Annotated in this window: 36 protein-coding genes (1 of these 36 running past the window's edge); 35 read left to right on the plus strand and 1 reads right to left on the minus strand. The window is 38.1% G+C overall.

Features of this window, described 5'->3' with window-relative positions:
• On the minus strand, window positions 1-2,825 hold a 2,825-nt coding region (locus RNZ47_RS14725; protein WP_311941946.1), incomplete at its 3' end, for a M14 family zinc carboxypeptidase.
• Window positions 2,826-3,111: 286 nt separating this feature from the next.
• Here RNZ47_RS14725 and RNZ47_RS14730 point away from each other — a divergent pair.
• From RNZ47_RS14730 to RNZ47_RS14900, 35 genes are all read left to right on the plus strand, one after another.
• Entirely contained in the window at window positions 3,112-3,954 is an 843-nt protein-coding gene (locus RNZ47_RS14730) for an endonuclease/exonuclease/phosphatase family protein (protein WP_311941953.1), read from the plus strand.
• Window positions 3,955-4,120: 166 nt separating this feature from the next.
• Window positions 4,121-7,471: a glycoside hydrolase family 2 TIM barrel-domain containing protein gene (locus RNZ47_RS14735; RefSeq protein ID WP_311941963.1), complete on the plus strand. Its 3,351-nt coding sequence runs from the start codon at window positions 4,121-4,123 to the stop codon at window positions 7,469-7,471.
• 80 nt (window positions 7,472-7,551) lie between these two features.
• Window positions 7,552-9,849 (plus strand): family 20 glycosylhydrolase, encoded by a 2,298-nt coding sequence (locus RNZ47_RS14740; protein ID WP_311941977.1) that lies wholly within the window; start codon window positions 7,552-7,554, stop codon window positions 9,847-9,849.
• 4 nt (window positions 9,850-9,853) lie between these two features.
• Window positions 9,854-11,407 carry a sulfatase gene (locus RNZ47_RS14745; RefSeq protein WP_311941993.1) on the plus strand — a complete coding sequence of 518 codons (1,554 nt, stop codon included), beginning with the start codon at window positions 9,854-9,856 and terminating at the stop codon, window positions 11,405-11,407.
• A 10-nt stretch (window positions 11,408-11,417) separates the two neighbouring features.
• Window positions 11,418-13,184: a DUF4091 domain-containing protein gene (locus tag RNZ47_RS14750; RefSeq protein ID WP_311942004.1), complete on the plus strand. Its 1,767-nt coding sequence runs from the start codon at window positions 11,418-11,420 to the stop codon at window positions 13,182-13,184.
• A 42-nt stretch (window positions 13,185-13,226) separates the two neighbouring features.
• Window positions 13,227-14,021, plus strand: coding sequence for an endonuclease/exonuclease/phosphatase family protein (locus RNZ47_RS14755; RefSeq protein ID WP_311942013.1), 795 nt, complete (start codon window positions 13,227-13,229; stop codon window positions 14,019-14,021).
• Between the two features lie 441 nt (window positions 14,022-14,462).
• A complete protein-coding gene (locus tag RNZ47_RS14760; protein ID WP_376717830.1) occupies window positions 14,463-16,709 on the plus strand; it encodes a GH92 family glycosyl hydrolase in 2,247 nt (748 codons plus the stop codon).
• Between the two features lie 28 nt (window positions 16,710-16,737).
• On the plus strand, window positions 16,738-18,615 hold the full coding sequence (locus tag RNZ47_RS14765) for a sodium:solute symporter family protein (RefSeq protein WP_311942018.1): 1,878 nt from the start codon (window positions 16,738-16,740) through the stop codon (window positions 18,613-18,615).
• A 96-nt stretch (window positions 18,616-18,711) separates the two neighbouring features.
• Entirely contained in the window at window positions 18,712-19,683 is a 972-nt protein-coding gene (locus tag RNZ47_RS14770; protein ID WP_311942020.1) for a glycoside hydrolase family 130 protein, read from the plus strand.
• Window positions 19,684-19,732: 49 nt separating this feature from the next.
• The gene (locus tag RNZ47_RS14775; protein ID WP_311942022.1) at window positions 19,733-20,806 is read left to right on the plus strand and encodes a carbohydrate-binding family 9-like protein; all 1,074 of its coding nucleotides are present in this window, start codon (window positions 19,733-19,735) and stop codon (window positions 20,804-20,806) included.
• Window positions 20,807-20,810: 4 nt separating this feature from the next.
• Window positions 20,811-21,962 (plus strand): glycoside hydrolase family 18 protein, encoded by a 1,152-nt coding sequence (locus RNZ47_RS14780; RefSeq protein WP_311942025.1) that lies wholly within the window; start codon window positions 20,811-20,813, stop codon window positions 21,960-21,962.
• A 29-nt stretch (window positions 21,963-21,991) separates the two neighbouring features.
• Window positions 21,992-23,131 (plus strand): glycoside hydrolase family protein, encoded by a 1,140-nt coding sequence (locus tag RNZ47_RS14785; protein ID WP_311942028.1) that lies wholly within the window; start codon window positions 21,992-21,994, stop codon window positions 23,129-23,131.
• Between the two features lie 2 nt (window positions 23,132-23,133).
• A complete protein-coding gene (locus RNZ47_RS14790) occupies window positions 23,134-25,341 on the plus strand; it encodes a GH92 family glycosyl hydrolase (RefSeq protein WP_311942031.1) in 2,208 nt (735 codons plus the stop codon).
• Window positions 25,342-25,356: 15 nt separating this feature from the next.
• Entirely contained in the window at window positions 25,357-27,681 is a 2,325-nt protein-coding gene (locus tag RNZ47_RS14795) for a glycoside hydrolase family 20 protein (RefSeq protein ID WP_311942034.1), read from the plus strand.
• A gap of 102 nt (window positions 27,682-27,783) precedes the next feature.
• Window positions 27,784-30,144, plus strand: a complete 2,361-nt coding sequence (locus RNZ47_RS14800) for a PSD1 and planctomycete cytochrome C domain-containing protein (RefSeq protein WP_311942037.1) — start codon at window positions 27,784-27,786, stop codon at window positions 30,142-30,144.
• A 4-nt stretch (window positions 30,145-30,148) separates the two neighbouring features.
• Window positions 30,149-31,606, plus strand: a complete 1,458-nt coding sequence (locus RNZ47_RS14805; RefSeq protein ID WP_311942039.1) for a DUF1501 domain-containing protein — start codon at window positions 30,149-30,151, stop codon at window positions 31,604-31,606.
• Between the two features lie 9 nt (window positions 31,607-31,615).
• The gene (locus tag RNZ47_RS14810; RefSeq protein ID WP_311942041.1) at window positions 31,616-32,656 is read left to right on the plus strand and encodes an NHL repeat-containing protein; all 1,041 of its coding nucleotides are present in this window, start codon (window positions 31,616-31,618) and stop codon (window positions 32,654-32,656) included.
• On the plus strand, window positions 32,653-33,441 hold the full coding sequence (locus RNZ47_RS14815) for a chitobiase/beta-hexosaminidase C-terminal domain-containing protein (RefSeq protein WP_311942044.1): 789 nt from the start codon (window positions 32,653-32,655) through the stop codon (window positions 33,439-33,441). Before RNZ47_RS14810 ends, RNZ47_RS14815 begins: the two co-directional genes overlap by 4 nt.
• Window positions 33,442-33,457: 16 nt before the next feature.
• Entirely contained in the window at window positions 33,458-35,581 is a 2,124-nt protein-coding gene (locus RNZ47_RS14820; protein WP_311942047.1) for a c-type cytochrome domain-containing protein, read from the plus strand.
• Window positions 35,582-35,612: 31 nt separating this feature from the next.
• Entirely contained in the window at window positions 35,613-37,943 is a 2,331-nt protein-coding gene (locus RNZ47_RS14825; protein ID WP_376717829.1) for a GH92 family glycosyl hydrolase, read from the plus strand.
• A gap of 19 nt (window positions 37,944-37,962) precedes the next feature.
• A complete protein-coding gene (locus RNZ47_RS14830) occupies window positions 37,963-40,191 on the plus strand; it encodes a GH92 family glycosyl hydrolase (protein WP_311942050.1) in 2,229 nt (742 codons plus the stop codon).
• Between the two features lie 3 nt (window positions 40,192-40,194).
• Window positions 40,195-42,417: a glycoside hydrolase family 20 protein gene (locus RNZ47_RS14835; protein WP_311942053.1), complete on the plus strand. Its 2,223-nt coding sequence runs from the start codon at window positions 40,195-40,197 to the stop codon at window positions 42,415-42,417.
• Window positions 42,418-42,498: 81 nt separating this feature from the next.
• Window positions 42,499-43,278 carry an endonuclease/exonuclease/phosphatase family protein gene (locus RNZ47_RS14840; protein WP_311942057.1) on the plus strand — a complete coding sequence of 260 codons (780 nt, stop codon included), beginning with the start codon at window positions 42,499-42,501 and terminating at the stop codon, window positions 43,276-43,278.
• A 7-nt stretch (window positions 43,279-43,285) separates the two neighbouring features.
• Window positions 43,286-44,470 (plus strand): PNGase F N-terminal domain-containing protein, encoded by a 1,185-nt coding sequence (locus RNZ47_RS14845; RefSeq protein ID WP_311942060.1) that lies wholly within the window; start codon window positions 43,286-43,288, stop codon window positions 44,468-44,470.
• A 167-nt stretch (window positions 44,471-44,637) separates the two neighbouring features.
• Window positions 44,638-46,248, plus strand: coding sequence for a UxaA family hydrolase (locus tag RNZ47_RS14850; protein ID WP_311942063.1), 1,611 nt, complete (start codon window positions 44,638-44,640; stop codon window positions 46,246-46,248).
• A 23-nt stretch (window positions 46,249-46,271) separates the two neighbouring features.
• A complete protein-coding gene (locus RNZ47_RS14855) occupies window positions 46,272-47,618 on the plus strand; it encodes an alpha-L-fucosidase (RefSeq protein WP_311942066.1) in 1,347 nt (448 codons plus the stop codon).
• A 14-nt stretch (window positions 47,619-47,632) separates the two neighbouring features.
• Window positions 47,633-48,412, plus strand: coding sequence for an SDR family NAD(P)-dependent oxidoreductase (locus RNZ47_RS14860; RefSeq protein WP_311942069.1), 780 nt, complete (start codon window positions 47,633-47,635; stop codon window positions 48,410-48,412).
• The gene (locus RNZ47_RS14865; protein WP_311942072.1) at window positions 48,412-50,214 is read left to right on the plus strand and encodes an alpha-L-fucosidase; all 1,803 of its coding nucleotides are present in this window, start codon (window positions 48,412-48,414) and stop codon (window positions 50,212-50,214) included. The genes RNZ47_RS14860 and RNZ47_RS14865 overlap by 1 nt, the downstream gene beginning before the upstream one ends.
• Window positions 50,215-50,217: 3 nt before the next feature.
• On the plus strand, window positions 50,218-51,696 hold the full coding sequence (locus tag RNZ47_RS14870) for an alpha-L-fucosidase (RefSeq protein WP_311942075.1): 1,479 nt from the start codon (window positions 50,218-50,220) through the stop codon (window positions 51,694-51,696).
• A gap of 14 nt (window positions 51,697-51,710) precedes the next feature.
• A complete protein-coding gene (locus RNZ47_RS14875) occupies window positions 51,711-53,948 on the plus strand; it encodes an alpha-L-fucosidase (RefSeq protein WP_311942079.1) in 2,238 nt (745 codons plus the stop codon).
• A 114-nt stretch (window positions 53,949-54,062) separates the two neighbouring features.
• Window positions 54,063-54,938, plus strand: coding sequence for a helix-turn-helix domain-containing protein (locus tag RNZ47_RS14880; RefSeq protein ID WP_311942082.1), 876 nt, complete (start codon window positions 54,063-54,065; stop codon window positions 54,936-54,938).
• A 268-nt stretch (window positions 54,939-55,206) separates the two neighbouring features.
• A complete protein-coding gene (locus RNZ47_RS14885) occupies window positions 55,207-55,920 on the plus strand; it encodes a pirin family protein (RefSeq protein ID WP_311942966.1) in 714 nt (237 codons plus the stop codon).
• 138 nt (window positions 55,921-56,058) lie between these two features.
• Complete coding sequence (locus tag RNZ47_RS14890; RefSeq protein ID WP_311942085.1) at window positions 56,059-56,523, plus strand: DoxX family protein; 465 nt, start codon at window positions 56,059-56,061, stop codon at window positions 56,521-56,523.
• Between the two features lie 65 nt (window positions 56,524-56,588).
• The gene (locus RNZ47_RS14895; RefSeq protein WP_311942088.1) at window positions 56,589-57,110 is read left to right on the plus strand and encodes a YceI family protein; all 522 of its coding nucleotides are present in this window, start codon (window positions 56,589-56,591) and stop codon (window positions 57,108-57,110) included.
• 235 nt (window positions 57,111-57,345) lie between these two features.
• A protein-coding gene (locus RNZ47_RS14900) for an MliC family protein (RefSeq protein ID WP_311942090.1) crosses the window boundary here: on the plus strand, window positions 57,346-57,671 show its 5' portion. 253 nt of this gene lie beyond the right edge of the window; the window shows 326 of its 579 coding nt (coding positions 1-326); the start codon lies at window positions 57,346-57,348; the stop codon falls past the right edge of the window.

The raw sequence follows: 57,671 nt of genomic DNA on the forward strand, positions 1-57,671 counted from the left end.
TCGTTGTCGTCACAGTCGTCCACGGTCGGCGCATCGGTGGAGTAGCCCGCTCCCGGGGATGTGCACTGGGTCGCGGTAATCTGGCTCCCGAAGAACCCGTCGCTGTCGCTGTCCACGCCCAGGTACCATACGGTATTTGGGTTGATGTTGGCATCGTTGTCGTCACAGTCGTCCACGGTCGGCGCATCGGTGGAGTAGCCGGCTCCCGGCGAAGTGCACTGGGTCGCGGTCAACTGGCTCCCGAAGAACCCGTCGCTGTCGCTGTCCACGCCCAGGTACCATACGGTATTTGGGTTGATGTTGGCATCGTTGTCGTCACAGTCTGTATTATCTGCTACATAGCCTGCAGGTTGTGAGGCGGCCACTTGACTTACAGATGGGTTTCCAAAAGTATCTGAATCTGCATCTTGATACCAGGTTGTAGAAGCATCGCTAGCAGTTAAATTAACCTTGTCTATTGCTATATCACTTCCCCAGCCATTAGTATTGTCAGAACCAGTTGTGGCGCTGAATCTTATTTTTATTACTTGATTATCATAAGAACTTAAGTCAATAAAATCTTGATTCCAAAAATTACCAATAGTTCCTGTATATGTTTTTAAAGTTGTATAATTTGACCCATTGTCAGTACTAACATCGACTCTAAGCGATCCAACGTCTCCTCCATACATATGGTAGCTATACGAAATCTGAGAATTGTTTTTACCCGTAAAATCTATACAAGGACTAATTAAATTTGCGGTTTTACTTGGAAACCCTGTTCCGTTTACTGAAGCTTCTGTGTAAAGATACCATGTGTCTCCGTCACCGGTGCTTGGCCCGGTATTATTAGATTGTGTACCATTTGAATCTCTTGTCCAATCAATATCGTCTGTTTCATCTTGAACCCATAAACCGAAATCAGTTTCAAAATCTTGTGAATAAGGAAATGAAGAAACTGATGGTCCACTACAAGTTGGTAAAGCGGTAGTTGTAAAAAGCATTGAACTAGAGTAGGATGAAGTGCTGCTGTTGCAAGTGCTCCGTACTTGAAATTCGTATTGAGTAGACGGTGTTAAACCTATAAGTCCTTCGGAAGCACTACTAGTGCTTAAAGTTGTCCAACTTGGTGCACCGACTTCTCTAAATCTGTAATCAAACGTTGCGCTATATATAGCCCCCCAGCTAATTGTTGCTGATGTATCTGAAATATCTGAAGTAGCAAGATTGGATGGTCCACTTGCTGAAGCTGGAACTAGTAAAACATCTGGTAAAACGACTTTTTGGTCATTTGCAATACTTTGATTTGTTAATGTAAATGATTGATAACAAGGTGCTTCAAAAAGAATATCGTAAGTCGCCGTTGCATTATTATCTCCGAGCGTATTTGGGTCAGTGTCTCCACCGCCTTTAATGGGTCTATAGTAATCACCATGTGAAATATCGGTAACTGTGTGCGATCCGTAAGCATCATGACCAACAATAGTTACAGTAGCTTCAACTGGCGTATTTGTATTCGCATCTTTAACAACTCCTGTAAACCCATAAATACCTTGTGTTAAAAAATCTAATAAAGCATCTCTGTTATAATACCAGTAATCATCTAATTGACTTTCAGGTAAAATTTTAACATCAGACAACTCAACTGTAATTTCTTTACATTGATGGTAAAAGTTCATATAATCTTGTCGACCACCGTATACCCGGTACCATTCGGCTCCGTGTGTAACACCTGGGCTTGGATAAACATTGCTATCATCATCAGCTGTCATATATGTTGTGTCGTTATACGGCGCTGCATCACTATCATTTTGTGCATGTGTTGCATATTCTATGCCTGTATATTCAAACCAATCACCATCAGGATGTGTGTATTGGCTTGTATACGCATTATCAAACGGATAATTTACTAATTCAGTCCCACCATGAAAATTGGCAGAAATAACAAAATGATTGGCATCGGCCAAAGCCATAAAAGCTAAAGTTTCAACTTGATAAGCATTCCCATCGGTATGCGCACCTTGAACGTTATCTGGATAGTTTCTGTTTAAATCTACATTATTGGCATTACCTCTTCTGGCACTAGCAACCGAAGTGTTACTTGGGCTGTTATGGTAAGTTCCGTCTGGGTTAGCGCTTGGGTTAATCCAAATTTCAGCATTTTCTACTAGGTTTTTTACCCGGGCATGGTCAGAATGACCTGTATCCGCATAAACAGTAAGTATATAATTTATTAAACTCAGCATCATCGGGTAGCCAGCTATCTCATCTCCGTGCATTGATGAAGTTAACATCAATTTAGGTTCTTGCTCATCGGTACCTACATTGTCAGAGATTTTTACAAATAATAATTCTTTATCACCTTGAGTAGTTGTTCCAATGCTAAATTTTTGGACTAACGTTGGGTTGTCGTCTTCAAAATCTTGCATCTGTTGGGCGTATTGTGCATAAGTAGGATAACTGGAAACAGGAAAAGTAAGCGTATTGGCTTGACTTTTTGCTGTTAAATTACTTTTCTTAGTATTTGAAGGGTTGTCATAAATAAACGATACATCAACCTCATTTTCACTTTTTGGTACTTCAAAAGGAATGTTTTTAGATTCAAATACTCTGAATTGTTTTTCATTTGCCCAGGCTTTAACAATTTTTGTTTTAGGGTCATAATGTACAATTGAAAAATCTTTAGTGTGTTTATCAATATCATTCTCACTATCTACTATAAAAGTAAAGGTAACCTCGCCTTTAGTTGATAAATATTTTTCAGCTTTAAGTTTGCTAATGTTTTGAGAGAAAGTTAATTGCGCCATTAATGTAAACAGCACAATAATGAGAGTAGTTTTTTTCATTAGATTTGGGGTTAGTTAATGAATTTAGGTGGCTAATATAAAATAATATTTTAAAAAAAACTCTATGAAATGCAAAAAAACCGGACGAAATACATGTTTTTCGTCAATGTTTTTTGATAAGTACTTGATGAACAGTGGTTTTTTGTTACATTGGTTTTTTTTGAATTAAAATCCATTTTTGTGGTATTTTAAAATAAATTACATCGTTATGCGGATACTTTTCTTACTTATTCTAGTCGCTTTATTTACTAATTGTAAAAAAGAACATCCTAATAGCTTTAAAGTTATGACCTGGAATATCTTACATGGTGCCAACGATATTTCCAATGGAAAGGAAAACGCTATTGCGATTATAAAAGAAATTGATCCGGATGTTATTTTAATGGTAGAAACTTATGGTTCCGGTAAAGATATAGCGGATGCTTTAGGATATAATTTTCATTTAATTGCGCCAAAAGGAACGCCTTTAGATGACAAAGGAACTAACCTATCAATTTTCTCAAAATACCCGTTTGGAAATCGAATTGACACTAAATATCCCTTTTATTTAGGTGGCCGTGAAATCATAATCAACAATCAAAAGATTCGATTTTTTTCCAATTGGTTTCATTATTTACCTTGGGATGATGCACCAGAAAACATGGGTAAAACGGCCGAAGAGATTCTTGAATGGGAAAAAACGGAAACGCGTTACACCATGTTTCAAAATGTATTGCCCTATTTAAAGAAGTATGCCAAAGACAGCGATTCCGTACCCATGATATTTGGTGGCGATATGAATACACCATCACATTTAGATTGGGGCGAAAACACCAAAACCATTCATAATAATTTGGTAGTGCCATGGAATACCACCGTAGCATTAGAAAAATTAGGATTAATTGATACCTACAGATCCTTACATCCAAATCCTATAACACATCCGGGAATTACGTGGGACACAGAGGATAAAGACGATTCGCACAGAATCGATTATATTTTTTATAAGGGTACAAATCTTAAAGCGGTTAAATCTGAAACGTATCACGTATTCTTCAACAAACCTATTGTAATTAACGATAAAAAAATAATGTATCCTTCAGATCATGGTTTTGTTGTAACCACTTTCGAATTGTATAATTCTAAATAATAACAAATAGCAACATTATATTTTAATTAAAGAGATATAAAATAGTACCATATAAGGTGAAAAAACTTGTGGTAAACTTTATACATAAGTGGTATCTTTACAAATTAATAAAAACACCAATTATATTCTCTTTTTTATATTGTAATTTTAAATTAAATCCTAATTTATGAATTTAAAAAACACCTTAGTTATTGCTGTTCTTTTTTTAACTTTTTCAGTAAACAGCCAAAGTAAAAACCCTATAACAGATTATAAGTATTATATAGAAAACGAGCAGGTTATAAGTGAAAACAAACTAGATGCTCATGCGTCTTTCACATCGTACGCCACCAAACAAGATGCTTTAAACAGAGCGAATGGATTATGGCAAAGCTTAGACGGTTTATGGAAATTCATTTGGGTAAGAAACCCGAACGACCGACCAACCACCTATATGAACCCTTCGGAGGATGTTTCAAGTTGGGACGATATTAAAGTGCCATCCAATTGGGAGGTAGAAGGTTACGGCATCCCCATATATGTTAATCACCAATACGAGTTTGCCGATTATAAAGCACCCATTGCAGACGATATGGAGTTGGTTGATAATATTTATCCTAAATACCCTGGTAAAGTACCAAGCAACTACAATCCGGTAGGCTCTTACCGCAGAGATTTTACAATTGATGATTCCTGGGGCGATAAAGAGCTCTTTTTACATATCGGTGCCATGAAATCGGGCGGTTTTGTTTGGTTAAATGGTGAGTATATTGGCTACTCACAGGGCAGTAAATTACCTGCGGAATTCAATATTACTGAAGCAGCAAAAGTGGGTAACAATACCATTGCCATCCAAATTTTTAGATGGACAGATGGAAGCTATTTAGAGTGTCAGGATTTTTGGAGAATTAGCGGTATAGAGCGCAGTGTGTATGTGTATGCACAGCCAAAAGTGAGGGTTGAGGATTTTGAAGCTGCGGCAACACTCGATAAAGGAAACATAAATGGTTTGCTTGATGTTAGCGTGTCTTTAAAAAATCATTTTTCAAAAAATCAAAATGTTCAAGTCGGTTTTCAATTGCTCGACGAAAACCAAAAACAAATCAGCTCAAAAGATTTAAAAGTACTCGTGGGTTCAAATGGTAGAATGGAGGTTAACTATAATGCCGTAATACCGCTTGTTAAACCATGGAGTGCAGAACATCCAAATTTGTATGAATTAATCATAGAAGTTCAAGATAAAAAAGGCAATGTTCTCGAAGTTATTCCAACTAAAATAGGGTTTAGAACCGTTGAAATTAAAAACGGACTGCTGCTTGTAAACGGCAAAAGTATTACCCTTAAAGGTGTGAATACCCAAGAAACAAACCCCGAAACGGGTCATGTGGTGCCTGAAGAACTCATTATGAAAGACATTAAGCTTTGGAAAGAAAATAACATTAATGCAGTACGTTTAAGTCATTACCCGCAACAGCGACGCTTTTACGAACTTTGCGATATTTACGGTATGTATGTGGTTGATGAAGCCAATATCGAATCGCACGGTATGTACTACGGAAATCATTCTTTGGCTAAAAAAGAAAGTTGGGAAAAAGCACACGTAGATCGAATGGTGAGATTGGTGGAACGCGATAAAAACCACCCGTCTGTTATTATATGGTCTATGGGTAACGAAGCCGGAAACGGCATCAACTTTTTTGCGGGTTACGATGCCATGAAAGCTGCCGATAAACAAAAACGACCGGTACAGTACGAGCGTCCTTATAAAGATTACGACGGTAGTTTGTACGATATGGATACCAACACAGATATTATCGTGCCGCAATACCCAAGTCCGGCAAGATTTGAGGAAATAGGAAAATCTAAAACCGATAGACCGTTTATCCCAAGCGAATATGCGCATGCCATGGGAAATAGCACCGGTAATTTTCAAGATTACTGGGATATTATCGAGCTTTACGATAATTTACAAGGTGGATTTATTTGGGATTGGGTAGATCAATCCATTTGGAAAACCGATGAAAATGGCGAACGTTTTTATGCCTACGGTGGCGATTATGGCGAAAATATGCCATCTGATAATACCTTTTTAAACAACGGCATCGTGTTTCCTGATCGTACGCCACAACCCGGTTTGCACGAAGTGAAAAAGGCGCACGAATTCATCAATTTTAAAAGCAAAGGATTAAATAGACACAACGAATTACGGGTTTTAGTTGAAAATTTATACGACTTTACCGATCTTGAAAATTTTGATATTACTGCAACCATAAAGGCCGATGGCGACATTCTAAAAACCATCGAATTTGAAACCATCAGTATTGAACCCAATACCGGAAAACTTATCCGTGTAAGTCTGGACGGTATTGATTTTAATAAAAATACCGAGTATTTTATACACTTGTCGGCAACCACCAAAACCGATTGGAGTTTATTGCCAAAAGGGTTCGAGGTGGCACGCGAGCAAATTCCGTTAAGTAATAAATTTGAAAAGGAAATAGTAAATATCCCTTTAACAGCTTCAATAAAAGTTGAGCAAAAAGCAGATGAAATTGCCATTTCAAATTCTGATTTTAAAGTTGTTTTTGATAAATCAAAAGGAAGAATCACTTCATATAATTATAAAGGAAACGAGCTTTTAAAAGACGGGAAAGGTCCAAAACCGAATTTCTGGCGTGGTGTAACCGACAACGATTTTGGTAACAAAATGCAAATAAGAAATATTGAGTGGAAAAAGGCATCCTTGTTTTCAGAAGTTAAAAAAGTAGCGCTTTCGCAATTAAAAAATGGTGAGGTGCAACTATTGGTTACTTATAATTTACCGGGAGTGGAAACCACTTTTGTATCAAATTACACCTTTTACAGCAATGGCGTCGTTAAAATAGACAACACGCTAAACGAAAGCGAATACAAGGGCGATATTCCGCGTGTGGGCATGCGCATGCAAATTAAAAAGGAATACGATAATATGACGTATTTTGGTCGTGGCCCATGGGAAAATTATCAAGATAGAAAAGCTTCGGCGTTTATAGATTTGTACCAATCTAAAGTTTCAGATCAATACGTGCCGTACATTCGTCCGCAAGACAACGGCTATAAAACCGATGTGCGCTGGACCGCCTTTTCAAACAGTAACAACAACGGTTTGTTGGCTGTGGCAACCAATACATTTGAAGGTTTGGGCATAAGTGCATTGCACATGGAAAATGAAGATTTTGATACCACCGAAGGTTTGGAGTACGCCGGTACAGGAAGCATTGACGAGAAATACAGAATAGATGGTATTCCTAAAATAAACGCTTCAAAGCACATTAACGACATTAAAGAAAAAGATTTAATTCAATTAAATCTCGACCTCGATCAGCGCGGTGTCGCTGGAGACGACAGTTGGTACTCTAAACCACAAGAAAAGTATCAGTTAAAAAGTTATGAGAAACATGTTTACGGCTTTTATTTAATTCCTTTTGAAAATAGCTCAAAAGAAGATTTGATAAAAATCAGTAAAGATTATGCTGCAAAAGCAAGCGACACAGAGTAAAATAAGTATTACAAAAGGGTAATAAACTTGTAGTAATCGTTTTAAGTATCTAGTATTTTTACATATTAAAAAGTAAAGACATGCGCCATTTTTTATTGTTAACTTTAGTAGCAGTAATGTCGGTTGGTTGTACGCAAACATCAAAAACGTTCACAGCAAATCAGATTTCTATTGTGCCAAAACCATCCTCATTGGTTTTAGGTGAACAATCATTTTTGTTTTCAAAAAACACGTCGATTTTTGTTGCAGGTGAAGAGCAAAAACCGGCAGCAACCTATCTGTCAGATTTGTTTGAAAAGGCTGCAGGTTTTCCATTGGCAACAGTCATTTCAAAAGAAAAAGCAACGGTTGTTTTTGTAAAAGATGAAAATCTAAAGGCCGAAGCGTATCATTTGGAAGTCACTCCCAAACAAATCATTATTCAAGCGAGCGATGCTGCGGGGTATTTTTATGGCGTGCAAACGCTGCGCCAATTATTGCCACCAGCAATTGAAACCACAAATAACACAGAACAAAACTGGTTGGTACCGACCATTACGGTTAACGACCAACCTCGTTTTTCTTGGCGTGGGATGCATATGGATTTTAGTCGACATTTTTTTAGCATCGATGAGGTTAAAACCTTTTTGGATTATATGGCGCTGTATAAATTGAATGTATATCATATGCATTTAACCGACGACCAAGGGTGGCGTGTTGAAATTAAAAAATATCCGTTGTTAACCGAAAAAGGCGCGTGGCGTATTGAAAGTTCGCACGACAAAGAGTGTAAGGAACTCGCAAAAACCGATCCTTCATTTATTATAGACGAGCAGCATTATCACGAGCGCGATGGAAAACGCATGTACGGTGGTTTTTTTACACAAGAGCAGATTAAAGAAATTATCGCTTACGCGGAAGAAAGGCAAATTGAAGTGATTCCAGAAATTGATATGCCGGGGCATTTTAAGTCGGCCATCGATAATTATCCTTTTTTATCGTGTACCGACGAGGCGGGCTGGGGCGAGCATTTTTCAATGCCAGCTTGTTTAGGAAAAGAAAAATCCTATGAATTTGCAAAAGATATCTTATCAGAAATCGCCGATTTATTCCCGTCCGATTACATCCACATTGGTGGCGACGAAGTCAATATCCAATCTTGGAAAGACTGCCCACGTTGCCAAAAAGCCATTAAAGACAACAATCTGAAAAACGAGCACGAATTGCAATCGTTTTTTAACAGGGATATTGAAGCCTTTTTAAAAACGAAAGGCAAAAAATTAATTGGTTGGGACGAAATTGTTGAAGGCGGTCTAACCAAAGATGCAACCATGATGTGGTGGCGCAATTGGGCTCCAACAATGCGAAATATTGCTGCCGATAACGGGAATGATATTATCATTTGTCCGGATTTTGAATACTATTTCGATTTCTTAAACGATGCCACTCCGTTAGATAAGGTGTATAATTACGAACCCGTTCCTGAAGAATTTACACAGGCGCAGGCAAAACAAATTATTGGCGTACAGGCTAATTTATGGTCCGAGCGTATTCCTAATTTTAAGCGCTTACAGTATCAAACCTTTCCGCGAATGTTGGCTTTGGCCGAAACAGGTTGGACTTCAAAAGAAGACAAGAATTTTGATGATTTTCAAAATAGAATGGATGTGCAGTACAAACGTTTGGATGCTTTAGATATTAGATATTACATTCCGTCCGTTGTCGGATTAAAAAACAAAGTGGCTTTTTTAGATACGGTTTCCATCACCTTAAAAACACCGCTTGAAAGCATGGATATTTACTATACTTTAGACGGCAGTAAACCATCAAAAGCATCGACAAAATATACGGCTCCAATTCAATTTACAGAAACTAAAACGCTAAACACTATTGCGTATCGTGGCGATAACCCCAGCGAAATTAAAACTGCTTACATAGAAAAACAAACCTATTTACAGCCCGTTAATGTAAGCCCAAAAACAGGTGCTTTAAAACGTTGGGTGGGCGGAAAAATGTTTAAGGTTGTCGATGATATTAACGAGCCAAAATCCGCAGAATTTAAAGCCGTAAGCAATATCGATTTGGAAGGCTATGAAAACAGCGATCATGTTTCCATGATTTTTAAAGGCTATTTTAATGCCGAAACTGATGGCTTGTACGAGTTCGCAACAAAATCTGATGACGGTAGTTTGCTATTTATAGGCGATAAATTAGTGGTTGATAATGGCGGAAACCACGCTGCTGTTTTAAGAAACGGTATGGTTGCCCTAAAAAAAGGCTGGCATCCGCTAACTGTAAAATACCACGAATCTACAGGTGGAAATGAATTAACAGTTTGGTATAAAGCACCAAATATCGATAAAAAAATATTAAAAGGTGATGTTATAGCGCATGATTAATTCGTTGAAAAAAGCAGTATTATGTATTTTGTTTTTAACTGTTTTTACAGCCTGTAAATCGGATAAAAAAGAAACGCCAATTGTTGAAGAAAAACCAAATATCATTCTATTTATGATAGACGATATGGGGTGGCAAGACACATCTGTACCGTTTTGGAAAGAGAAAACAGCATTCAACAACCGTTACCAAACCCCAAACATGGAACGGCTTGCAAGCCAAGGAATGAAATTCACCCAAGCCTACGCAACACCCGTTTGTACACCAACCAGAGTAAGCTTAATGACCGGAATGAACGCTGCGAGGCATCGTGTGACTAATTGGACATTAAACAGAGGTGTTTCAGCAGTAAATCCACCAAAAGGTTTGGCTATGCCGGAATGGAATCTAAATGGGATTCAGCCAACAGATAGTATTGAACGCGCTGTCCATGTAACCACTTTGCCGCAAATTTTAAAAGCTCACGGTTATTTTACTATCCACAGTGGTAAAGCACACTTTGGAGCTTTGGGAACACCAGGGGAAAACCCTTTAAATTTGGGATTTCAAGTTAACATCGCAGGACACGCTGCCGGCGCACCAGGGAGTTATTATGGTACTAAAAACTTTAAAAAACAACTTGATAAAAATAGTGTTTGGGACGTCCCCGGTTTAGAAAAATACCACGGTAAAGATATTTTTTTAACCGAAGCTTTAACCCAAGAATCCATTTTGGCTATGGACAAGGCTATTGAAAACAACAAACCGTTCTACCTTTACATGTCGCATTATGCGGTGCATACGCCCATTCAAGGCGACCCGAGATTCGAGCAAAAATACATAGACAAAGGCTTGCACCCCATTGAAGCTAGATATGCCTCGTTAATAGAAGGTATGGATAAAAGTCTGGGCGATATTATGAATCATTTGGAGGAAAAAGGGATTGCAGATAACACTATTATTTTGTTCATGTCAGACAATGGCGGCTTAAGCGCTGTAGCCCGAGGCGGCGAAAAGCATACCCATAATAAACCTTTGTCGAGCGGAAAAGGATCTGTGCACGAAGGCGGTATTCGGGAACCAATGCTTGTAAAATGGCCGGGAGTAACCCAAGCCAACTCTAAAACCGATGATTTTGTTATTATTGAAGATTTTTTTCCAACCATTACTGAACTCGCTGGAATTGAAGATTATAAAACAATTCAAACCACCGATGGAAAAAGTTTCACCTCTATTTTAAAAGGCGAAAAACAAGATAACAATAACAGGGCTTTGTTTTGGCATTATCCAAATAATTGGGGGCCAGCGGGACCGGGAATTGGTGCAACAAGTACCATGCGGAAAGGCGATTGGAAACTCATTTATTATCATTTAGATAGCCGTTTCGAGTTATTTAATATTGCTGAAGATATTGGGGAAACTTCCAATTTAGCATTCAAAAAAACTAAAAAACTTAAAGAATTTGCTACCGAATTAGGAAACTATTTGCGAGCGGTAAACGCTCAAATGCCTACAAATACCAACACCAATCAAATGGTGCCTTGGCCAGATAACGAAACCGTACTAAAAGTTTATTTCTAAAATTATTATAATGAATCGTATACTATTTTTGTTCAGTGTTGCTTTAATCTCCTTTAGTTGTCAAAAGAAGGAGGTTTTAATAGCTCAAACCTATCAAGAGCCTATTGATCCATCGCCTAGCACCACCGAAAATTGGTCGGAATTACCAAAAGGACTACAGGCATCGATAGCAACAACAAACCATCGTTTTGTAAAAAGTGTCATTCCTAAAATTCAACAAAAAAATACTTGGACGGGAACAGCTTGGAAAGGTGAGCGTTTATCAGCGCAATTGGTGCTTTGGAGCAACGATTCCACACATAATGTGTTTACCGAAATTTCAGAGTTTAAATCCGATTCTGGTGATATTTTGCCTTCAAACACAGCACAAATCAGTTTTGTGAAATACGTGATTACTGATGAATTTGCAAACGGTTGTGGCTATAGAAAACCCGAGGATTTTGATGCGTCTTTAGCTGCCGATGTTTTAGAGCCCATAACTTCCTATAACATAAAAGCCCAAGAAACCAGACCTATTTGGGTTACTATTGATGTGCCTGCCGATGCGAAAAGTGGGACATATAAAAGCGTATTCACATTACAAATAGACGGACAAGATTCTAAAAAATTCGAATTTACTTTAAATGTGATCGACAAAACCTTGCCACCGGCAACCGATTGGAAGTTTCATTTAGATTTATGGCAAAACCCATTTGCTTTGGCGCGTTACCACAATGTTGAGCCTTGGTCTCAAGCGCATTGGGATGTGTTAAAACCATTGATGAAACGACTCGCCGATGCGGGACAAAAAGTAATTACCGTGTCTTTAAACAAGCGGCCGTGGGGCGGACAAACCTTTGATCAGTTTGAAGCGATGATTGATTGGAAAAAGAAATCCGATGGTACTTGGGAGTACGACTTTACCGTTTTTGACAATTGGGTGCAATTTATGATGGATTTGGGTGTGAAAAAGCAAATTAGTTGTTACTCGATGGTGCCCTGGGGCAATGAGTTTTATTATTTTGATGAAGCCGAAAACAAGGAAATTAAAATAAAAGCCGAACCCGGTACAAAAGCTTATGAGGATATTTGGGTGCCATTTTTAAAAGATTTTAAAGGCCATATAGAAACAAAAGGTTGGAGCAGCATAACCCGAATTGCCATGGACGAACGCGGACCAAAGGAGATGAAGGCGATGCTAAAATTACTGAATGAACACGCACCAGAATTTGGGGTATCGTTTGCCGATAACCATAAAAGCTATAAACTTTACCCTAACGAATTAAAGGATATGTCGGTTGCTTTTGGACACCCAGTTGACGAAGAAGATTTGGTTAGTCGCAGAGCGAAAAACCACATCAGTACGCATTATGTGTGCTGTTCGGATGCGTTCCCTAATACCTTTACCTTTTCACCGCCCGCAGAAGGTGTGTTTATTGGTTGGTACACGATGGCTGCCGATTTTGACGGATTCTTACGTTGGGCATACAATAGTTGGGTAGAAAACCCATTGCAGGATTCACGCTTTAGAACATGGCCAGCGGGCGATACCTACATCGTGTATCCCGATAATCGAAGTTCCATTCGTTTCGAAACACTTCGTGATGGTATTGAAGATGCCGAAAAAATTAGAATTCTTAGAGAGGACTTACAAGCTAAAGGCATGTTGGATGAATTAGATCATTTAAACAATGTGGTAGCCCAATTTAACATTACAACAAGTCCCGATAATTTAGAAGAAGTATTGACCGATGCCAAAAGCACATTAAATCTTTTGGCCAAAAGAGTTACGGATTAAACAGAAAATCGGTATAATATGAATACCACAAATACGATTAAAATGAAAAGATATATTTTAGGATTTTTATGCACCATCTTGTTTTCCGTGGCCTATGCGCAAACCAGTGTCCATTCGTCGCGCGTTGTAAGAGTGCTAACCTATAATATTTACCACGGCGAAACGGTAGCTGCTTCAAAACAGTTTGATTTAGATTTATTGGCCAAAATTATAAGCGATACCAAACCCGATTTAGTAGCATTGCAGGAAGTGGATTTTAAAAGCAACCGTGTTTTAAAAATGGATTTGGTAACCGAGTTGGGTTGGCGTACAAAAATGGTCGGTATTTTTGGCAAAGCCATGCCTTTTGATGGTGGCGAATATGGAGAAGGTGTGTTGTCTAAAAATTCATTTGTAAGTACAAAAAACCATGCCTTGAACGCGAGAGAGAATAAAGAACCCCGCGCCGCATTGGAAATGAATGTGCAAATTAAAAGCGGCGATACCATTAGGTTTGTGGGTACACATTTAGATCACACCAACGATGAAACCGATAGAATAAATCAAGCCAATCAAATCAATGCTATTTTTACCAAAGATGAGGTGCCCACCATTTTAGCAGGCGATTTAAATGCAACTCCGGAAACCGAAACCATGCGGATTCTTTATAAAGCGTGGACGCCTTCATTTTCGGAAAACACACCAACCTATCCAGCGGTAAATCCAAAAATTAAAATAGATTATATTTTATACAGACCAGCAAATAGATGGCGCGTCATTGAAACCAAAGTTATAGAAGAGGACATAGCATCAGACCACAGGCCTGTTTTAAGTGTATTGGAATTAATTGAAGAATAAAAAATAAAGGGCAAAAAATAAGAAGATTTTTGCCCTTTAAAAACTACATGAAAAACTCATAATTAATTTGATTAAATTATGTGACTAACTCAAAACATAATCATAAACTACGCACCAAAATTAAGGATATATTTGCTTGAAATCTACTAATAATCAAACCACAACCAATACTTTTTTTGCATCAAAAGCATTAATTATTTATGGTTTTTTGAAATAAAAATGTGGTTAGTTTTAATTATCTTGTAAAAAATAGCAGCCATTTAATTCTTTTTAAAAAGCGGGTTTTATTAAAGAAAAAAGCAATATGTCTATCTTAGTGGTAAATCAAAAGAGCACATGTTTTTGTTGTTTAGCTATGCTACGCTGTTATTAGTCTAAAATACTTAACCACGCCGTTAAAATTGAAGATATTTATTTAATTTATAAAAACGATTTAAAATGTTGAAAAAATACACCGTTATAATTCTTGTTTTCGTTGCTTTTATTTCTTGTAAAAAAGAAGATAGAAAGCCAGTTCAGAACACATTGAAAAACACCGCTTATGTCGAACCGTTTATTGGAACGGGTGGTCATGGGCATACCTATCCGGGGGCAACTGTGCCTTTTGGGATGCTTCAAGTAACGCCCGTAAATGGTATTAGCGCGTGGGATTGGTGCTCGGGCTATCATTATTCCGACTCCATTGCGGTTGGTTTTAGCCATTTGGCATTAAGCGGAACGGGTATTGGCGATTTGGCCGATATACTGTTTATGCCCATAAATAAAGAGGTTGATTTGTCGCCAACACCATTATCGCGCGATTCTTTAAACTACAAATCCAAGTACAGTCATAAAAATGAAAAAGCATCACCGGGCTATTATCAAGTGTTTTTAGAAGACCATAACGTAAATGTTGAGTTAACAACCGCCTTACGAACGGCGTACCACAAATACACTTTTGATAAAAACGATACACAATCTGTGGTGATCGATTTAGGCTTTGCCATTAATTGGGACAAAGCGCTACAAACCTCGATAACTATTGAAGACGAACATACCATTAGCGGCTATAGATTCAGCAAAGGTTGGGCGGCAAACCAAAAAGTGTTTTTTGTGGCTAAGTTTTCAAAACCCATAACAAAGCATCATATTTATACCGATGGAAATCGTGTTGAGAATACAACTTCCGAAGGCATAAAAACATCAGCCCAATTATTTTTTGATGCTCAAGATTCATCTGAATTATTCACCAAAGTAGCACTCTCTTCCGTAAGTATTGAAAACGCTAAAGACAATCTGGAAACAGGCGATTTTAATTTCGATACGGTTAAAAATGAAGCCGAAGATACTTGGAATGAAGCCTTAACAAAAATTGAAGTTGAAACTCCAATCGACTCGCTAAAAACCATATTTTACACCGCTATGTACCACGCACAAGTGGCACCGGTAACTTTTAGCGATAAAAACGGACAATTCAGAAAAGAAAACGATGAGATTGTAACAGCCGAGAATTACACCGCTTACTCCACACTATCGCTTTGGGATACGTTTCGGGCCGAACATCCGCTGTTAACGTTTGTGGCAACCGATAAGGTTTCAGACATCATTAATAGCATGTTGGCCTATTACGAAACCAAAAATATTTTACCCGTTTGGACGCTCTATGCCAATGAAACCAATACGATGACGGGTTACCATTCCATCCCGGTTATTGTTGAAGCCTACCTAAAAGGCATTCGTGGTTTTGATGCCGAAAAAGCATTTGAAGCCATGAAAACCACAATGATGCAAGACGAACGCGGATTGAATCATTATAAAAAGCACGGTTATATTCCGTACAATTTAATAGACGAATCGGTTACCATTACTTTGGAGTATGCATACGACGATTGGTGTGTAGCGCAAATGGCGAAAGCTTTAGGGAAAAATGACGATTACGAGTTTTTCTTGAATCGTTCAAAAGCTTACGAATATTTATTTGATAACGAAACAGGATTTATGCGCGGTAAATCTGAAGATGGAAAATCGTGGAACGAACCTTTCGACCCCAAACACTCCAACCACAGAGAACAAACCGATTATACCGAAGGTAACGCGTGGCAACACAGTTGGTTTGTGCCACATGCTGTAGATGATTTGATTACGCTGCATGGTGGCAACGACACTTTTACCAACCGATTGGAGCAACTGTTTACCGAAAGCTCTGAAATTACCGGCGATAATATCTCCGCAGATATTACGGGACTTATCGGGCAATACGCCCATGGTAACGAGCCGAGTCATCATATCGCTTACATGTTCAATCATGCCAACCAACCTTGGCGCGCACAATATTGGGCACGTCATATTATGGATACGCAGTACAACACAACGCCAAACGGACTGAGCGGTAATGAGGATTGCGGACAAATGAGCGCGTGGTATGCTTTAAGTTCTATTGGATTGTATCCTATGAATCCCGCTTCCGCTGAATACGAAATTGGAAGCCCGATTTTCGAAAAAGCAAGCATTGCTATTTCCGAAGGGAAATCGTTTGTAATTGAAGCAGAAAACGTTTCAGATAAAAACATATATATACAATCGGCAACCTTAAATGGCACAGATTTTAATCAAACCACAATTTTACATAGCCAAATTATGGAAGGTGGTACCTTGAAATTTGTTATGGGAAGCGAGCCCAATAAAAACTGGGGAACGGCCAATAACTAAAAACTAACCAACTAACAACCAATCTCAAATGGATATCATTGATGTATCAATAATTGTAATCTACATTGTATTAACTTTAGGTGTAGGTATTTGGATTTCTAAAAAGGCCTCAAAAGGATTAGATTCTTATTTTTTAGGCGGAAATAGTATCAAATGGTATTATTTAGGGTTGAGCAATGGCTCGGGAATGTTCGATGTTTCTGGAACAGCGTGGATGGTGGGCATCCTGTTTTTATACGGTGCCAAAAGCTTTATGTTTATGTGGATTTGGCCTATTTGGAACCAAATCTTTATTATGATTTTTCTTGCCGTTTGGATTCGCCGCTCGAATATTATGACGGGCTCCGAATGGATTTTAACCCGTTTTGGTGATGATAAAGCCGGTAGAGCATCACATCTAATAGTCGCGATTTTTGCAATTGTGGCATCGATTGGTTTTATCGCGTATTTCTTTGAGGGCGTTGGTAAATTTATGACCATTATTTTACCCTGGGATTTAACGCTTAACATGGGCAATAGCACCCTCTTGCTGTCCGAACAAAGCTATGCCTTGATTATTATTTTCCTAACCACAATTTACACCATAAAAGGTGGTATGTTTTCGGTTGTTGCCACCGAGGTTTTACAATACGGCATTATGGTTTTGGCTGGTATTTTGGTAGCTGTTTACGCTTTTGTAACCATTTCTGATGCGCAAATTGCAGCGGTTATTCCAGATGAATGGACTTCACTGGCATTTGGGATGGAACTTGAAGGTTTCTGGGACGGGAAACTACAGGCTTTTAACGATTTAATAGATTCCCAAGGTTATAAAATGTTTGGGGCATTTATTGGCATGTCTTTATTTAAGGGCATTTTTGCAAGTATTGCGGGCCCCACACCAAGTTACGATATGCAACGTATTTTATCGACACGCTCGGTTAAAGAAGCGGCCTACATGAGTGGTTTTACCAACTTAGTGCTTTTTATTCCGCGTTACTTATTAATTGGTGGTATTGTTGTTATTGCTTTGGTTTTTTTAACCCCAGAATTGGGTGCATTGGAAAGTATAGGGTCTAACGATTTGGAAATTATTCTTCCAAAAGTAATTAATTTTCATGTGCCTGTGGGCGTAAAGGGCTTGTTGTTGGCCGGACTTTTAGCGGCGTTTATGTCAACCTTTTCAGCATTTGTAAATTCTGGTCCTGCCTACATTGTAAACGATATTTATAAAAAATACTTTAAACCCGAAGCCTCGCCAAAACATTATATAAAAGCAAGCCATTTGGCATCATTTGCTTTGGTAATTGTTGGTGTGATTATGGGGTTCTTCGCAGACTCCATAAATTCATTAACCTTATGGATTACCAGTGCGCTTTTTGGCGGTTATGTAGCGGCAAATTTTTTAAAATGGATATGGTGGCGTTTTAACGGATGGGGCTATTTTTGGGGTATGTTAGCGGGGTTAATTATTGCAACCCTTCAGTTTTTATTAGATCAAAACAAGGCTAATTTTGAAGTTGGTACTTGGCTTCACGATTTAGCACAAATACCAGCTATTTATATATTTCCTATTATATTTTTTGTATCGCTTTTAGGGTCGTTTTTAGGCACGTGGCTTACGCCAGCAACCAATATGGAAATCTTAAAAAGTTTTTACAGCAATGTAAGGCCATGGGGTTGGTGGAATCCCGTATATAAAGCACTTAAAAAAGAAGACGAATCGTTTACAAAAAACAAGGGTTTTATAAGCGATATGATGAATTGTATTGTTGGTGTAATCTGGCAGTCTAGCATGATTTTACTGCCTATTTATTTTATAGTAAGAGATTATCCAAAAACTTTGTGGGCTTTGTTGGTTTTTGCCATAACCTCCATAATATTAAAATTCACTTGGTTAGATAAAGTAAAAAAGTATAAGAATTAAAATTAGGGGTTGTATTTTTGTTATATTAATTCGAGGCAATCGAATGAACGGTAAACAAATTATAAAAAAGAATTCTCTCATATAAAAAATTAAAAAATGCAAAACAGACCTTTTCCGTGGCAGGATAAACCTGAAAATTGTCAAGATGTTATATGGCGCCATAACGAAAACCCTATAATAGACAGATATAGTATTCCAACCTCAAACAGTATATTCAATAGTGCCGTAGTGCCTTTTGAAGATGGTTATGCCGGTGTTTTTAGGTGTGATAATAAAGCGGTACAAATGAATATTTTTGCGGGCTTTAGTAAAAACGGTATCGATTGGGAAATCAATCACGAGCCCATTAAAATGCAAGCAGGAAATACCGATATGATTGAATCGGACTATAAGTACGATCCGCGGGTGGTATTCATTGAAGACCGTTATTGGATTACCTGGTGCAACGGCTATCACGGGCCAACTATTGGCATTGGCTATACTTTCGATTTTAAGGAATTTTTTCAATGCGAAAATGCCTTTTTACCTTTTAACAGAAATGGGGTTCTTTTTCCACAGAAAATCAATGGAAAATACGCCATGTTAAGTCGCCCAAGCGATAATGGACACACACCATTTGGCGATATTTATGTTAGTTACAGCCCAGACATGAAATATTGGGGCGAACACCGCTGCGTGATGAAGGCAACCGCTTTTGAAGATAGCGCGTGGCAATGCACCAAAATAGGCGCAGGCCCAATCCCTATTTTAACCAAAGAAGGTTGGTTAATGATTTACCACGGGGTTATTACAACCTGTAACGGATTTCGCTATGCTATGGGTGCGGCACTGTTGGATGAAAACGAACCCGATAAAGTAAAATACAGAACACAACCCTATTTATTAGGGCCGGCGGCACCTTACGAATTGATGGGGGATGTGCCAAACGTGGTATTTCCGTGCGCCGCTTTGCATGATGAAAAAGAAGATAAATTGGCCATTTATTACGGAGCGGCCGATACCGTTGTAGGATTGGCTTACGGGAAATTAAGCGAAGTGATTCAGTTTACAAAAGACAATAGTTTGTAGAAAAAAGTACGTGTAGTATTTAAAGTTAAAAGTGCCTAAAGTTTTTAAAATGAATATGAAATTTAACTTTTTAACGGTGATTTTTAGTTGTTGGAGCATGTTGAGTTATGCACAACCCAAAAAAGAAATTATCCCACAAACTTATGTGGCGCATAAAATTCCGGAGCCTATAACTATTGATGGTAAAGGAGATGAAGCCGTTTGGGAAAAAGCAGAATGGACTGAAAACTTTATTGATATTGAAGGCGATAAAATCCCGAAATATCAAACCAATGTAAAAATGCTTTGGGATGAAAACTACTATTACATTTTAGTCGAAATGAAAGAACCACACGTTTGGGGCGATATTACCGAACGCGATGCCATTGTTTTTTTTAACAACGATTTTGAAGTGTTTATAGACACTAACGGCGATACACATAACTATTACGAATTAGAAATAAATGCACTCAACACGGTTTGGGATTTGTTTATTAACAAGCCTTATCGCGAAGCTGATAATGTGGCCTTAAACGACTGGAATTATACCGGTTTAAAATCGGCTGTAACTGTTGATGGCACACTAAACAATCCAAATGATATCGATAAAAGTTGGACGATGGAAATCGCCATTCCGTTTAAGGATTTACGAACTGCGTACCATCAAGATAATGTACCGAGAGACCAGTTTTATCGAGTAAATTTTTCAAGAGTGAATTGGGACCACGACATTACAAATGGCAAATATGCTCGTAAAAAAGATGAAAACGGTAAATTTTTACCCGAGTACAATTGGGTGTGGTCACCAACGGGTGTTATCAATATGCATCTACCGGAAACTTGGGGTTATGTGTATTTTTCTTCGGAAGAAGTTGGTAGCAAAACCACCTTCACAATGCCAAATGATGAAAAAATCAAATGGAGGTTATACGAACTTTTTCGCGCTAACAAGGCGTATTACAGGGCCAATAAAGTTTCGGCAGCATCAGTTAATGACTTAAAAATGCCTAAAATTAGTATTGATGGCCATGAAATAAAACCAACTATCGAAAACCACAGCTTTGGATGGACGATTTCCGTGAAAAGTCCATTTTCAAACAACGTATTAGTTATAAAAGAAGACGGATTATTTTTTAATAAGTAAATAAATGAAACAGTTAGCATACATCGTATTAGCAGCTCTTTTCTTGGCATGCTCAAACGGCACTGAAAAAAAATCAGTTCCAAAAAAAGTTGAATCAACCGAAAAAGAGTCAAATAAAAATTATAAAATTATCGGCTACGCAGCTGGTTACGAAGATTATGATTTTTCAAAAATCGATGCTACAAAACTAACACACATCAATTTTGCTTTTGCCAATATTGTGGAAGGTAAAGCAGCATTCGAATTGGACACCGATGCCGCAAAAATTGCCACTTTAATCGGTCTTAAAAAACAAAATCCAGACTTAAAAGTGCTGTATTCTGTTGGAGGGTGGGTGTGGTCCGATCAATTTTCAACCATGGCTGCTTTTGAATCATCAAGAAAAAAGTTTGCCGAAAGCTGTGTGGATTTGTTGAAAGAACACGGTTTTGATGGTGTGGATTTAGATTGGGAATATCCGGGGCAGCGTGCAGAAGATAATATTTTTCGTCCGTCAGATAAAGATAATTTCACCTTGCTTTTAGGCGACATTCGTAAAGCTTTGGATGCTCAAGGCAAGAAAGACAACACCCATTATTTGTTAACCATTGCCACCGGTGCAGACCAAGCGTACATTAACCATACCGATTTGGAAAATGCCCACAAGCATCTGGATTTTATCAACATTATGTGTTACGATTATTTTAATGGCTGGATGCATCAAACGGGGCATCATGCTAATTTACATCCATCGGAAAAAGATAAATACGATGTAAACAGTGGAGTTCAAGCTGTTGAAAGACATATAAAAGCGGGTGTTCCTGCCGACAAATTGGTTATGGGCATTCCGTTTTACGGACGCCAATGGGCCAAAGTAAGTTCTACAAAAGATGGTTTGTACGAGCCAGCTAACGAAGGCGGAATAATTGTTCCGTATTGGGATATTGTAGAAAAAATAAAATCTGGCAACTACAAAAAAGGCTATGACGAATCTGCAAAAGCGTCTTATTTATGGAACGCCACAGACAGCATTTTTATTTCGTACGATACGCCAAAAGATGTACAATTAAAGGCTAAATACATAAAAGAAAAAGGTTTGGGAGGTGCCATGTTTTGGGAATATAGCTTGGATAAAGACCAAGAGTTGCTCAATGCGCTTTATAAAAATATCAAGTAGTCGCTCAACAAGATTTAAAACGAAACAAAATGAAAACACTAAAATTATTTTTAATTTTCGCAATTTTATGTAACACATTGGCTTGTAATCAAACAGAAAAAAAGCAGAGTGAAACAACAGATGCCAATTCGGAACTTGCTACAAAAAGCGTCACCGAATCTTCGTTTGAGTTTGGCACTTGGATCACTTCAAATAAAAACAAATCCGACGCCGATTATGCCAAAGAATTTAAACGTTACAAGGCTGGTGGTATTGATGAACTTTTAATAAATACAGGCACAGACCCCAAGGAATTAGAGCGTTTGGTGCCCATTGCAACAGCCGAAGGTTTAAAAGTGCACGCGTGGATAATGGCCGTAAACAGGCCGGGAGATAAAGAAGCGTTAAAGCATCCGGAATGGTACCAAGTGAGTCGCGATGGAAAATCGTGCTTCGATACACGTCCGTATGTGGGCTATTACCAATGGTTGTGTCCAACACGAGAGGCATCTCGAAACCATATATTAGCTTTGGTTGAAGGATTGGCCAAAGTTGAAGGTATAGCCAGTGTGCATTTAGATTATATTCGTTTTCCGGACATCTTTTTACCCATCGGATTACTGCCAAAATATAACCTTGTTCAAGACGAAGAACTACCGGAATACGATTTTTGCTATTGCGATGTTTGTGTAAGCGAATTCGAAAAAATCCATCATAAAAACCCAAGAGAAAGTCAAAACACGGCTATTGATATGGAGTGGAAAAACTTCCGATTAAACGCTATTCGTACCTTGGTAAACGATGCTTATAAAATTGTACACGACAATAATAAACTGTTAACAGCGGCAGTGTTTCCGTATCCGGAAATGGCCGACCACATGGTGCGCCAACGTTGGGATAAATGGGATATCGATGAGGTTTACCCGATGATTTACCACGGGTTTTACAACGAAGAAATCGATTGGATTGGTTACGCTACAAAGCAAGGGGTTACCGATGTAAGGAATGAAGGTATCGTGATAAATACGGGTATTTATATGCCAGATTTCAAATCGGTTGACGAGTTGAAACAGGCTATTATGTATGCCAAAAACAACGGTGCACAAGGCGTTACGTTTTTTGATGGCCCAACCTTAACCGATGCTTATTTAAATACGATAAAAGAAACCAAAGCCTTAATCAACAAGTAATCATGTTTAAAAATAGTTTCGTTTTAATCATAGTTTGCATGTTCTTTTTTAGCTGTGCATCGGATAAAGATGAATCCGTTACCGCTAAAAAATTAACCCAATATGTCAATCCGTTTATAGGAACCGATGGCCCCGGAAACACCTATCCTGGTGCAACCGTGCCTTTCGGTATGGTGCAATTAAGCCCCGATATCGGCATTCCTGGTTGGGACCGAATTGCGGGTTATTTTTACCAAGATTCCATTATTTCTGGGTTTTCACACATGCATTTAACCGGCACTGGAGCAGGCGATTTATACGATATTTTGGTCATGCCTACCAATAGCAAGTTTAATAAGCGCATCGAAGCCAATGGTTTTAGGCCTTTTTCTAGTTATTCGCACGATAAAGAAGCGGCATCACCCGGTTATTACAGCGTCGATTTATTGGATTATGGCATTAAGGCCGAAGTTACCGCGACCAAACGCACGGGCATCCATAAATACACCTTCCCGAAAGATAGCCTGTCGCAAATCTATATCGATTTGGGATATGCCCTTAATTGGGACGCGCCAACCGACACCTATATTAAAGTTGTAAACAATACCACAATTGAAGGCTATCGCAAATCCACTGGTTGGGCTAAAGACCAGCGCGTGTATTTTCAAATGGAATTTTCAAAACCTTTTAAATCCTATCAATTGTATCAAAATGATACGCTAACTCAAAATTCCGCGAAAGCGAAAAACACCAAAATCATTTTAAATTACAATACAAATGAAGACGAGGTAATCGTATTAAAAATGGGACTTTCAACCGGGAATATTGAAGGTGCAGAACTATCATTAAAAACTGAAGCCCCTCATTTTGATTTTGAAACTTACAGAAAACAAGCCGATAGCATTTGGGAAAATCAATTGCAAAAAATAACGATTGAAACCCCAAACGAAACCCAAAAACATATTTTTTATACCATGCTTTACCAAAGCATGTTGGCGCCCACGCTTTTAAGCGACCATCATGGGAATTACAAAGGCGCGAACCATACCATGATGCATGCCGATGGTTACGAGCGTTACGACACCTTTTCGTTGTGGGACACGTACAGAGCGGCACATCCGCTGTACACCATTATGCATCCTGAACGTGTGGTAGATATGATTGAATCTTTATTGGCGCACTACAACGAAACCGGGTTGTTGCCCGTGTGGTCCATGCAGGGTAACGAAACCAATATGATGATTGGCTATCATGCCATTCCGGTAATTGTTGACGCCTATTTTAAAGGCATCGATTTTGATGCTGAACGCGCGTACGAAGCTTGTAAAGCAAGCGCGATGGATGATGGCAGGCAGATTGATGTGTATAAAAAACTAGGCTTTATTCCTGTTGATGAAGCGCACGAAAACTGGTCGGTTTCCAAAACATTGGAATATGCTTATGGCGATTGGTGCGTGGCGCAATTTGCAAAAGCTTTAAATAAAACCGATGATTACGAGTACTTTTTTAAACGCTCAGAAAATTGGAAGAACATGTACGATGCAAAGAGCACTTTTATGCGTCCGAAATTAAAAGATGGTACGTTTATAAAAGATTTTGTACCCAAAGATTATTCGGCGTATTTCTGCGAAAGCAACGCATGGCAATACTTTTGGTCGGTACAACACGATGTAAACGGGCTTATTAAAACCGTTGGTGGCAACGAGCGATTTGAGCAAAAGCTGGATTCGATGTTTACGTTAAATCCGTTGCCAACCGATAAATTGCCCATTTTCAGCACAGGCATGATTGGGCAATACGCACACGGCAACGAGCCCAGTCACCACGTGGCCTATTTGTACAATTACATTGATAAACCTTGGAAAACCCAAAGTAGGATACGCGAAATCCTTGAAACCCAATATAAAAATGAACCGAACGGCCATTGCGGTAATGAGGATTGCGGACAGATGTCGTCGTGGTATATTTTTAGTAGTTTGGGCTTTTATCCGGTAAATCCGGCGGAAGGTTTGTATCAATTCGGTTCACCGCTTTTTGACGAAGCCACCATTAATCTGGAAAATGGAAAACAATTCAAAATTGAAACCATTAAAAATTCCGAAGCCAATAAATACGTAGAATCCATTACATTAAACGGTAAGGAAATCAACAGAAATTACATCACCCACAAAGAAATAATAAACGGCGGAACGTTGGTTTTTAAAATGAACAAAACGCCCAATAAGTATTAATAAATAAATAGACTGATGAAATTAAAAGTAGTATTAGTATGCGCATTAAGTTTGATTTTTTTTGGTTGTAATACCAAGGAAGCCAAGGTGTTTACCGAAAGGGATATTCAGGTTATTCCAAAACCTGAAAGTCTAAAATTAAATGAAGGGAACTTTCAGTTTAACGAAAACACGGTATTTTATGTTGCCGACGACGCACAAGCTGCTGCGGCACAAATTTTAATCGACAGATTTAAAGTGGCCCAAGGATGGGATTTGAAAACGGTTGAAACTCAGCCAAAATCAAATTACATTCAATTTAAAACTTCCGAAGATATTGAAGACGAAGGCTATAAATTAATGGTTGAAAATGATGTCATTACGATTGAATCCAACGATTTTAACGGATTTCTATACGGTATTCAAACCCTAAGGCAATTACTGCCACCAGCCATTGAATCGGAAACAAAAACAGCCGATACACATTGGGTAATTCCTAATGTTGAAATAGCTGATAAACCGCGTTTTGAATGGCGTGGGTTGATGCTTGACGTGTCGCGTCATTTCTTTCAAAAGGAGTATATTAAAAAAACGATTGACCGATTGGCGTATCATAAAATGAACACCTTTCATTTTCATTTGATAGACGACCAAGGTTGGCGAATCGAAATTAAAAAATACCCGAAACTTACCGAGGTTGGTGCTTGGAGAGTCGATCAGGAAGATAAGCCATGGGATGGTCGATACACGCCAGAATTAGACGAAAAGGCAACATACGGCGGTTTTTATACCCAAGAAGATATTAAAGAAATTGTGGCTTACGCCGAAACCCGTGGTGTTACCGTTGTGCCAGAAATAGAAATGCCAGCGCACGTTACCAGTGCCATTGCATCGTATCCGGAACTGTCGTGTTTGGAAAAACCAGTGCCTGTACCATCAGGTGGTTTATGGCCAATTACCGATATTTATTGCGCAGGTAAAGATTCTACTTTCGAGTTTTTAGAAGATGTTTTGGTTGAGGTCATGGAATTATTCCCTTCAAAATATATTCATGTTGGTGGCGATGAGGCTACAAAAACCAATTGGGAAAAATGTCCGCATTGCAAAAAACGCATGCGGGATGAACAGCTTAAATCTGTTGAAGAATTACAGAGTTATTTCATAAAACGCATGGAGCGTTTTATTAGCTCCAAAGGGCGCGTGCTCATAGGTTGGGATGAAATTTTAGAAGGCGGTTTGGCACCCGGAGCTGCAGTGATGAGCTGGCGTGGTGTTAAAGGCGGATTGGAAGCTTCGGAACAAGGTCACGATGTGGTAATGACCCCGGGAACACATTGTTATTTCGACCATTATCAAGGGCCAATGGATACCGAACCTTTAGCGTGGGGCGGTAATACGCCAGTAAGTAAAGTGTATCAATTTGATCCTATTGTTGACACCATGAGTGAAGAACAAGCCAAACATGTTTTGGGCGGTCAAGCCAATTTATGGGCAGAACATATTACGACCGAGTCGCATTCAGAATACATGATTTTTCCAAGATTGGCAGCCTTATCCGAAGCGCTTTGGAGTCCGAAAGCCAGTCGGGATTGGGATGATTTTTCATCTCGTATGGAACACCTATTTGAGCGTTACAAGCTTCAAGGCATCAATTACGCTAAAAGCGCGTACACCCTAACTTCGGATGCACAAGTTGACGAAGCCACAAACACGATTACCGTGTCGTTGAAAAATGAATTTCCCGTGGCCGATATTCGATATGCCTTAAATGATGCACCGCTTGATGGAACCGCAACAACTTATACGAAACCCATTGAAATCAATTCAACTACAACCATAAAAGCATCGCTTTTTGAAGATGATAAACCCGTTGGAAAAGTATTCGAAAAAACGTTTAATTACCATAAAGCGGTTGGTAAAAAAGTAATTTATAACAATATGTACAGTGATAGTTACCAAGGAAAAGGCGCTGCAAATATGGTAAATATTGTTCGTGGTACTAAAAACTTCCACGATGGTCAATGGCAAGCATGGATAGCCAAAGACATGGAATTGACCATAGATTTAGAAGATGAAACCGAAATTTCCAATGTTTCTGTTGGTGCCATGGAAAGCCAAGGCCCAAGTATTTATTTTCCAACGCAGGTTGAAGTATTGGTATCTAACGACGGAAAAACATTTACAAGTGTTGGAAAGATAGACCGACCTTATAAAAACAATCCAGGAATTACACTAAAAGATTTTAGCATTGATTTCGATACGCAAAAAGTGCGATTTGTTAAAGTTAAAGCTAAAAGATATAACAGAACCGATAGGGATGGCGGTGTATGGATTTTTATTGACGAAATCATTGTGCGCTAAAACCATCTATCAAGCTATGGTATAGTGTTATTCGTCGAATTTTTTTTGATTAACTTTATATTCTACTTAATATAAATGTTTTACTAAAAAAAATCGGCAACAATGGCAAAAGGCAAATATTCAAATAATCGTTTTGTTTTAGTGCTCTATTTTTTAGTGCCTTTTGCCATTGTTTTATTAATAAAGTATGGTTTATCTATTTCAGATAGTTCGTACCAATCTATTGGTGAAGCAAATTCTACCGAGAAATCCAATTCAGATTCCACCGAAAAAATAAATAATCTACCGGATACCATTGATTATATATTTGATGTTAAGCCCATTTTATCAGATCGCTGTTATTTGTGCCACGGACCCGATGAAGGTACGCGCGAAGCAGGTTTAAGGCTAGACACCCAAGTTGGTGCTTTTAAGGCCATTGAAAAAGATGATCTGTATAAACACGTTATCGTGCCCGGGAACCCCGAGAACAGTAAATTGGTGTATAAAATTACCAATACCGATTTACAGCAAGTCATGCCACCACCGAGTTCTAATTTAACCTTATCGGAATACGAAAAGCAAGTTTTAATTAAATGGATAGAGCAAGGTGCAGAATGGAAATCACATTGGTCTTTTGTACCACCCGTAAAGAAAGAACTTCCCAAAGTAACAAATGAAGAATGGGCAAGTAACGCCGTTGACCGTTTTATCGCAAAACGATTGGAAAAAGAGGGCTTGAAACCATCTGAAGAGGCTTCAAAAGAGCAGTTGATTAGAAGAGTTTATTTTGATCTTACAGGGCTACCGCCATCTATAGAAGATATGGATGCGTTTTTAAATGACGAGACACCCAATGCTTACGAAAAGGTAGTTGATAAACTATTGGCATCAAAGGCCTACGGCGAGCGTATGGCAGCCACTTGGTTGGATATTTCCCGATATGCCGACACACACGGTTATCAAGATGATTTAGAGCGTGTTATGTGGCCTTGGCGCGATTGGGTAATTAGTGCTTTTAACAGAAATATTCCTTATAACGAGTTTGTTAAATGGCAGCTGGCAGGCGACTTAATACCCAATGCGACACCAGAGCAAATTGTGGCTACGGCGTTCAACAGAAATCATAAAATAACGCAAGAAGGCGGTGTGATTGATGAAGAATATCGTGTGGAATATGTTATGGATAGGGCCAATACAACATCAAAAGCCATCATGGGTTTAACCATGGAATGTGCTAGATGCCACGACCATAAATACGACCCGATTTCGCAAAAAGAGTTTTATGGGTTTTATGGTTTTTTCAATAAAGTAGATGAAAAAGGACAAATTGATTATGGCGAAATTCCTCAACCCAACATTGAAATCACCCAAAAAGAAATCGATGAAACCCTGGCATTTATAAACTTGCCAGACTCCATAAAAGCCATTAAGCTAATGGTGATGAAAGATAATGCACCCGATAGAAAAACCTATATTTTAAAACGCGGACAGTATGATGCACCGGACGAAGAAGTTGAGTTGGGCACGCCAAATTTCATTTTAAAATATTCAGATTCGCTTCCAAAAAACAGATTGGGGTTAGCACATTGGTTGTTTGATAAAGATAATGCGCTCACAGCAAGAGTTGCAGTAAACCGTATGTGGCAACACATTTTTGGTGTTGGTATTGTGTCAACTTCAGACGATTTTGGAAATCAAGGAGCCTTACCATCGCACCCGGAATTATTGGATTGGTTGGCCGTAACCTTTAGAGAAGAAGGCTGGGATATGAAAAAAATGTACAAGCGTATGGTCATGTCAAGCACCTATAAACAAACATCTAAAATAACGCCCGAATTATTGGAGGTAGACCCAAGTAATGTGTTATTGGCAAGATATTCAAGAAGCAAATTAACCGCAGAAATGATACGTGATAATGCTTTGGCGGTAAGCGGTTTGTTGGTTGATAAAATTGGCGGGCCTAGTGTAAAACCCTACCAGCCACCCGGACTTTGGGCAGAAACAACATCAGGACAAGGCCTTACAAAATACATTCCAGATACTGGAGAAAACCTATACAGACGTAGTTTGTACACCTTTTGGAAACGAACCGTTCCGCCACCATCAATGATGACGTTTGATGCGCCAACCCGGGATTTTTGCGAAGTTAAACGTCAAAAAACAAGTACGCCATTACAGGCTTTGGTAATGCTTAACGACCCACAACTCATAGAAGCTGCATCGCATTTGGCTAAAAAAACATTAAAAGACAAAACATTGTCGGAAGATGAAAGGGTAAAACTGATATTTAGAAAAATAACCTCTCGTTTCCCTACGGAAGTAGAATTAGATCAACTCATTCAATATGTTGAAACCGTTGAAACTGATTTTGAAAATAATTCAGATATTAATAAAACTGAAAACACCTCAAAAACCGAATATGCTTATACCTTGCTTTCGAGTATGATTTTCAACTTGGACGAAGCCATTATTAAAGGATAAAATCATGGAAGAACTATCAAAACATTTTATAAATAATAATAGAAGGCATTTTCTAAAAAAAGTGGGCTTGGGCATTGGCGGATTAGCGGCGGCATCTTTATTAGACCCTTTTCCTTCCTTCGGAAATAATAGTCAACTAAATCCAACGGGTTTAAATTTACCCCATTTTGCACCAAAAGCAAAACGTGTTATCTACTTATTCCAAAGTGGTGGCCCTTCACAATTAGAGCTTTTCGATTACAAACCACTATTAAATAAAATGCGCGGACAAGACCTTCCGGATTCCGTTAGACAAGGGCAACGTTTAACGGGAATGACCTCGGGCCAAGAAAGTTTCCCGTTAGTTGGCAGCAACTTTAAATTCGATCAATATGGCGAATCTAGAGCGTGGGTAAGTAGTTTGATGCCTTACACGGCCAAGGTTGTAGATGAGTTGTGTTTTATAAAATCAATGCACACCGAAGCTATAAATCACGATCCGGCCATTACTTTTTTTCAAACAGGTTCCCAACAACCCGGTCGACCAAGTTTAGGGTCGTGGATGAGTTACGGATTGGGAAGCCTTAATGATAATTTGCCCACATTTTCAGTGTTATTATCCAGAGGCACCGGTCGCCCTTTTTCTCAACCGCTGTATTCTCGACTTTGGGGCAATGGGTTTTTAAGCTCTTTACATCAAGGGGTTCAATTTAGGTCGGGTAAAGATCCGGTACTTTATTTAAAAGACCCCGATGGCATGTCGAGAGCCCAACGGCGCGCCATGCTCGACCATATTAGCGAATTAAACCAAAAACAAGAGGCCGAATTTGGTGACCCAGAAATCAATAGTCGCATTGCGCAATACGAAATGGCATATCGCATGCAAACTTCGGTTCCAGAAACCATGAATATTGAAGAAGAACCAGAGCACATCATCCAAATGTATGGTGCAAATGCCATGGTTCCCGGTACTTATGCAGCAAACTGTTTGTTGGCCAGACGCATGGCCGAACGCGATGTGCGGTTTATACAATTGTATCACATGGGTTGGGACCAGCATTTCGATTTACCTTCACAAATAGAAAAACAGGCTAAAGATATTGATCAGGCTACGGCGGCACTCATTATGGATTTAAAACAACGCGGATTACTTGAAGATACTTTAGTGGTTTGGGGTGGCGAGTTTGGACGAACCAATTATAGCCAAGGGACTTTAACCGATATGAATTACGGCAGGGACCATCATCCAAAATGCTTTACCATGTTTATGGCCGGCGGCGGTGTAAAACCCGGATTTACTTACGGAGAAACCGATGATTTTGGTTATAACATTGCCAAAGACCCTATGCATGTACACGATTTGCAGGCCACGATAATGCATTTAATGGGGGTTGACCACACCAAATTCACGTACAAACACCAAGGCAGACGCTTTAGGCTCACCGATGTTTCGGGGCACGTGGTTCACGATATTTTATCCTAAGATTTTACTATGAGCCGCAGACAATTTTTAAAGCAGTCGTCATTGTTTTCATTGGGCATATTAACTTATCCCATGTCTGGTAATGCATTGGAATTTTCTAAAAACGATGTGATTATTGGGCACAATACGCACCGCTATAAAGTCAATATGAACTGGGGAAATCTCGATACACTAAAAACACCTGTAAAAGATTGCCACGAAATGGTTCAAGATTCAAAAGGGCGCATCGTTTTGTTAACCAACCACACAAAAAACAATATCATTATTTACGATAAATCCGGTAAACTCGTTTCAACTTGGGGAACACAATATCCGGGTGGTCATGGGTTGACTTTAATGAAAGAAAACGGCGAGGATTTTTTGCTGATTACAGATTACGAAAGGCACCAAGTGATAAAAACAACTATAGACGGAAAAGTGGTTTTTGAAATTGATTATCCTGCGGAAACAGGAAAATATAATGACAAAGCGGAGTTTAAACCTACCGAAACAACCGTTTTGGAAAACGGGGATTTTTATGTGGCCGATGGGTACGGAAATCAGTACATATTGCATTATAATCACAAAGGGGAACTGCTCAATGTTTTCGGCGGACGCGGCACAGAAAACGGTCAGTTTTTAAACGCCCACGGAATTTGCTATGATAATAGGGATAAAAACAAGCCATCACTTTTAATTTCGGCCAGGGAAATGAATGTGTTAAAACGATTCGATTTAAAGGGCAACTATTTGGAATCCATTCCAGTTCCGGGTGCATTAATTTGCCGACCGGTAATTCATAAAAACGATATTTATTTTGCGGTGCTAAAATCTAAGAACGCACCTAATAGCGATTCTGGTTTTTTATTGATTATGAACGAAAAAAACGAGGTTGTTTCGTGTCCCGGAGCAACCTTGCCAGAATACAAAAACAATACCTTAGAAGAGTTATATCAAACCGTAAGATTGTTCCAGCATCCGCACGATGTATGTATTGATGACGACGAAAATATTTATGTGGCACAATGGAATTCGGGTCAAACCTATCCTATAAAACTAACGCGTGTATGAGATTGTTAATACAATTATGCTTTGTGTTTTTTGTGATGCTTAGTTGCAAACAGCCAACCGAAACCAAGTTTTTACAGCAAAACACCATTAGTTTAGCACAACCCCGCGTTATAACCAACAAAACGTTTATTGATTCTTTTGTTACCATTCAAGCGCAGTTAAAGGTAGATGATGTGGTTATCCGTTACACCTCAAATGGAGAGGAACCCAGTTTGAATTCGGAAAAATACACGCAGCCCATTCAAGCTGTAAATCCTGGAGTTTATAAATTTAAAGCCTTTCATAACCATTGGAAACCAAGCGAGGTTACCGAGGTTGAACTCTTTAAAAAAGGCCTATCAGCCGATGGTATTTTATGGCACACAAAAGCCTCGGAAAAGTATAACGGACAAGGTGAAAAAACATTAATCAATCAAACCAAAGCATCATTGAATTTTACGGATAATGAATGGGTTGGATTTGACACCACCGCAATTTCGACCGTTAAATTCAACAAAAAAACCTATGTAAAATCTGTTACAATAAGTTATTTGAACGATGCGGCATCATGGATATTTCCTCCAGAACGAATTATACTGTTTATCAATAACGATTTAAAAAAAGAACACGTTATAAAACCGTTAAACCAACTTGTTGACAGAAAAAACGAAACGGTAATAATTCCTGTTGAAGCTGAAGTTTCATCATTAAAAATTCAAGTGAATAACCGGCAATCCATACCAGAATGGCACGAAGGAAAAGGACAAAAAGCATGGTTGTTTATAGACGAATTTATTTTTAACTAATACTTATAATTTGAGGATGATTAAAAACTTTAAAACACAAATTATTTTTATTATATGCGTATTTGTTTTTAATGCGACTTATGCCGATAATGCCGAAGAAGTTCCAAGATTTGTGTTGGCATTAGGGCGCTTTCATCCATTAATTTTACACTTGCCAATTGGCGCATTATTGCTTACTTTTTTCTTGGATGTTATGGGAAGATTACGAAAAAACTATCCCAAAACCACCATAAAATACGCTTTGGGGTTTTCATCATTTTTTTCAATTTTAGCCTGTATTTTAGGCTACTTTTTATCTTTAGAAGGTGGTTATTCAGAAGATGTATTGGATGTTCATTTTTGGACCGGAATAACATCAGCTGTTTTAATTACCATGTTATTTCTCTTGGCCGACAAAAAAGGAAAACTCATCAAGCAATTATTCTTTCCTTTTTTTGTAGTCACTTTGGTTTTAATAAGTGTCGCGGGGCATTACGGTAGTGTTTTAACACATGGCGATAATTTTATAACAGAACATATAAAACCTTTGCCAAAAGCAAAAACCATCACACATATTGATAGTTTGAATATGTATGAAGATGTGGTTATAAAAATATTTGATGATAAATGTATTCAATGCCATAATACGTCAAAAAGAAAGGGCGAATTGGCATTGCATTCCAAAGAAAGTATATTAAAAGGTGGTGAATCTGGCGATGTTATCACACTAGGAAATGCAGGCGAAAGCATGTTGTATAAACATCTTTTGTTGCCAATTACCGATGAAAAACATATGCCGCCTGAAGGAAAGCCTCAACTAACTAAAGACGAGATTTGGCTTATTGAATATTGGTTAAATAAGAGCAAAAACTTTAATACTAAGGTGGTCGCTATGCCAAAAAACGATACTTTAAACACACTGCTGAACAACTATTTGGTTTTCAATAAAAAGAAAATTAAAGAGGCTTCTTTAAACGATATTCAAAAGGTTGAAACCGCTGGGTTTTTAGTTCGGAAATTAGTGCCCAATCAACCGGAATTATGGGTAAAATTCAACAAAGACAGTATATCCAAAAAAGCGTTTAAAACCTTGGCAAATTTAAAAGAACAAATTGTAGAATTGGATTTGAGCAACTCCGCGTTAACGGATGCCATGACATCGGAAATTAAAAAATTTAATAATTTGGAAAAGCTAGATGTGAGTACCACTCAAATTACCGATAAAACTTTATCGTATTTAAAGGATTTAAAAGCGCTTAAAACATTAAATTTAGTTAACACAGCGGTGAGTGAAAAGGGTTTGAATCAACTATTGACATCCAATACTTTGGATAATATTTTCGTGTGGAAAACAGGTGTAACCAAAACCGAAGCAAAGCAAATTCAAGATAAATTCAAGGTCAATTTAAATAACGGTATAGCTCAAGATTTTGTAGAAATTACGCATCTAAAAGCACCAGAAATACTAACCAAAAACACCTTGTTTACCGATACGATCTCCGTTCGGTTGGATTCAAAATTAAAAGCCACAAAAATTTTCTATACCCTAGACGGTACCGAGCCAGATTCAACGGCTTTGGTTTACAAAGCTCCAATTTTAATAGACACCACTACAAGCATCGCTATAAAAGCTTATAAGGAAGGATGGTTACCCAGTAAAACCATTAAAACAGACTTTATAAAAGTAAATCATAAAGTTGCAGATTTTACCCTTTTACACAATCCTGAAAAGCAATATTTTGGACCAAAAAAGCTATTTGATTTTAAATTAGGGTCTGAAAACTTTAAAGATGAAAAATGGAATGGTTACCTTGGTAACGACTTAAACGCAACCATAGATTTGGGCGATAAAAGAACTGTTAACGCCATTTCGGTTAATTGTTTAGGACGATCTAGAGATTGGATTATGTTTCCAAAAACCATTCAAGTTTTTGCGTCTTCAAACAAAACCTCTGGGTTTAAACTAGTTGGCTCTTTGTCGATTAAAGAAGATGAAAAAAACGATTCGACAAAAATAAAACAGTTTATGGTAAAAATGCCAAAACCTACTGAGGCACAATACTTTAAAGTGATTGCTAAAAACCCTAAAACATTACCAAAATGGCATGAAGGTTCTGGCAATCCACCTTGGATATTTGTTGATGAAGTTATAATTTGGTAACATTGAAAACGGACTAATAATTGAACTAAAAATGATAAGATTAAACGCTAAAATTATACTAATTTTAAGTGTGCTTTTTTTTATGGCATGCGATAAAAAAACCAATACTGTTGTAGTTAAAAGCCAACAAGCAGAAAATCTGATTGACCATGTAAATCCGCTTATGGGTACAGATTCAGAGTTTAGCTTATCCAACGGAAACACCTATCCAGCCATTGCAACCCCGTGGGGCATGAATTTTTGGACGCCGCAAACCGCCAAAATGGGCGACGGATGGGCTTACAAATACGACGACTATACCATTAGAGGCATCAAACAAACCCACCAACCAAGTCCTTGGATTAACGATTACGCAGCTTTTTCGTTAATGGCGGTAACGGGCGATTTAAAATATAAAGAAGACGAGCGCATTTCTTATTTTTCGCATAAAGCAGAAGTGGTTAAGCCCAATTATTATAGCGTCTATCTCGCAGATTATGATGTAACAGCCGAGGTTTCGCCAACCGAACGTGCGGCGCATTTCAGATTTACATTCCCAGAATCTGATTCGTCTTTTATTTTGTTGGATGCTTTTTTTAAAGGCTCGATGGTAAAGATTATCCCCGAGGAGCGTAAAATAATTGGTTATTGCCGTAACAACAGTGGCGGGGTGCCAGATAATTTCCACAACTATTTTGTAGCTGAATTTGATAAGGATTTTGAGCTAAACCACACTTGGGGCGACGATTGGAATCTCGTTAAAAACTCAATAAATAATGAAGGCGAACATGTGGGCGCCATTATAGGTTTTAAAACCAAAAAAGGCGAGCAGGTTCATGTAAAAGTAGCCTCGTCATTTATTAGTCATGAGCAAGCGGCATTAAATTTAAAGACCGAAATTGGTAACGATTCCTTCGAAAACACTAAGGAAAAAGCTAGAGCGGCTTGGGAAAAAGAGTTGCAGAGAATCGTTATTGAAGACGATAATATCGATAATATCAGAACTTTTTATTCCTGTTTATACCGTGTTTTGTTATTTCCACGGAAGTTTTACGAATACGATGCCAACGGTAATATTATGCATTATAGCCCATACAATGGCGAGGTTTTACCGGGTTACATGTTTACCGATAACGGGTTTTGGGACACTTTTAGAGCCGTATTCCCATTCTTTAATATGATGTATCCTGAGCTAAACACCCAAATTATGGAAGGTTTGGCAAACACCTATAAAGAGTCTGGTTGGCTGCCAGAATGGGCAAGCCCCGGACATCGCGATTGCATGATTGGTTCAAATTCCGCCACTATTGTTGCCGATGCCTTTTTAAAAGGAAAAATGAATAAAAAGGATGTAGATGTCTTGTTTGAAGCTGTTTTAAAAAATGCAAATGTGGGCGATGGTCGTCCGGAAAATTCTGTTGGTCGTGCCGGTTTAAGCTATTACAACACGTTGGGTTATGTGCCTTACGATGTGGGTATTCACGAAAATGCCGCACGAACATTGGAATATGCATTCGCCGATTTTACCATTGCAAAAATGGCTGAAAAATTAGGGAAACAAAATCTGGCTAAGGATTTTTACAGCAAATCCAATAACTATAAAAATTTGTTCGACCCGTCAACAAACTTGATGCGTGGCAAAAATGAAGATGGCACATTTCAAACACCATTTAATCCTTTAAAATGGGGCGATGCCTTTACCGAAGGAAACAGTTTGCACTATACTTGGTCGGTTTTTCACGATACCCAAGGCTTGATTGATTTAATGGGCGGCAAAGCAAATTTTGAAGCTAAATTAGATGAGGTTTTCGATATGCCACCAGATTTTGATGCCTCGTATTACGGATTCACCATTCACGAAATCCGCGAAATGCAAATAGCCAATATGGGCAATTATGCGCACGGTAATCAACCCATTCAGCACATGATTTACCTGTACAATTACGCCAATGCATCGTATAAAGCACAAGAAAAAGTACGGGATGTGTTAACTAAATTATACAGCGCTACCCCCGATGGGTATTGTGGTGATGAGGATAACGGGCAAACATCGGCGTGGTACGTGTACAGCGCTTTAGGCTTTTATCCGGTAACGCCCGGAATCAATCAATATGTTATAGGCAGTCCGTTGTTCAAAAAAGCGACCCTTCAATTGGAAAATGGAAATACCTTTAAAATTTCAGCCCCTAACAATTCAAAAGACAATGTTTTTATAGAAGGTGTTTTATTGAACGGAAAGCCGTGGAACAACAGTTTTGTCAATTTTGAAGATATTCAGAATGGCGGTCATTTGGAATTTGATATGAATAGTACACCAAATAAGGACTGGGCCAACAAGCCGGAAAACACGCCGTTTTCAATGAGCAAATCAGTTAAAGAATAAAAAAATATAACAGATTATTATGAATAAATACAGATGGCTATTGGTTTTTGCAATCGGATTTTTGTTAAGCAGTCAAGCACAAAACCCCGTCGAATATGTCAATCCGTTTATAGGCACGTCCAATTTTGGAGCCACAAATCCAGGTGCCATCGCACCAAGGGGAATGGCAAGTGTATCGCCTTTTAATGTGGCAGGACCGCAAAATTTACCTTTGGAAAAAGATAGCGGTTGGTTATCCAATCCGTATGTTAACGAAAATACGTTTTTAACAGGTTTTTCCCATGTGAATTTAAGTGGTGTGGGCTGCCCCGATTTGGGTGTTATTTTAACGATGCCAACCACGGGCGAGCTTAAAACCAATCATTTAAAGTATGGGAGTACGTATGATTTTGAGCTTGCAAAACCAGGTTATTACAGCGTTATGTTATCAAAATATAAGGTGAAAACCGAGGTTACGGCTACAACACGTGTTGGTGTGAGCAAGTATTCATTCCCCAAAGGGCAATCTAATATTTTAATCAATTTAGGATTGGGTTTGACCAATGAAGAAGGCGCCACGGTTAAAATTGTATCGCCCACCGAAATTGAAGGCATGCGCAATGTTGGATCATTTTGTTACTATAAACCCGAAGAATCCTATCCCGTGTATTTTGTGGCCAAATTCAGTAAACCTGCCGATGATTTTGGCGTTTGGAAAACCCCGAGAACATACGATGGTGTTGAAGCACAGTGGATGCCTTACAACGGAAAAACGCGCTTGTACAAAAACTATCGAAAAGAGGTGATTGGCGATAGCATTGGAAGCTATTTTACCTATCATTTTGAAAAGCCAACGGAAGTCGAAGTTAAAATAGGCGTGTCTTACGTTAGTATCGAGAACGCGCGGGAAAATCTTGAAAAGGAAACCCAAGATTTATCCTTTGATGAAATCTATAAAAGCACCGCTTCAAAATGGAATGATTTATTATCTAAAATAGAGGTTGAAGGCGGCACAAAAGACGATAAAACTATTTTTTACACGGCATTGTATCACACTTTAATCCATCCCAATACTTTAAACGATGTTAATGGCGAGTACCCAACCATGGCAAAACGTGAAACGGCTAAAACCGAAGGCACGCGATTTACCGTGTTTTCATTTTGGGATACTTACAGAAACCTGCATCAATTGATGTCGTTGGTCTATCCGAAGCAACAATCGGATATGGTAAAAAGCATGCTCAATATTTACGATGAAAGCGGTTGGTTGCCTAAATGGGAACTCAATGCCACCGAAACCACAACCATGGTAGGCGATCCCGCGGGCATTGTTTTGGCCGATACTTATTTGCGCGGTATTCAGGATTTTGATATTGAAAAAGCTTATGAAGCCATGCGAAAAAGTGCCACACAACTAGAAAATAACCCATTGCGCCCAGGCATTAAAGACTATATTGAAAAAGGTTATTTAACCACAAAAACCACAAAAAGCGGCTCGGTTTCTACCACGCAAGAATATAATATCAGTGATTTTGCCCTAGCGCAATTGGCGAAAACATTGGGTAAAAAGGAGGACTATAAAATGTTTTCAAAACGCTCGGTGACGTACAGAAACCTGTTTGATAAAGAATTCAATTTATTACGCCCCAAAAACGATGATGGCTCATGGCTTTCGCCATTTAACCCGAATAAAGGTGCCAATTTCGAAAAGAATTTAGGCTTTATTGAAGGCAATTCGTGGCAATATACCTTTATGGTGGCACACGATACCGAGTATTTAATGAAACTTATGGGTGGTAAAAAAAACTACGTTGCAAAATTGGATGAGGTTTTTGATAAAAACCAGTTTGATATGGCAAACGAACCCGATATTGCCTATCCGTATTTATACAATTATGCCAACGGCTACGCGTGGAAAACCCAAGAGCGCGTTTCGCAATTAATTGATGAATATTTTACCAATAAGGCCGCAGGTTTACCCGGAAATGACGACACAGGCACTATGAGTGCGTGGTTAATTTACAGCATGATGGGAATTTATCCCGTATCGCCCGCAGACCCTATGTACACCATAACTACACCGCGATTTGATAAAATAACCATTCATTTAGATACCAGATATTACAAGAATAACACATTGATAATTGAGAAAAACGGCACCGGAAAATTACAATCGTATACTATTAACGGTAAAACCAATAAGTCCTTTTTCGTGAGCCATGAAGCGCTTACCAATGCGCCAAAAATTCAGTTTAATTTAAAAGAATGATGGATGTTTAAATCGTTTAACGCATATTTATCGAAGGCTGTTCATTGCTTGTTGATTGTGTTTGTTATGTTTTCTTGCGAAGACAAAAACATCACTTTAGTCAATAATGGAGCATCCAATTATGAGATTGTTTTTTTGGGTGAAGCCACTCAAAGCGCATATCAATCTGCCGAAACTCTTCAAGAGTACATTCAAAAAATTTCAGATGTTTCCGTAGACATTGTTGACGAAAGTTCTCAAAACACGAATAAACATAAAATATATGTTGGCCATAATTCAAATGAAAATCTAAACAAACATCAAATTCAAATAAAATCCGACAAAGAAAATATTTTTATCTCAGGCGGTTCAGATGAAGCCCTTAGAAATGCGGTTTACGAATTTCTCGAACGGTTTTTAGGCTGTAAATGGTACGCGCCAAATGTTGAGGATGTTCCAAAGAAATCAACAATCAGTTTAAACAAAAATTTAAACTACACCTACACACCACAAATAACAACCCGAACAGTTCACTCCAGATTGTTTTACGAAAACGAAAAATTTGCAGCGCAACATAAAGTAACCACAAAGGCATTTCCGTATTACGTGCCATCGGCAAGAGTGCACACGTTTAATAAGTTTATTCCCGAAGAAAAATTTTATAAATCGAACCCAGAATATTTTGCGCTTCGCGGAAACAAACGCTTGCCAACGCAATTGTGTTTAACCAATGCCAAGGTGCTGGATATGGTTAAAGACTCGGTACAGAGTTTATTTAAACAATACCCTGAAGCTTCGGTGATTTCGGTAAGTGGCAATGACAATACCCAATTTTGCGAATGCGGAAATTGTAAAAAAATAGATGACGAAGAAGGCAGTCATGCCGGTACCATAATTCGTTTTGTAAACGAGGTTGCAAAGACATTTCCAGAGAAAACCATTTCAACTTTAGCCTATCAATACACCAGAAAACCTTGTAAAACAAAGCCTTTAAAAAATGTATTGATTACTTTATGTTCTATTGAATGCGACAGAAGCGCGCCAATTACCCAAAAATGCACCGATTTTGCTGATGATTTAAAAGGCTGGAGCAAACTTACCGATAACATTAGAATTTGGGATTACACCACACAATTCACCAATTTTTTAGCGCCATTTCCTAATTTTAATACGCTACAGCCCAATATTCAGTTTTTTAGAGACCATAACACCAAATGGGTTTTTGAACAGCACAGTAGCAACCCGAGCGAGTTGTTCGAATTGCGGTCGTATGTGATGGCGAAACTGCTTTGGAATCCCGATGCCAATGTCGATGATATCATCACGGAATTCACCAATGGCTATTATCACGAAGCCGGTCCTTTTGTAAAATCTTATGTCGATTTAATTCATATGGAACTCAAAAATTACCCGGATTTTTTCCTGTTTTTATATGGCGATCCGTCGCAAGCATTTGATGCCTATTTAAATCCTGATTTATTAAAGCAATACGTCACTTTTTTTAATGATGCCGAAAAAGCGGTAGCCAATATACAAGACATTTTAAAGCGAGTAAAAGTGGCACGATTGAGCATTGATTATGCGGTTTTAGAAGCGTGTAGAAAAAGTGTTTCTGAAGATTTTACCATTACCGAAACCACTAAAGCTTTGGTTGAAAATTTCATGTCTGTTTGTAACGAAGCCAATATCACCTTAATGAACGAGATGGGTTACACGGTTACAGATTACGGCAATGCCTATTTAAAATCTATTGAAGTGGCTTTGCAACCCAACATAGCTTCGGGCAAAAAAGTAACGCTTTTAACCAAGCCTAAAAAGTATGCCAATGAGGATCCGCAGGCATTAACCGATGGCGCTTTGGGCGGCAGTAATTTTTATTCCAATTGGTTGGGTTTCGAGGGCAATCATTTAGAGGCTATTATCGATTTGGATGAAAAAAAGGAAGTGAAATCGATTTCAACAGCCTTTCTGCAAGTTACCAATCATATCGTGTTTTTTCCTAAAGAAGTAACCTATTACGGTTCGGTTGATGGGAAAAACTATTCAAAATTAGGAACGGTTTTAAATCAATTTCCGCTAAACAAAAAGAGCAAAATAAACGATATTCAGTATTTTGATTTGAACATAAAACCATCTCAATGGCGGTATTTAAGAATTAAGGCAGAAAGCTTAAAACATGCTCCGTATTGGCACCATGGTGCAGGTTTGCCATCGTGGATTTTTGCAGATGAAGTTATTGTAAATTAAAAAGCGATGATTTTAAAAAAGGTAATAATAGTGATAGCGATTTGTTTTTTTCAGACAGCCATAGCGCAATCCTATAAAATAATGACGTACAATATAAAGTACGACGACCCCAATGGTGGCGAAAATAAATGGTCATTAAGAAAGGATTTTTTAAGTAATCAAATCGCGTACAATAATCCGGATGTTTTCGGAATACAAGAAGGTTTGCATCATCAAGTGCAGTTTTTAGACAGTCTTTTTGTTGATAATGCTTATATTGGAATTGGACGTGATGACGGCAAAACAAAAGGTGAGTACAGCGCCATTTTTTATAATAAAGAAAAATTCAGTATTTTAAAAGAAGGGACATTTTGGTTATCGGAAACGCCCAATAAAGTTTCGGTTGGTTGGGATGCATCCATGGAGCGCATTTGCACGTACGGCTGGTTTGAAGACAAAGCAACAAAGCAACAGTTTTTTGTGTTTAATACACATTTTGACCACATTGGAAAATTGGCAAGAGCAAAAAGTGCGGCGTTGATTCTTGAAAAAACAAAAGCTCTGAATCCCGATAATTTGCCAGTAATCGTTATGGGGGATTTTAATTTAAAACCTGAAGAAGAACCTATAAAATTGCTTTCAAAGGCTTTAAATGATTCTGAAAAAGTAAGTATATCAAAACCTTTTGGGCCAACGGGAACCTTTAATGGGTTTAAGTTTAACAAACCGGTTTCAGATAGAATCGATTATATTTTTACAAGTAAACAAAATATTAAAGTATTAAAATATGCGGTGTTAAGCGACTCAAAAGATTGTAAATATCCGTCCGATCATTTACCCGTTATCATTAATTTAAAATTTATAACCTCTCAAAATAATTAATAAAAAAATGGAATTTAAAAGTATTATAAAAGCTTGCTTTTTAGTGTTTTGCATCAGTATGTTTGCACAAGATAATAACACCGTTGTTCAGGTATTTAACAAACAACCCTTAAATTTTGGAGGTGAAAAAGGTACTGATACCGAAGCGCACATGCTGCAAAGCGGACGTATAGTTTATAAAAAAGTAACCGTACCAAATTTCCCCAACGGGACCGATGTAAGTATAAAGCTAACGGTTCGCTCCAATGGCGACCGTTGGGATAAATCGGGGTCTTGTTTTGTGGTTGCAGACCCCAAACTTATTTCAATTTTAGATGTTTCAAAAGGTGATAAAGAGTTTCCTCAAGATTCTTATAAAGCCGAAAATCACGCGGGTATCGTTTCAGGGGAAACTTACCAGCCGGTTGTGGAACTCATGCGGTTTATGACACCTTTTGGCGTTGGTTTTTATAGCGATAATAGAGTAAAATACCGCCGACCGGTGTATATCCCAAGTTGGGAAAAGGAAGTGGTTTGGGAGCATGATATTTCGCAGTTAAAAGATTTGGTTTCCAACACCTTTTACATCGGTATTTGGATAGATTCTTGGACGGCTGAAGGTTATAATTTCGACTTGCAATTATCCTATTCCAACCGAGAGAGAAAAACACTTAAAGTGTTGCCATTGGTAAATTCGATACCTTATGTAAATGGGCAGCCTATTCCGGACATTTTTGCTAAAGAACCTTTAATTCATAATTTCAATATGAATAAAAATGCAAAAAATGTAAAGTTGCATTACATCACGACAGGCCATGGCGGACATAGTGGTGGCGACGAATTCATCAAAATTAAAAACAGTGTTTATTTTGATAATGCATTAGTTTTGGATACCATTCCGTGGCGAGATGATTGCGCATCGTTTAGAAGATTCAACCCAACCGCTGGCGTATGGATTAAAAAAGATTCGGCGGCATACTACGAGTATAAAACCCAAAAACGGGCCATTAAAGTGATTGAAGAACGCATTGCATCATCCGATTTATCGCGCTCAAATTGGTGCCCTGGATCATCGGTAAAACCTATGGTTGTTCCATTGGGTGATTTAGAAAAAGGTGAACATCAGCTTAAAATAAAAATACCGGCAACACCTGTAGATGGCGACAAATTAAACCATTGGTTGGTATCTGCCTATTTAACTTATGAAGAATAATATCATTTAAAAGGTTTAAAGGCTGTTTCCTTGCAAAAAAAGTATTGGTTAAGGTGTTTTAAATGCTAGTTTGATGCATACAAGATGTTTATTTTTGTTTATGCACTAAATGTTAATACATTCTATTTATTAGCAAAACAAAGAAACGAATACTTTAATTATAAGCTTTGAAAAATAATTTAATCATATCTCCTTCAGATAATGTTGCGGTAGCCTTATCCAATATTAATAAAGGCGAAGTATTATCAATAAAAGGAAAACAAGTCAGTCTTGTTGAAGATATACCCGTAAAACATAAATTTACTTTACATGCTCTAAATAAAGGCGATGAGGTAACCATGTATGGTGTGCCCGTTGGAAAAGCCACAACTTCCATAAAAAAAGGGGCTTTAATTACCACCGAAAATTTAAAACATAGTGCGGCGCCCTATAAATTTAGAAACTTTGATTATCAATATGAAAAACCTTCGATTGATGGATTATCTGAAAAAACATTTTTAGGCTATCATAGAAATGACGGGCAAGTTGGTACGGCAAATCATTGGATATTTATACCCATGGTATTCTGCCAAAATCGAAATTTAAAGGTGTTAAAAGAAGCGTTTGAAGCAGAGTTGGGCTTTAAAAAAGAAAATCCGTACCGACTAAAATTAAGGAGTTTGGTTCACGGCGGTGACGACGCTTCTTATGAAGAAGAAAAGCTGTCGCAAAAAGTTTTTAAAAATATTGATGGCATAAAATTTTTAACCCACGAAGGCGGTTGCGGAGGCACAAAAGACGATGCACAAGCCTTAGTGAATTTATTGGCGGGTTACATTAAAAACCCAAATGTAGCAGGCGCAACGGTAATGAGTTTAGGGTGTCAGCATGCACAAATAAGCATGTTGGAAGAGGCCTTGAAAGAACGTTTTAAAACCGATAAGCCCGTGCTGTATTTTGAGCAACAACAATATGCCACCCAAAACGACATGCTTTCAAAGGCCATAAAAGACACCTATAAAGCATTGGAAGAAGTAAATAAAATTGAAAGGCAGCCAGCGCCTTTAAGCAAGTTAAGTATAGGATTGGAATGCGGCGGGTCCGATGGGTTTTCCGGCATTACAGCAAACCCGCTAATGGGCGTAGTATCGGATAAAATCAATGCTATTGGCGGAAGAAGCATTCTATCGGAATTTCCAGAATTGTGCGGCGTGGAGCAAGATTTAATCGATAGATGTCCAACCGAAGAAATAGCCAATAAGTTTATCCATATTATGGAAAGCTATAACGACCAAGCTGAAAAAGTGGGCTCGGGTTTCGATATGAATCCGTCTCCGGGCAATGTTCGAGATGGTTTAATTACCGATGCCATAAAATCTGCTGGGGCAGCCACAAAGGGCGGACGAAGCCCAATTGCAGATGTAATTGATTATGGCGAATATGCTACAAAACAAGGTTTGAATTTATTGTGTACGCCAGGAAACGATGTAGAATCTACAACAGGTTTAGCAGGTTTTGGCGCCAATATTATTTTGTTTTCTACAGGCTTGGGCACACCAACGGGCAATGCCATTTGTCCGGTTATCAAAATTTCATCCAATTCGATGTTGCCTGCAAAAATGAAAGATATTATAGATTTTGATGCGGGCCGGTTAATTTCTGAACAAGCCAGTCAAGAAGAGCTTTCAGAAGAACTCATCGATTTAATTATTGAAGTGGCTAGCGGAAGACATCTAACTTGCGCCACAAAATTAGGTCAAGATGATTTTATTCCGTGGAAAAGAGGTGTATCGCTATAAATCCTTATAAAACCTAGGTTCAAATGAAGAATACGTTAAAATTATTTGTTTGTGTCATATTACTGTTCTGTGTTCATTTCATGTTTTCCCAAGACCATTATGTGCCTTCAAAAGAAAATTTGGAAGCCAGAAAAGCATTTCAAGACGATAAGTTTGGGATGTTTATTCATTGGGGCGTTTACAGTATTTTAGGCGATGCCGAATGGGTCATGCACTACCAAAATATACCGGTAAGCCGTTACGAATTATTGCCCACGTTTTTCAATCCTCAGGATTTTAGCGCCGAAGCCATCGTACAGCTCGCCAAAGATGCAGGTATGAAATACATTACCATTACCACAAAACACCACGATGGTTTTGCGATGTACGATTCCAAAATATCCGATTATAATATTGTAAAGGCAACGCCTTATGGTAAAGATATTTTTAGGGCACTTGAGCAAGAGTGTAAAAAACAGGGCGTAAAATTATACGCCTATTATTCGCAACTCGATTGGCATCATCCAGATTATTACCCAAGAGGATGGACGGGCAGAAACGTTGACCGACCAGAGTCTGGAAATTGGGATAATTACTTAAAATATCAGAACGCACAAATTAAAGAACTTGCCGAAAACTATGATATTGCAGGGTTTTGGTTTGATGGGTGGTGGGATCAAGCGCCGGATAAAAAAGACTGGCATAAAGCCGTAAAATATAGGATAGAAGGCACAGAGTGGAAGTTGGAGGAGACTTATAAGATGATTCACGATGTAAATTCGGCTTTGCTAATTGGTAATAACCATCACGAATTGCCATTTCCCGGAGAAGATTTTCAAATGTTCGAAAAAGATTTGCCGGGAAAAAACACCACAGGTTTTGGTGGTGCGGAAATAGGAAAACTACCTTTAGAAACCTGTGAAACCATTAACCATTCTTGGGGTTTCAGCTTGCAAGATGGAAAACATAAATCTGTAGAAGATTTAATTAAATATGTGGTTAAAGCGGCAGGGAACAATGCTAATTTTTTATTGAATGTTGGCCCGATGCCTAACGGGAAAATTCAAGAAGAACACATAGAACGGTTACGGGCCGTTGGTACTTGGTTAAAAGAAAACGGCGAAACCATTTACGGTACTCGTGGTGGTATTATTGCATCTACCGAAAATTATGTGTCCACACAAAAAGGCAAAACACTCTATTTACATGTTTTAGATAATGACGTTGATACGATTAAAATCGATAATTTTAAAGCACGGATTAAAAAAGTCGTATTATTTAAAGACAAAAGCAAAATAAAATATGTATTAAAACAAGAACAATTAACAATTCATCTTCCTGAAAACAATAAGGAAGCTGTTGATACCATTATAGAAATTACATTAAAATAAAAAGGAAATAAATAATGTCAAAGTTTAGTTTAAAAGGAAAATCGGCTATAATAACCGGTGGCGCAAGTGGTATTGGTAAAGCTATTTCCACAACATTTGCACAACAGGGTGCACATATCCATATTTTGGAATTTAATAAAGAAAGTGGCGAGCAAACGATTGAAGAAATTAAAAATGCCGGCGGGAAAGCAAATTTTTACGCATGCGATGTTTCCAATCACAAGCAAGTGCAGGAAATTATTGGTGCTATTGCCAAAAATAATAATATCGATATATTGGTCAATAACGCAGGCATTGCCCATGTTGGAAATGTTGAACAGACCGAAGAATCAGATTTAGACCGTGTTTACAGCGTTAACGTAAAAGGCGTTTACAACTGCATTTATGCCACCATCCCAAAAATGAAAGCCCAAGGCGGTGGCGTAATTATCAATATGGCATCCATTGCATCGTCGGTTGGAATTTCCGATCGCTTTGCGTATTCCATGTCTAAAGGAGCCGCCTTAACCATGACGTATTCAGTTGCCAAAGATTATGTAAACGATAACATTCGCTGTAATTGTATTTCGCCTGCACGGGTACATACGCCTTTTGTTGATGGTTTTATTAAAACGAATTATCCGGGAAAAGAAGCCGAAATGTTTGACGCATTATCTAAAACCCAGCCTATTGGCAGAATGGGAAAACCTGAAGAAATCGCAAATTTAGCCTTATATTTATGTTCAAACGAAGCCTCGTTTATTACAGGAACAGATTTTCCTATAGATGGTGGTTTTATAAAATTAAATGGGTAATGATTAAAAATAGAATGTTATTGGTTTGTGCTTGTTTTTTATTGACAGCATCAACTTTTGCACAACAGAAAACAGAAGCAGAGTATATTAAGAATATTACCGAACGTCCATATCCACAATGGTTTAAAGATGCCAAATTGGGTATATTTATTCACTGGGGACTTTACTCGGTACCATCTTACGGAAGCAAGGAATCGTATGCCGAATGGTTTTTACGCGGTATGCAAACCGAAAGTCCCGAGCGTATGGAATTTGTAAAAAACACCTACGGCGAGCATTTTACATACAAAGATTTTGCGCCATTGTTTAAAGCGGAATTATTTAATCCGGACGAATGGGCAACATTATTTAAAAACGCCGGAGCAAAGTATGTCATGTTTGTTTCAAAGCATCACGATGGTTATGCACTTTGGCCAAGTAAGTACAACAGAAACTGGAACAGTGTCGATGTGGGACCAAAACGCGATTTGGTTGGTGACTTAACAAAATCTGTTAGAGAGGCCGGACTTAAAATGGGGCTGTATTATTCGCTTGCGGAATGGAACCACCCCTTGCACCGTTGGTACACCGACCCGCACGATAGCATTGGTCGATATGTTGAAGAATATATGATTCCGCAGTTTAAAGAATTGGTTTCCACATATAAACCATCTATACTTTTTGCCGATGGCGAATGGTACAATACGGCAAAACAATGGCACTCGGCAGAATTGATAGATTGGTATTACAATTTAGTGGGCGACGAGGCCATCGTAAACAACCGCTGGGGCCACGGCTTGGATGTGGGTTATTTAACACCAGAATACAGTTCGGGCATAAAAGTAACCGATAGACCTTGGGCAGAAGTGCGTGGTTTGGGGCGCTCTTTCGGGTTGAATAGAAATGAAAAATTAGAGGCTTATGGCACCTCGCAAGACCTCATTCATCGCTTTGTGCAAACGGTTGCCAATGGTGGCGGCATGATTTTAAACGTGGGACCAAAAGCCGATGGCCAAATTCCGCTTATTCAGCAAGAACGTTTAATTCAATTGGGCAACTGGTTAAAAATTAATGGCGATGCCATTTATGGCGCAGAACCTTTTTCTATAAAAGAAGAAGAAAAAGAAATCACGATTGACCGAATTGATGATCAAATAGATTTTAATTGGGTTAGAAATTCACCAATGAAAGGCATCAAAGAAGATGATTTTACAGTAGAATGGAACGGTTACATTGAAGCGCCAAAAACCGATATTTATACTTTTGAAGTTAAAGCCGATGATGAAGCAGCAGTTTTTATAAACAACACATTGGTTATCAATCAAAACTATACGGCAAAAGGATCGCAATCCGAAGTTATGGGCGCCAATACCAGCGTGTCATCAACCGGACAAATAAAATTAAAAGCGGGCGAATTGTACCCTATTCAAATAAAATACAGAGAGAAAAAGCAAAATGCTTCAATCTCTTTATTCTGGAATACAAAAAACGAAGCGAAGCAATTGGTTCCAACTTCAGCGTTGTTTTTAGATAAAGAAAAATTGGCACATGGCATAACTGGCAGTTATTCATCATTAAAAACCTACCTGTGTTACACGCAAAACCACGGTAAAATTTATGCCATTAGTTTTGAATGGCCAGAAAACGAACTGATTTTAAGTATTCTGAATCCGGGTGACAAGGCTACGGTTAAATTGTTAGGCTTAGACAAAAACCTAACTTGGAAATATAGCAACGGAAAGATGCATATTGATACAAAATCGATAAAGTATTCAGAAATGCCATCGCATGATGCATGGACTTTTGCGATTGATAAAAATTAAAATATGAATAACTTGAAGGTAAAAATATTTGTAGTATCTCTTCTCATTTTTAATGGCTTGCTAACGGCACAAACCACTTATCAACCAACTTGGGAATCATTGGATGCACGCCCCATTCCAGATTGGTTTCAAGATGCCAAGTTTGGAATTTTTATTCATTGGGGACCATATTCGGTGCCTGCGTGGTCGCCAAAAGGGACTTACTCCGAATGGTATCAATATTGGTTACAGAGCAAATCGCTTTTTGGCAATGGAAAATTTAAGGGTGATGAGGTAGTTCAGTTTCATAAGAAAACTTACGGTAAAGATTTTCCTTATTACAATTTCGGGGAAATGTTTAAAGCAGATTTATTCGAACCTGATGAATGGGTGCAACTTTTCGAGAAAGCGGGCGCAAAATATATTGTATTAACGTCTAAACACCATGATGGTTATACCTTATGGCCCAATAAAGAAGCCAACGACAGAGGTTTTGCTTGGAATAGTATGGAAGTAGGCTCTAAACGCGATTTGGTGGGTGAGTTAACCACGGCTGTTAAGAAAACCAATATTAAAATGGGCTTATATTATTCGCTTTACGAATGGTATCATCCATTGTGGCAAAGTGATAAAAAGCGTTTTGTAGACGAACATTTTTTACCTCAAATAAAAGACTTGGTTACCAAATATTCACCAGATATTTTATGGGCTGATGGCGAATGGGATATGGAGGCTGAAAAATGGAAATCGAAAGAATTTTTAGCTTGGTTATTCAACGAGTCGGCTGCCAAAGATCATATTGTAATAAACGACAGATGGGGAAAAGGCGTTAGAAAGCACCACGGCGGTTATTTTACAACCGAATACGAAACTGAAGCCCCGGAATTCAAACGTCCGTGGGAAGAATGTCGTGGTATGGGGTTTTCATTTGGATACAATCAAAATGAGGATGCACAAGACTATAATTCGCCCAAAGCGTTGGTACTGACCTTGGTTAATATTGTAAGTACGGGCGGCAATTTATTGTTGGACATTGGTCCAGACGCACGTGGCAATATTCCGGTAATTATGCAAGAACGGCTATTGCAAATTGGCGGTTGGTTAAACACAAATGGAGAAGCCATTTATGGTACAAGATTATGGAACAACTCCTTTCAATGGTCTTTAATGGGCGAGAAAAACTATAAACCAAAACAGCATTATTTAGGGGGCGATGTGATATTAAAACAAACCATAGACCCAGAACCGGACTTTGCCGTTAAAGAGTTGTTTTTTACACAAAACAACGAGGCTTATTTCACCATAATACCACAATGGAAACCCGAAATAACCATAAGGGATTTCAAAGCTTCAAATGATGCAAAAATCACATTGTTGGCAACACAACAAAATTTAAAAGGTAAGCAGGTAGGTAACGATTTTGTAATTACCTTGCCTGAATACAAGCCCAATTTGTTCAAAACAACCGACGAATATGCGTATGTTATTAAAATCACTAAATAGTTTATAAAATAAATATGAAAACCATTTTATCGTATTTCACCTTAGCTTTGTTAATTGTTTCATGCTCTAACAGCAATGGCAATGGGCTATTAATGCCAACCAGTTCAACTATTAAAATAGATGCTGATGATACCAAAGATTCCATCATTGTTAAAGCCGCTCATGTGGTGCCCACAAAAAACCAGTACGAGGCGCTAAAAAACGAGTTTATTGCTTTTATTCATTTTGGTCCCAACACGTTTACCCGAATGGAATGGGGCAGTGGTTTTGAAGACCCTAAAATTTTCGACCTTAAAAATTTGGATACCGACCAATGGTGCAAAGCCATGAAAGCCGCCAATATGGAAATGGTGATTCTTACCGTTAAGCATCACGATGGGTTTGTGCTTTGGCAAAGCCGTTACACCGAACACGGTATTATGTCCACTGGTTTTCAAGATGGAAAAGGCGATATATTAAAGGAATTATCGGCTTCTTGCGAAAAATACGGATTGAAATTAGGCGTGTATTTATCGCCAGCAGATTTATTTCAAATTGAAAATAAAGATGGTTTGTACGGTAATTTAAGTACATATTCAGACCGTGTTATTCCGAGACGCGTTGACGGCAGACCGTTTAAAAACAAAACTACTTTTACGTTTAATGTTGATGATTATAACGAGTATTTTTTAAATCAATTATTCGAATTGTTGACCGAATACGGTCCCATTCACGAAGTGTGGTTTGATGGCGCACACCCCAAACGCAAAGGCGGACAAAAATATAATTATTTAGCTTGGAAAGAATTGATTTCGGCATTGGCACCTGAGGCCGTGGTATTTGGCAAACAGGACATACGTTGGTGTGGTAACGAAGCGGGAGCCACTAGGGATACCGAATGGAATGTAATTCCGTATCAAAGCAATCCGCTTGAAATGAATAGTTTTGCGGATATCACTGGCGAAGATATTGGAAGCAGGGAAAAATTGTACGACGCTAAATATTTGCACTACCAACAGGCAGAAACCAATACTTCCATTCGCGAAGGCTGGTTTTACAGAGATGATACTTCGCAAAAAGTGCGTAGCGTTGATGATGTTTTTGATATGTACGAACGTTCAGTTGGAGGCAATACAACATTCTTGTTGAACATTCCACCAAATAGAGAGGGCAAGTTTTCGCCGGAAGATGTTCGTGTTTTAAATGAAGTTGGGCAACGCATAAACGAAACTTACTCGACTAATTTATTTGCTGATGCTTCAGGGCTTAAAAATGTTTTAGATGATGATGTTAATACTTTTGAATTGTTAAATTCTGATATAAAAGAAATCATTATTGAAACCAAAAAGCCTGTAACGATTAATAGGCTTGTTATTCAGGAAGCCATTGCAACACATAGCGAACGTGTTGAAGAGCATGCGGTTGATGCATGGATTGATAACACGTGGAAAGAGCTGGTTTCAGCAACCAATATTGGGTACAAACGCATTTTGCGTTTCCCGGAAACCACATCGAATAAATTTAGAATTCGTGTTTTGGAATCGCGTTTAAATCCAGCCATTTCAAATATTACAGCATACTATTACAAAACGCGTCCGCCGCAATTGAGCATCACACGAACTATCGACGGCCAAGTTTCAATACAGCCTAAAAAACACGATTTTGGTTGGAAACCTCATGGCGAAGACAGTGCTGGAAATTTAAATACAGAACTAGAAATTAGGTATACCACCGATGGTAGCGAACCAACAAAAGACTCAAAGTTATTTAACGGATCTTTCTTGGCAACCTCCGGTGACATTAAAGCAGTGGCATTTTCAAAAGATCAAAAAGGAAGTGTGGTATCTAAAAAATTAGGAATTCTTAAAAGTGATTGGAAAATTATAAAAGTAGATAGTTGGTCTTCTGACCATAAAAGCGAATTGGCTATTGACGAAAATCCAAATACGTATTGGAGGTCTGGCGAAAAAGGAAGTCCTCATTTTTTAGAGTTGGATTTAGGACAAGCTTATACTTTAAAAGCTTTTGCTTACACACCTCAAAAGGAAAATGGAAATGGCATGATTGAAAAAGGCGTTATCAAGGTGAGTAATGATGGTAAAACTTGGAAAGCTTTTGAAAGTTTTGAATTCGGAAATTTAATCAACGATCCCGTAATGCGTACGCACCAATTTCAATCCGCAATAACCACACGATACATAAGAATTGAATCACAAGTAATTGCAGGTGGCAAAAAAACAGCGGCCATTGCAGAATTGGATTTTTTCGAATAATCAATAATGTTTAAGCCGGTGCTATTTGTTATATTATTGGGCAAATACAAAGGCACCGGAAAACGAAATTAAAAAAGCGTATCATGTAATTTTATAAGTGAAGAATAGTTAAAAATGAGCACTGTCAAAACATATCAAAAAGTAAATGTCGAACAGGAGAGCCTGAGTTTTGGAATCTCTAAAATGGAAGATATTTATACAAAACGACATGGAAAAGTTGACGAACCGCACCGACACAATTACTATACGGTTTTAATTATCAATAAAGCAAGGGGGCAACACAAAATAGATTTTAACACCTATGAGTTATCGGATAAACAAATTTTTTTTGTGGCTCCTGGGCAAGTACACCAAGTATTGGAAAACGAAAAATCTTTTGGGTTCTCCATGGTTTTTTCCAATCAGTTTTTGGTTGAAAATTCTATCCGTTTATCGTTTATTGATAGTTTAAACCTTTTTCAGAATTATGGACAAAGTCCGCCATTAATCCCAAATGCAGCCCAATTTAAAACTATAGGGGATTTTGCAAATCAGATATACAATCTCTTCAACAGTGATGTTAACATGAAGCTTCTATCCATCGGGGCGTTTTTAAAGCTGTTGCTTATTGAGTGTAATAATGTGTGTTCCATAAATCCCATCGAATCCGATGTTGATACTACTGGAGACAACCTGATTAGAGCGTTTAAAAAAGGTGTTGAAAGTCATTATAAAAAAGAGCATTCTACGACGTTTTATGCCAATGCGCTTCATATTAGCCCAGACCATTTAAACCGAACGGTTAAAGCCAGAATAGGTAAAACCGCAAAAGACTACATTCAAGCTAGAATAGTAACCGAAGCGAAAAGGTTACTGTATTTTTCCGATTTATCGAACAAAGAAATTGCCTATGAATTGGGCTTTAACGAACCTGCTAATTTTAGTGCTTTTTTTAAAAAACACACCCAATTATCGCCTTCAAGCTTCAAACAAAACGAGATTAAATCCTAGTTTGAAGTTAAATATCGGATTTTCATAAGCTTAGTCCCTTTTTTCATATTCCACAGGGTACTAATCGGTTATATATTTGCACCATACTTTTAAAGCAAACCATATGAATCGTAAAAAATTTATAAAAAACGCATTATTAACAGGTGTTGTTGGTACCGTTGCGCCGCAAATATTTAAAGCGGAAAACAGCAAACCAAAAACATCGACTTACGATACATTGATGCAACAAGTAGGATTTAATCATTTACCTAATAAAAACATAAAAACTATGAATACAGTAATTCACAAAGCAGCAACAAGAGGCGTAGCAAATCACGGTTGGTTAAACTCACACCATACTTTTAGTTTCGCTAATTATCACAACCCAGACCGAATGAACTTTGGAGTTCTTCGCGTTTTGAATGACGATATCGTACAGGCAGGAATGGGATTCGGAACACATCCGCACCAAAATATGGAAATCATTTCAATTCCTTTGGAAGGCGATTTAGAGCATAAGGACAGTATGGGAAATGTGGCCGTTATTAAAGAAGGTGATGTGCAGGTTTTAAGCGCAGGAACTGGTATTACGCATTCCGAATACAACAAAAATAAAGATAAAGAAGTGAAGTTTCTTCAGATTTGGGTGTTTCCAAAAGAGAAGGATTTAACACCGCGTTACGATCAGATTTCAATACGGGAAATTTCAGAAGAAAATAAATTCTACCAAGTACTGTCGCCCAATAAAGATGATCAAGGCGTATGGATAAATCAAGATGCTTGGTTTCATATAGGGAAATTTGAAAAAGGAAATTCAGACGAATATAAAATTAAAAAAGAAGGCAACGGAGTGTATGCTTTTATCCTTGAAGGCGAAGTGGAAATTGATGGCGAAAAACTATCTAAAAGAGATGGTATGGGTATTTGGGACACAAACAGTATTACCGTTAAAGCTACCGAAAATGCACGTGTGCTTTTAATGGAAGTGCCAATGTCTGTGTAATAACATGCATTTATTTCACAGATAATCAAATATCAAAAAAACGTAAAAACAAAAATGTCTATAAAAGGAGATTGCAATAACCCTGCAATGGACATTAAACAAACATTTTAAAACAAGTATAAATAAACAATTAAATCAATGAATCAAATAACAAAAAACATTTTCAATCCAGGCACTTATACAAACAACATAAACTTAGTGCTTTTAATACTCCGTTTGGTAGCAGGTATTTTTATGCTAACGCACGGTATTGGCAAATTAGAAAGATTGTTTGGCGATGGTCCCATTCAGTTTGCAGATCCGCTTGGAGTAGGGGCAACAGCTTCTTTAGCGCTAACCGTATTTTCTGAAGTGTTTTGCTCCATCCTAATAATTATAGGATTGGGCACGCGATTGGCAGCGATTCCACTATTCATTACCATGTTGGTAGCTGCACTTATTGTGCACAGCACCGATGGATTTGGTAGGCAGGAACTGCCACTAATGTATGCTGCCATTTATACCACAATTGCGGTTTTGGGTGCAGGAAAATATTCTTTGGATTATTTAATAGCAGGGCGCAGAAAGCATAAAGACGTAAGTAATAATGCAAACCTACTTTAAACAGAATTTTCAATGTATCTTTAAGAAGATAAAACAATAATTATTAACAATTAAAACATATAAAAATGAGTAACAACACAAATTGGTCAATCGACAACGCACATTCAGAAATTGCTTTTAAGGTAAAGCATATGATGATTTCAACGGTAACAGGTCATTTCGAAGATTTTCAGGCAACTGCAAAAACAGATGGTGATAATTTTGTAAATGCTGATTTTCAATTTAGCGCAGAAACGGCGTCTATAAATACCAAGAACAAGGATAGAGATACCCATTTAAAATCCGATGATTTTTTCAATGCCGAAAAATATCCTGAACTTAAATTTGTTTCAAAATCATTTGATGGCGAAAAATTAATTGGTGATTTAACCATAAGAGATGTCACCAAAGAAGTTGTGTTAGATGCCGATTTTAACGGAATAGCGGTAGACCCTTATGGACAAACAAAGGCAGGTTTTGAAATTTCCGGACAACTTAACAGAAAAGATTTTAATTTAACTTGGAGTGCCGTAACAGAAGCCGGAAGCATTGTAGTTTCAGACAAGGTGAAATTGGTGGTTGATGTGCAATTCATTAAGCAATCTTAAGTTGAAAACATACCGTTAATTGGTAATTGTTCAGATAAAAAATCTAAAATAAAAATACCAATTTTAAACGTAGCATTAAAAGGTTTGGGTACACACTCAAACCTTTTTTGTTATTAGCTTTTTTTATTAATTTTTCATCTTGTTTGGCAACGTTTTTGATTAGCCTATTGTGGTCATTCCGGGGCCAAATAAAACAATAAAACACACACTATTTATAATTAAAATCAAACTAAAAATGATAAAAAAAATTTTGACAACCACACTATTCGCAGCATTCATTTTAATGTCTTGCAAAGAAAAACCCAAACAAGAAAATACAGATTCGACAATAACAGAAACCGTTGAACATATTAATGACGATATTGTAGTAACGACGTCGACCAACAAAGACGGTGAAAAATTGGAATTGGAGTTTAATAACACCAAAGGAACGGCAACTGTTAATATAAACGGAGAAGCCATTGAATTGCTTGCAGAAAAAGCAGCATCTGGCATTTGGTATAAAAACGATCGCTACGAATTAAGGGGAAAGGGCAACGATATTGAACTCAAAAAAGATGG

Source organism: Hwangdonia seohaensis (assembly GCF_031932625.1).
Taxonomy (GTDB): Bacteria; Bacteroidota; Bacteroidia; order Flavobacteriales; family Flavobacteriaceae; genus Hwangdonia; species Hwangdonia seohaensis.

Excerpts from the sequence above, each read along its gene's own strand:
- RNZ47_RS14730 (WP_311941953.1), top strand. The coding sequence starts at position 3,112 with ATGACCTGGAATATCTTACATGGTGCCAACGATATTTCCAATGGAAAG.
- RNZ47_RS14735 (WP_311941963.1), top strand. The coding sequence starts at position 4,121 with ATGAATTTAAAAAACACCTTAGTTATTGCTGTTCTTTTTTTAACTTTT.
- RNZ47_RS14740 (WP_311941977.1), top strand. The coding sequence starts at position 7,552 with ATGCGCCATTTTTTATTGTTAACTTTAGTAGCAGTAATGTCGGTTGGT.
- RNZ47_RS14750 (WP_311942004.1), top strand. The coding sequence starts at position 11,418 with ATGAATCGTATACTATTTTTGTTCAGTGTTGCTTTAATCTCCTTTAGT.
- RNZ47_RS14755 (WP_311942013.1), top strand. The coding sequence starts at position 13,227 with ATGAAAAGATATATTTTAGGATTTTTATGCACCATCTTGTTTTCCGTG.
- RNZ47_RS14765 (WP_311942018.1), top strand. The coding sequence starts at position 16,738 with ATGGATATCATTGATGTATCAATAATTGTAATCTACATTGTATTAACT.
- RNZ47_RS14770 (WP_311942020.1), top strand. The coding sequence starts at position 18,712 with ATGCAAAACAGACCTTTTCCGTGGCAGGATAAACCTGAAAATTGTCAA.
- RNZ47_RS14775 (WP_311942022.1), top strand. The coding sequence starts at position 19,733 with ATGAATATGAAATTTAACTTTTTAACGGTGATTTTTAGTTGTTGGAGC.
- RNZ47_RS14780 (WP_311942025.1), top strand. The coding sequence starts at position 20,811 with ATGAAACAGTTAGCATACATCGTATTAGCAGCTCTTTTCTTGGCATGC.
- RNZ47_RS14785 (WP_311942028.1), top strand. The coding sequence starts at position 21,992 with ATGAAAACACTAAAATTATTTTTAATTTTCGCAATTTTATGTAACACA.
- RNZ47_RS14790 (WP_311942031.1), top strand. The coding sequence starts at position 23,134 with ATGTTTAAAAATAGTTTCGTTTTAATCATAGTTTGCATGTTCTTTTTT.
- RNZ47_RS14795 (WP_311942034.1), top strand. The coding sequence starts at position 25,357 with ATGAAATTAAAAGTAGTATTAGTATGCGCATTAAGTTTGATTTTTTTT.
- RNZ47_RS14800 (WP_311942037.1), top strand. The coding sequence starts at position 27,784 with ATGGCAAAAGGCAAATATTCAAATAATCGTTTTGTTTTAGTGCTCTAT.
- RNZ47_RS14805 (WP_311942039.1), top strand. The coding sequence starts at position 30,149 with ATGGAAGAACTATCAAAACATTTTATAAATAATAATAGAAGGCATTTT.
- RNZ47_RS14810 (WP_311942041.1), top strand. The coding sequence starts at position 31,616 with ATGAGCCGCAGACAATTTTTAAAGCAGTCGTCATTGTTTTCATTGGGC.
- RNZ47_RS14815 (WP_311942044.1), top strand. The coding sequence starts at position 32,653 with ATGAGATTGTTAATACAATTATGCTTTGTGTTTTTTGTGATGCTTAGT.
- RNZ47_RS14820 (WP_311942047.1), top strand. The coding sequence starts at position 33,458 with ATGATTAAAAACTTTAAAACACAAATTATTTTTATTATATGCGTATTT.
- RNZ47_RS14825 (WP_376717829.1), top strand. The coding sequence starts at position 35,613 with ATGATAAGATTAAACGCTAAAATTATACTAATTTTAAGTGTGCTTTTT.
- RNZ47_RS14830 (WP_311942050.1), top strand. The coding sequence starts at position 37,963 with ATGAATAAATACAGATGGCTATTGGTTTTTGCAATCGGATTTTTGTTA.
- RNZ47_RS14835 (WP_311942053.1), top strand. The coding sequence starts at position 40,195 with ATGTTTAAATCGTTTAACGCATATTTATCGAAGGCTGTTCATTGCTTG.
- RNZ47_RS14840 (WP_311942057.1), top strand. The coding sequence starts at position 42,499 with ATGACGTACAATATAAAGTACGACGACCCCAATGGTGGCGAAAATAAA.
- RNZ47_RS14845 (WP_311942060.1), top strand. The coding sequence starts at position 43,286 with ATGGAATTTAAAAGTATTATAAAAGCTTGCTTTTTAGTGTTTTGCATC.
- RNZ47_RS14855 (WP_311942066.1), top strand. The coding sequence starts at position 46,272 with ATGAAGAATACGTTAAAATTATTTGTTTGTGTCATATTACTGTTCTGT.
- RNZ47_RS14860 (WP_311942069.1), top strand. The coding sequence starts at position 47,633 with ATGTCAAAGTTTAGTTTAAAAGGAAAATCGGCTATAATAACCGGTGGC.
- RNZ47_RS14865 (WP_311942072.1), top strand. The coding sequence starts at position 48,412 with ATGATTAAAAATAGAATGTTATTGGTTTGTGCTTGTTTTTTATTGACA.
- RNZ47_RS14870 (WP_311942075.1), top strand. The coding sequence starts at position 50,218 with ATGAATAACTTGAAGGTAAAAATATTTGTAGTATCTCTTCTCATTTTT.
- RNZ47_RS14875 (WP_311942079.1), top strand. The coding sequence starts at position 51,711 with ATGAAAACCATTTTATCGTATTTCACCTTAGCTTTGTTAATTGTTTCA.
- RNZ47_RS14880 (WP_311942082.1), top strand. The coding sequence starts at position 54,063 with ATGAGCACTGTCAAAACATATCAAAAAGTAAATGTCGAACAGGAGAGC.
- RNZ47_RS14885 (WP_311942966.1), top strand. The coding sequence starts at position 55,207 with ATGAATACAGTAATTCACAAAGCAGCAACAAGAGGCGTAGCAAATCAC.
- RNZ47_RS14890 (WP_311942085.1), top strand. The coding sequence starts at position 56,059 with ATGAATCAAATAACAAAAAACATTTTCAATCCAGGCACTTATACAAAC.
- RNZ47_RS14895 (WP_311942088.1), top strand. The coding sequence starts at position 56,589 with ATGAGTAACAACACAAATTGGTCAATCGACAACGCACATTCAGAAATT.